This is a genomic window from Cytobacillus firmus (assembly GCF_023715565.1).
GTDB lineage: Bacteria > Bacillota > Bacilli > Bacillales > Cytobacillaceae > Cytobacillus > Cytobacillus firmus_C.
The window spans coordinates 1-57,671 of record NZ_JAMBOJ010000022.1 but is presented as its reverse complement, the minus strand read 5'-3'; the positions used below and the strand labels follow the sequence as shown (position 1 = coordinate 57,671).

Annotated in this window: 55 protein-coding genes, 1 rRNA gene, 1 pseudogene and 1 riboswitch (1 of these 58 running past the window's edge); of the genes and pseudogenes, 9 read left to right on the top strand and 48 right to left on the bottom strand. The window is 43.1% G+C overall.

Features of this window, described 5'->3' with window-relative positions; translation table 11 throughout:
- The 4 genes from M3205_RS10840 to M3205_RS10825 all read right to left on the bottom strand — a co-directional run.
- Positions 1-11, bottom strand: partial view of a LacI family DNA-binding transcriptional regulator gene (locus M3205_RS10840; RefSeq protein WP_251169918.1) — the start only. Its footprint begins 991 nt before the window's first position; 11 of the gene's 1,002 nt are visible here — the first part of the coding sequence; its start codon is at positions 9-11; its stop codon lies off the left edge, out of view.
- Between the two features lie 108 nt (positions 12-119).
- The gene (locus M3205_RS10835; RefSeq protein WP_251169917.1) at positions 120-320 is read right to left on the bottom strand and encodes a hypothetical protein; all 201 of its coding nucleotides are present in this window, start codon (positions 318-320) and stop codon (positions 120-122) included.
- A 17-nt stretch (positions 321-337) separates the two neighbouring features.
- Positions 338-898: an FAD-dependent oxidoreductase gene (locus M3205_RS10830; protein ID WP_251169916.1), complete on the bottom strand. Its 561-nt coding sequence runs from the start codon at positions 896-898 to the stop codon at positions 338-340.
- A 90-nt stretch (positions 899-988) separates the two neighbouring features.
- Entirely contained in the window at positions 989-1,219 is a 231-nt protein-coding gene (locus tag M3205_RS10825) for an excisionase family DNA-binding protein (protein WP_251169915.1), read from the bottom strand.
- A 188-nt stretch (positions 1,220-1,407) separates the two neighbouring features.
- On the opposite strand from M3205_RS10825, the gene M3205_RS10820 reads away from it, so the two are divergent.
- The gene (locus tag M3205_RS10820; protein WP_251169914.1) at positions 1,408-3,066 is read left to right on the top strand and encodes a PAS domain-containing sensor histidine kinase; all 1,659 of its coding nucleotides are present in this window, start codon (positions 1,408-1,410) and stop codon (positions 3,064-3,066) included.
- Positions 3,067-3,118: 52 nt separating this feature from the next.
- On the opposite strand, the gene M3205_RS10815 is transcribed toward M3205_RS10820, so the two are convergent.
- The 3 genes from M3205_RS10815 to M3205_RS10805 form a co-directional block, all read right to left on the bottom strand.
- Complete coding sequence (locus M3205_RS10815; protein WP_251169913.1) at positions 3,119-4,285, bottom strand: toxic anion resistance protein; 1,167 nt, start codon at positions 4,283-4,285, stop codon at positions 3,119-3,121.
- Positions 4,282-4,938, bottom strand: a complete 657-nt coding sequence (locus M3205_RS10810) for a 5-bromo-4-chloroindolyl phosphate hydrolysis family protein (RefSeq protein WP_251169912.1) — start codon at positions 4,936-4,938, stop codon at positions 4,282-4,284. The genes M3205_RS10815 and M3205_RS10810 overlap by 4 nt, the downstream gene beginning before the upstream one ends.
- 258 nt (positions 4,939-5,196) lie before the next feature.
- On the bottom strand, positions 5,197-6,300 hold the full coding sequence (locus tag M3205_RS10805; protein WP_251169911.1) for an SH3 domain-containing protein: 1,104 nt from the start codon (positions 6,298-6,300) through the stop codon (positions 5,197-5,199).
- Positions 6,301-6,557: 257 nt separating this feature from the next.
- Between M3205_RS10805 and M3205_RS10800 the strand changes: the two genes are divergently transcribed.
- Positions 6,558-8,474 (top strand): alkaline phosphatase family protein, encoded by a 1,917-nt coding sequence (locus tag M3205_RS10800; protein ID WP_251169910.1) that lies wholly within the window; start codon positions 6,558-6,560, stop codon positions 8,472-8,474.
- A 223-nt stretch (positions 8,475-8,697) separates the two neighbouring features.
- On the opposite strand, the gene M3205_RS10795 is transcribed toward M3205_RS10800, so the two are convergent.
- The 9 genes from M3205_RS10795 to M3205_RS10755 form a co-directional block, all read right to left on the bottom strand.
- The gene (locus tag M3205_RS10795) at positions 8,698-9,120 is read right to left on the bottom strand and encodes a VOC family protein (protein ID WP_251169909.1); all 423 of its coding nucleotides are present in this window, start codon (positions 9,118-9,120) and stop codon (positions 8,698-8,700) included.
- A gap of 29 nt (positions 9,121-9,149) precedes the next feature.
- Positions 9,150-9,851, bottom strand: a complete 702-nt coding sequence (locus M3205_RS10790) for an FAD-dependent oxidoreductase (RefSeq protein ID WP_251169908.1) — start codon at positions 9,849-9,851, stop codon at positions 9,150-9,152.
- 1 nt (position 9,852) lies between these two features.
- Complete coding sequence (locus M3205_RS10785) at positions 9,853-10,245, bottom strand: SRPBCC family protein (protein WP_251169907.1); 393 nt, start codon at positions 10,243-10,245, stop codon at positions 9,853-9,855.
- Between the two features lie 3 nt (positions 10,246-10,248).
- Positions 10,249-10,569: an ArsR/SmtB family transcription factor gene (locus tag M3205_RS10780; RefSeq protein WP_251169906.1), complete on the bottom strand. Its 321-nt coding sequence runs from the start codon at positions 10,567-10,569 to the stop codon at positions 10,249-10,251.
- 243 nt (positions 10,570-10,812) lie between these two features.
- Positions 10,813-12,186, bottom strand: coding sequence for a 23S rRNA (uracil(1939)-C(5))-methyltransferase RlmD (rlmD, locus tag M3205_RS10775; RefSeq protein WP_251169935.1), 1,374 nt, complete (start codon positions 12,184-12,186; stop codon positions 10,813-10,815).
- A 299-nt stretch (positions 12,187-12,485) separates the two neighbouring features.
- Complete coding sequence (locus tag M3205_RS10770; protein WP_251169905.1) at positions 12,486-13,421, bottom strand: diacylglycerol kinase; 936 nt, start codon at positions 13,419-13,421, stop codon at positions 12,486-12,488.
- Between the two features lie 249 nt (positions 13,422-13,670).
- On the bottom strand, positions 13,671-14,288 hold the full coding sequence (locus tag M3205_RS10765; RefSeq protein ID WP_251169904.1) for a TetR/AcrR family transcriptional regulator: 618 nt from the start codon (positions 14,286-14,288) through the stop codon (positions 13,671-13,673).
- A 49-nt stretch (positions 14,289-14,337) separates the two neighbouring features.
- Positions 14,338-14,595 (bottom strand): hypothetical protein, encoded by a 258-nt coding sequence (locus M3205_RS10760; RefSeq protein ID WP_251169903.1) that lies wholly within the window; start codon positions 14,593-14,595, stop codon positions 14,338-14,340.
- A gap of 118 nt (positions 14,596-14,713) precedes the next feature.
- Positions 14,714-15,073: an anti-sigma factor gene (locus tag M3205_RS10755; RefSeq protein ID WP_251169902.1), complete on the bottom strand. Its 360-nt coding sequence runs from the start codon at positions 15,071-15,073 to the stop codon at positions 14,714-14,716.
- A 362-nt stretch (positions 15,074-15,435) separates the two neighbouring features.
- Between M3205_RS10755 and plsY the strand changes: the two genes are divergently transcribed.
- On the top strand, positions 15,436-16,062 hold the full coding sequence (gene plsY, locus M3205_RS10750) for a glycerol-3-phosphate 1-O-acyltransferase PlsY (protein WP_251169901.1): 627 nt from the start codon (positions 15,436-15,438) through the stop codon (positions 16,060-16,062).
- A gap of 242 nt (positions 16,063-16,304) precedes the next feature.
- Positions 16,305-17,330, top strand: a complete 1,026-nt coding sequence (locus M3205_RS10745) for an STAS domain-containing protein (RefSeq protein ID WP_251169900.1) — start codon at positions 16,305-16,307, stop codon at positions 17,328-17,330.
- 181 nt (positions 17,331-17,511) lie between these two features.
- On the opposite strand, the pseudogene M3205_RS10740 reads toward M3205_RS10745, so the two are convergent.
- Positions 17,512-18,268, bottom strand: a pseudogene (locus tag M3205_RS10740) (metallophosphoesterase family protein).
- A gap of 164 nt (positions 18,269-18,432) precedes the next feature.
- Here M3205_RS10740 and M3205_RS10735 point away from each other — a divergent pair.
- On the top strand, positions 18,433-19,365 hold the full coding sequence (locus tag M3205_RS10735; RefSeq protein ID WP_251169899.1) for a manganese-dependent inorganic pyrophosphatase: 933 nt from the start codon (positions 18,433-18,435) through the stop codon (positions 19,363-19,365).
- Positions 19,366-19,419: 54 nt separating this feature from the next.
- Here the strand turns inward: M3205_RS10735 and M3205_RS10730 are convergent, their stop codons facing one another.
- From M3205_RS10730 to aceA, 7 genes are all read right to left on the bottom strand, one after another.
- The gene (locus M3205_RS10730) at positions 19,420-20,487 is read right to left on the bottom strand and encodes an NAD(P)H-dependent flavin oxidoreductase (RefSeq protein ID WP_251169898.1); all 1,068 of its coding nucleotides are present in this window, start codon (positions 20,485-20,487) and stop codon (positions 19,420-19,422) included.
- 19 nt (positions 20,488-20,506) lie between these two features.
- Entirely contained in the window at positions 20,507-21,067 is a 561-nt protein-coding gene (locus M3205_RS10725; RefSeq protein WP_251169897.1) for a thioredoxin family protein, read from the bottom strand.
- 166 nt (positions 21,068-21,233) lie between these two features.
- A complete protein-coding gene (gatB, locus tag M3205_RS10720; protein ID WP_251169896.1) occupies positions 21,234-22,661 on the bottom strand; it encodes an Asp-tRNA(Asn)/Glu-tRNA(Gln) amidotransferase subunit GatB in 1,428 nt (475 codons plus the stop codon).
- Between the two features lie 12 nt (positions 22,662-22,673).
- Positions 22,674-24,131, bottom strand: coding sequence for an Asp-tRNA(Asn)/Glu-tRNA(Gln) amidotransferase subunit GatA (gene gatA, locus M3205_RS10715; protein ID WP_251169934.1), 1,458 nt, complete (start codon positions 24,129-24,131; stop codon positions 22,674-22,676).
- Positions 24,132-24,144: 13 nt separating this feature from the next.
- Positions 24,145-24,435 (bottom strand): Asp-tRNA(Asn)/Glu-tRNA(Gln) amidotransferase subunit GatC, encoded by a 291-nt coding sequence (gene gatC / locus M3205_RS10710; protein WP_251169895.1) that lies wholly within the window; start codon positions 24,433-24,435, stop codon positions 24,145-24,147.
- 193 nt (positions 24,436-24,628) lie between these two features.
- Entirely contained in the window at positions 24,629-25,063 is a 435-nt protein-coding gene (locus tag M3205_RS10705; RefSeq protein ID WP_251169894.1) for a YueI family protein, read from the bottom strand.
- Positions 25,064-25,269: 206 nt separating this feature from the next.
- Positions 25,270-26,559: an isocitrate lyase gene (aceA, locus tag M3205_RS10700; protein WP_251169893.1), complete on the bottom strand. Its 1,290-nt coding sequence runs from the start codon at positions 26,557-26,559 to the stop codon at positions 25,270-25,272.
- Positions 26,560-26,863: 304 nt separating this feature from the next.
- Between aceA and M3205_RS25610 the strand changes: the two genes are divergently transcribed.
- Positions 26,864-27,703, top strand: coding sequence for an STAS domain-containing protein (locus tag M3205_RS25610; RefSeq protein WP_285886249.1), 840 nt, complete (start codon positions 26,864-26,866; stop codon positions 27,701-27,703).
- 453 nt (positions 27,704-28,156) lie between these two features.
- A complete protein-coding gene (gene putP / locus M3205_RS10690; RefSeq protein ID WP_285886248.1) occupies positions 28,157-29,626 on the top strand; it encodes a sodium/proline symporter PutP in 1,470 nt (489 codons plus the stop codon).
- Between the two features lie 96 nt (positions 29,627-29,722).
- Here putP and M3205_RS10685 read toward each other — a convergent pair whose 3' ends face one another.
- The 9 genes from M3205_RS10685 to M3205_RS10645 all read right to left on the bottom strand — a co-directional run bounded on the left by M3205_RS10685 (position 29,723) and on the right by M3205_RS10645 (position 41,885).
- The gene (locus M3205_RS10685; protein WP_251169892.1) at positions 29,723-30,274 is read right to left on the bottom strand and encodes a cysteine hydrolase family protein; all 552 of its coding nucleotides are present in this window, start codon (positions 30,272-30,274) and stop codon (positions 29,723-29,725) included.
- Between the two features lie 121 nt (positions 30,275-30,395).
- The gene (pruA, locus tag M3205_RS10680; RefSeq protein ID WP_251169891.1) at positions 30,396-31,943 is read right to left on the bottom strand and encodes an L-glutamate gamma-semialdehyde dehydrogenase; all 1,548 of its coding nucleotides are present in this window, start codon (positions 31,941-31,943) and stop codon (positions 30,396-30,398) included.
- 330 nt (positions 31,944-32,273) lie between these two features.
- Positions 32,274-33,443 carry a CamS family sex pheromone protein gene (locus M3205_RS10675; protein WP_251169890.1) on the bottom strand — a complete coding sequence of 390 codons (1,170 nt, stop codon included), beginning with the start codon at positions 33,441-33,443 and terminating at the stop codon, positions 32,274-32,276.
- Positions 33,444-33,458: 15 nt separating this feature from the next.
- Entirely contained in the window at positions 33,459-35,465 is a 2,007-nt protein-coding gene (gene ligA / locus M3205_RS10670) for an NAD-dependent DNA ligase LigA (protein WP_251169889.1), read from the bottom strand.
- A gap of 41 nt (positions 35,466-35,506) precedes the next feature.
- Positions 35,507-37,738: a DNA helicase PcrA gene (gene pcrA, locus M3205_RS10665; RefSeq protein ID WP_251169888.1), complete on the bottom strand. Its 2,232-nt coding sequence runs from the start codon at positions 37,736-37,738 to the stop codon at positions 35,507-35,509.
- Between the two features lie 77 nt (positions 37,739-37,815).
- Positions 37,816-38,502: a heptaprenylglyceryl phosphate synthase gene (gene pcrB, locus M3205_RS10660; protein WP_251169887.1), complete on the bottom strand. Its 687-nt coding sequence runs from the start codon at positions 38,500-38,502 to the stop codon at positions 37,816-37,818.
- 157 nt (positions 38,503-38,659) lie between these two features.
- Entirely contained in the window at positions 38,660-38,968 is a 309-nt protein-coding gene (locus tag M3205_RS10655) for a YerC/YecD family TrpR-related protein (RefSeq protein ID WP_035333268.1), read from the bottom strand.
- Between the two features lie 38 nt (positions 38,969-39,006).
- Entirely contained in the window at positions 39,007-40,050 is a 1,044-nt protein-coding gene (locus tag M3205_RS10650; protein WP_251169886.1) for a DUF3048 domain-containing protein, read from the bottom strand.
- Positions 40,051-40,142: 92 nt separating this feature from the next.
- Entirely contained in the window at positions 40,143-41,885 is a 1,743-nt protein-coding gene (locus tag M3205_RS10645; protein ID WP_251169932.1) for an adenine deaminase C-terminal domain-containing protein, read from the bottom strand.
- Positions 41,886-42,078: 193 nt separating this feature from the next.
- Here M3205_RS10645 and M3205_RS10640 point away from each other — a divergent pair, with 193 nt between their 5' ends.
- Together M3205_RS10640 and M3205_RS25915 are read left to right on the top strand one after the other, a co-directional pair.
- Positions 42,079-42,360 carry a YgaP family membrane protein gene (locus tag M3205_RS10640; RefSeq protein ID WP_251169885.1) on the top strand — a complete coding sequence of 94 codons (282 nt, stop codon included), beginning with the start codon at positions 42,079-42,081 and terminating at the stop codon, positions 42,358-42,360.
- A gap of 206 nt (positions 42,361-42,566) precedes the next feature.
- Positions 42,567-42,680, top strand: a complete 114-nt coding sequence (locus M3205_RS25915; RefSeq protein ID WP_323805933.1) for an EYxxD motif small membrane protein — start codon at positions 42,567-42,569, stop codon at positions 42,678-42,680.
- On the opposite strand, the gene purD is transcribed toward M3205_RS25915, so the two are convergent.
- The 15 genes from purD to rrf all read right to left on the bottom strand — a co-directional run bounded on the left by purD (position 42,658) and on the right by rrf (position 57,613).
- The gene (purD, locus tag M3205_RS10635) at positions 42,658-43,926 is read right to left on the bottom strand and encodes a phosphoribosylamine--glycine ligase (RefSeq protein ID WP_251169884.1); all 1,269 of its coding nucleotides are present in this window, start codon (positions 43,924-43,926) and stop codon (positions 42,658-42,660) included. The genes M3205_RS25915 and purD overlap by 23 nt on opposite strands.
- 243 nt (positions 43,927-44,169) lie before the next feature.
- Positions 44,170-45,705, bottom strand: a complete 1,536-nt coding sequence (purH, locus tag M3205_RS10630; protein WP_251169883.1) for a bifunctional phosphoribosylaminoimidazolecarboxamide formyltransferase/IMP cyclohydrolase — start codon at positions 45,703-45,705, stop codon at positions 44,170-44,172.
- A gap of 32 nt (positions 45,706-45,737) precedes the next feature.
- Positions 45,738-46,319 (bottom strand): phosphoribosylglycinamide formyltransferase, encoded by a 582-nt coding sequence (purN, locus tag M3205_RS10625; protein WP_251169882.1) that lies wholly within the window; start codon positions 46,317-46,319, stop codon positions 45,738-45,740.
- 13 nt (positions 46,320-46,332) lie between these two features.
- Entirely contained in the window at positions 46,333-47,358 is a 1,026-nt protein-coding gene (gene purM, locus M3205_RS10620) for a phosphoribosylformylglycinamidine cyclo-ligase (RefSeq protein ID WP_251169881.1), read from the bottom strand.
- A 249-nt stretch (positions 47,359-47,607) separates the two neighbouring features.
- Positions 47,608-49,005 carry an amidophosphoribosyltransferase gene (gene purF, locus M3205_RS10615; RefSeq protein WP_251169880.1) on the bottom strand — a complete coding sequence of 466 codons (1,398 nt, stop codon included), beginning with the start codon at positions 49,003-49,005 and terminating at the stop codon, positions 47,608-47,610.
- Positions 48,990-51,206: a phosphoribosylformylglycinamidine synthase subunit PurL gene (gene purL / locus M3205_RS10610; RefSeq protein ID WP_251169879.1), complete on the bottom strand. Its 2,217-nt coding sequence runs from the start codon at positions 51,204-51,206 to the stop codon at positions 48,990-48,992. The genes purF and purL overlap by 16 nt, the downstream gene beginning before the upstream one ends.
- The gene (gene purQ / locus M3205_RS10605; RefSeq protein ID WP_251169878.1) at positions 51,190-51,876 is read right to left on the bottom strand and encodes a phosphoribosylformylglycinamidine synthase subunit PurQ; all 687 of its coding nucleotides are present in this window, start codon (positions 51,874-51,876) and stop codon (positions 51,190-51,192) included. The genes purL and purQ overlap by 17 nt, the downstream gene beginning before the upstream one ends.
- The gene (purS, locus tag M3205_RS10600) at positions 51,873-52,127 is read right to left on the bottom strand and encodes a phosphoribosylformylglycinamidine synthase subunit PurS (RefSeq protein WP_251169877.1); all 255 of its coding nucleotides are present in this window, start codon (positions 52,125-52,127) and stop codon (positions 51,873-51,875) included. Before purS ends, purQ begins: the two co-directional genes overlap by 4 nt.
- Positions 52,115-52,840, bottom strand: a complete 726-nt coding sequence (gene purC / locus M3205_RS10595; RefSeq protein WP_251169876.1) for a phosphoribosylaminoimidazolesuccinocarboxamide synthase — start codon at positions 52,838-52,840, stop codon at positions 52,115-52,117. Before purC ends, purS begins: the two co-directional genes overlap by 13 nt.
- Positions 52,841-52,924: 84 nt before the next feature.
- Positions 52,925-54,217 carry an adenylosuccinate lyase gene (gene purB, locus M3205_RS10590; RefSeq protein ID WP_251169875.1) on the bottom strand — a complete coding sequence of 431 codons (1,293 nt, stop codon included), beginning with the start codon at positions 54,215-54,217 and terminating at the stop codon, positions 52,925-52,927.
- A gap of 3 nt (positions 54,218-54,220) precedes the next feature.
- Positions 54,221-55,375 carry a 5-(carboxyamino)imidazole ribonucleotide synthase gene (gene purK / locus M3205_RS10585; RefSeq protein ID WP_251169874.1) on the bottom strand — a complete coding sequence of 385 codons (1,155 nt, stop codon included), beginning with the start codon at positions 55,373-55,375 and terminating at the stop codon, positions 54,221-54,223.
- Positions 55,362-55,850, bottom strand: a complete 489-nt coding sequence (gene purE, locus M3205_RS10580; RefSeq protein WP_251169873.1) for a 5-(carboxyamino)imidazole ribonucleotide mutase — start codon at positions 55,848-55,850, stop codon at positions 55,362-55,364. The genes purK and purE overlap by 14 nt, the downstream gene beginning before the upstream one ends.
- Positions 55,851-55,991: 141 nt before the next feature.
- Positions 55,992-56,093, bottom strand: a riboswitch (purine riboswitch).
- 88 nt (positions 56,094-56,181) lie between these two features.
- Positions 56,182-56,388 carry an NETI motif-containing protein gene (locus M3205_RS10575; RefSeq protein WP_251169872.1) on the bottom strand — a complete coding sequence of 69 codons (207 nt, stop codon included), beginning with the start codon at positions 56,386-56,388 and terminating at the stop codon, positions 56,182-56,184.
- A complete protein-coding gene (locus tag M3205_RS10570; protein WP_251169871.1) occupies positions 56,385-56,927 on the bottom strand; it encodes a DUF2179 domain-containing protein in 543 nt (180 codons plus the stop codon). The genes M3205_RS10575 and M3205_RS10570 overlap by 4 nt, the downstream gene beginning before the upstream one ends.
- Positions 56,928-57,496: 569 nt before the next feature.
- Positions 57,497-57,613: ribosomal RNA gene (rrf, locus tag M3205_RS10565) — 5S ribosomal RNA — on the bottom strand.
- Between the last annotated feature and the right edge of the window lie 58 nt (positions 57,614-57,671).

Below are 57,671 nucleotides of genomic sequence, written 5' to 3'. Positions count from 1 at the left end.
ACCGTTTTCATTTAGTTTTCTCCGAATCATTCTTTTTTCTAAATCGATTTACTAAACCGGTTTACTAAATCGATTTATCACAATTATAAGAAAACTGAAAGCGCTTTACAAGAGTTTTATTAATTTTCATAAAAAAAAGCAGCACTCCCTTGAGGGAACGCGCTGAGCTTGTGATTATTTTTACATATGGATTCCAAAACATTACTTGGATCGAAACGCACCTTATCATAAATAGCTGGATCCGGTACTCTGTTGACTTCTGAAGTTATTATATCAATAGTACCTTCTTTGAATGGTAACAAAAAAAGAAGGCTGCTCACGCAAGCCTTCTCCCATTCTATTTCATTAAATCATGGTCCACATAACGCTCGTCGTTCAAATCACTAATTACGTTAATTGCCACTTTCGCACCGTCTCCAGCTGTAATGATTGTATGGACGCTGACTCCGGCAATCGTTCCGGCTGCCCAAATGCCATCAACATTCGTCTTTCCGTCAGCATCGACATCCAGAACTGTCTTAATGCGGGGCTCAGTCCCTTCTTTAGTCTTCAAACCGGCTTTTTCAGCTAAATCAGTTGAAAGACCCGCTGCTATGACCACATGTTTCGCTGAGTATGATTTTTCTCCTGCTGTTACAGTAAAACCATTTTCAGCTTTTTCAATGTTATCAACTGTTCCTTCAACAATCTCTGCCCCAAACTTAACAGCTTGCTTTTTGCCTGTTTCAATCAGTTCCGGACCAGTGACTTCCATAACACCATAATGATTTTCAACCCATGCCCGTTTAGTCATGCTTTTATCATTGTCCACAATCACTACCTTCTTGCCCGCTTTGGCGGCAAATAGCGCAGCACTTGCACCGGCAGGACCTGCACCCACAATTAAAATATCAAACATCCATATTTCCCCCTTTACACGTTATTAATTATAGTTTATCCAGATTGATAAAAATTGTAAAATAATGCGATTTGAGGAAAATGGTTCATTTTAGTCTTCATCTTTGATATCCCGGTCCTCCGGTATCGGCTCATTTAAAATTTCCTCCACCAGCTCCCTGTATTTTTCCACCTGCTTTAAATGGGCATTAAACTGTTCCTTATACACTAGATACTGTTCTCCGTCGAAAATGGCTCGTATTTTCTTTTGCTGAATCAGGCTTTCTACGTATGGCTCTGGGTAAGATAAATACTCTGCGGTTTCTTTAATAGTCAGATACATGCTTCTTCTTCCCTTTCTTTCCTTTTTAATATGATTTTACTAACCTCCTGGCACTAGTAGACTCTGCTAAAATCATATAGAATAGAAATTGTAATGTATTTGTATATGCAACTTATATTCTATTATACAGCGAAAAAAACTTATTTGACTGAATCCCAGCAAATAGAGAACAGGAGAAATATAAGTTAATGAATAAAAAAAAGGTATTGGGCTTATATGTAATCATTAGTCTTATTTGGGTATTCGGAACTAATTATCTTTTGGATATGCTTGAACCTTCTTCTCTTGTCAGTTTTCTATTCAGAGCGAAAGAATTTCTGTACATCATTGCTACAGGGTGGCTGCTCTATTATTTTATTGGCAAAAGAGATGAGCTCAGTGCCTCAAAAGAAGATGAAAAGCGCCTTTCCACTTTAATCAATTCAATGGTGGACTTTGTTAATTTCAAAGACGGTCAAGGCCGCTGGATTGAGTCTAATGAATTTGGACTTAAACTATTCAATCTCGAAAATGTCGATTATAAAGGGAAGAAGGACTCGGAACTGGCCGAGTACACTGATTTTTATGCAGATGCCCTTCGCTACTGTGAAACATCAGATGAAGAAACCTGGAGAAACGGTAAAATTACCCGCCTTGAGGAAGTTATTCCTTTGCCTGATGGGACCAAAAAAACGTTTGATACGATTAAAGTTCCACTCTTCCATGAAGACGGAAGCCGAAAGGGACTCGTCATTATCGGCCGGGATATTACAGAAAGAAAGCATGTGGAGAAGCTTCTTGCTGAAAGCCAGCAGCAATATAAATCCTTGTTTGAATATAACACCGAGATAGTCTTTATTACAGACCTTCAAGGCACCATCACAAAAGTAAATCCCCAATTCAAAGCCGTGACAGGATACAGCCCTGATGAAACACTTGGCAAAAGTATAGGTGAAATCATACCTGTGCCTTATAAAATAAATGCCTTAAGAAATTTTACAGCCATCCTTGAGGATAAACAGCCAAAGACCTGCGAGTTTGATTTTACACATAAACGCGGAAATAAATTGACTATTCAATGTACTGCTCTTCCAGTTATTGTGAATGGTCAGATTGCCGGGATCATTGGCTATGGAAAAGATGTGACAAAGCTCCGTCAGGCTGAAGAAAGACTACGCCGCACTGAAAAGCTTTCAGTGGTTGGCGAGCTATCTGCAAGTGTTGCACACGAAATCAGAAACCCCCTTACATCTCTAAAGGGCTTCGTTCAGCTTATGCAGCTGGAAGATGAAAAGCATCAGTTCTATTATCAGATCATGCAGGAGGAACTGGACCGTATCAACCATATTGTCGGCGAGCTGCTGCTCCTTGCCAAACCACAGGATATTTGCTTTACCAAAGCAGATGTTCAAAAAATCCTGTTCAATGTCATTTCGCTTTTAAAAACAGAAGCGAGCATGCACAATGTCCAGATCGAATTTCTGTTAAAATCGAATGTTTATATGATTGAATGTGAACCAAATCAGCTTAAGCAGCTATTTATCAATATCATAAAAAATGCCATCGAGGCATCTAAAGAAGGCGGCAAGGTAACCGTTACACTGCTGGAAGAAGACCATCAGCTGACTATCCTCGTTAAAGATAACGGCTGCGGCATGTCAGAAGATCGCCTAAATAGAATCGGCGAACCCTTTTATTCATCAAAGGAGAAGGGAACTGGCCTTGGACTTACCGTCAGTTTCAAGATCGTCCAATCCCATAATGGCTCCATTCATTTCAACAGCAAAAAAGGGAAAGGAACAGAGGCTGTCATCAAGCTCCCTGTAAAAAAACAAACACCTCCCATTGAAGCTGGATTAACCGTTTAAACAGCAAAAGAGCGATGTTCAATCAAACGTTTGATTGAACATCGCTCTTCTTTTAATTCCCCTTAATCTCCAGGAGCTTCAGTCTCAAGTCATTTTCCATATTAGCCAGGTCGTGTTCCGCCTGCCGGCGTTTGTTCCTGCCTTCTTCCTGGATTCTCAAGGTTTCTTCAAGAGTAGAAATCAAGTTCTCCTGTGTTTTCTTTAATGTTTCGATATCAACAAGGCCCCGCTCATTTTCGCGTGCTGTTTCAATTGTATTCACTTTCAGCATTTCCGCATTTTTCAAAAGAAGATCATTGGTGGTTTTGGAGACCTTCTTCTGGGCTTCGACTGCATGGCGCTGGCGAAGAAGCGTCAAGGCAATAGCCACCTGATTTTTCCAGAGCGGGATGGCAGTCATGATGGAAGACTGGATCTTTTCAACCAATGCCTGATTGGTATTTTGTATCAGGCGGATCTGCGGCGCACTTTGAATCGTGATTTCACGGCTCAGCTTCAAGTCATAAAGACGTTTATCCAGGCGGTCCGCAAACTGGATCATATCGTTTACTTCCTGGAATTTCATCTGGTCATTTGACTCTTCTGCCTTCTTCTTCAGCTGGGGAATCGTCTTTTCATGAATCTCCTCAAGCTTCAGTTCACCTGCTGCAATATAAACATTTAAGGCATGAAAATACTCTTTATTATTATCATAAAGCTTATCTAACATGACAATGTCGGAAAGAAGCGCATTTTTACTTCTCTCCAATTTGACGCTGATACGGTCGATTTGAGCTCCCGTTTTCTGATATTTGGACAAGACTTCCTGAACAGAGCCGGAGATCTTTCCGAACATACGTGCAAAAAAGGATGCTTTCTCAGGCTTAAGCTCATCCGGATTCACATCACTGAATTTTTTCATCAGATCATTAATGATCGTCCCTACTTCACCAACGTCCTTTTTCTGAACATGCTCGAGCATGGTATGGGAGAACGATAACAGCTTTGATTGAGCTGGTGTTCCGTAAGAAATCATTGCCTGGTGATTGGCCGGGTCGATTTGCTTTGCAAGCTGATAGGCTTTTTCGCGGTTTTCTTCCGGAATCACATCAATCAGTCTTGTCCGCTTATCTGATTGCAGCGGCGAGGAAGCAGGCTGCTGATTTTCCCCAAAAGGGTCTTCCAGCAGATCATCCATTAAATCAGTGTTTTTTAACAGGGATGGTTTTTCTTCGGTCATTTTAATCTCCTGCTTTCATCATGAATTCTTGATTCTTTTATCTTCTCAATCGAATTCCTGGCAACATCAATTTCAAGATGAAGCTGATCAATATCTTCCGCTATAACCCGGTGAAGATCTTCCTCCACATGATGGGTAAGTGCATCAAGTGTACGTCTCGTTTCCTGGAGGGACTGATCCAGTTCACGTGATTTTCCCGGCTGAGAAGACAGAAAGACATATTTTTCTGCCAGCTCCACAGCAGAATCCAAATGGGAAAAATAAAACTGTTCCGCTTGATAAAATCGTTTCGGCTCACTTCTGGTCAGTCTGTAAATTCTCCTGGTCACCCTCATGAACTCCATGCGCTGTTTAAGCGTCGGGAAGTGCCGTATGGAGAACATCGCTTTATGCAGACGGGTTAATTTACGCCGTGCCTCATCAAGGTTTCTCTTTATATATTGGTATTCCCTTTTCGTCAATCCATGCTTTTTCAAAAAACGGCGGCGCTGAATAAATCCTCCCGCCCAATAAGTAAGCAGCCCGGCTCCAGCTCCATAAACCCCTGACAGAAAAAATGTTTGCCCGAAAGCAAAGTAACTGGCAAGCCACACACTGACAGACAATGGAACAGCCGTCAGCAGGCGAAAAGCAAATGCTAAAAAGGAATTCATATTTATCGACTCCTACTCATAGTCCTACTTATTTATACGTAATTGATACACCTAAAGTTTCATCCACAGACATCTTCCAGCAAAAAAGGCATATATCCTTAAATCTATTAAAACACTTTTAAAAAACTTCTCAAGTTATACGATACAAAATAACACGATTGCCCGCCATAGACCACAAAAGTAATCGTTGCTAAGACCTGAGACGTATATTAAATAGCCAAAAAGCACCTGCGGAAATTTTCCGCAGGTGCTTTTTGGCTATTTAACCGCTAATGCACGCTTGCCCATTGCATTGTAGATCTTAATGAACTTCTCTTTCGGCATTTTAACATCTTTTTTAACAGCTTCACTGTCATTAAAATAAACATAATTGGCATCCACACCGGTTATGACAATGCAGTGAAGAGGTGTCGGTGCACTGATTGTTTTGCCGGCAGGTGTTTTCCATGTTCTTTTATTCGGCATTTCATGGCTGATTGTAAACCATGCCAGAACAGGATTCCCCTCTGAAACAGCCTTTTCTATTTCAGAGAAATCCTTTCCGGTCAGATTTACGCCGCCTGGACGATACTGGTCAAGCAGCTTTTTCAGCGGCCCCGGGTTTATCGTATGGCCGTTGCCAAAAGGTGTGCCAACGAACCCGACATCAGGGTCCCCCCAGGTTTTAATCGACCCGTCTGCATTTCTTACCAACTTGGTTGAGTCATATGGCATCTTATTTGCCAGTGTTGTTTTACTAACGTTCACTCCATAAAACTTCAACGCCATCGCAAGGGAAGTGACTTCACATCCGCTTGGCAGCTCCGGCCGCTGGGCAATGAGCGGCACATTGATCTTAGACAGGCGGGGGTCACTGGCTGTCACATAATCACCGCTGACATAACCCGTGCTGCCATTAAAAGAAATTTTATACCAGCCATTGCTTTCCTTATGTATAACATTCAATACAGATCCATTCTTCAAGGACCCCATTACCCCGTAATTTGTTCCCGGACCTTTCCGGACATTTAATGACGTAGCATCCACCCGGTAAAGCTTTTCAGTTGTTTTGACATATTGGCCGCTGACGTAGCCTGTTTTACCATTGTAGTTAATTTTGTACCAGCCGTTTGTAAGTCGTTCAATCACCTGTATACTGCTTCCTTGAGCCAGGCTGCCAATCCGGCTGTAATTTGTTCCCGGACCGGAACGGACATTTAGACTGGTTGCATCCACTGTGTAAGTAGCGGCAGCCGCTTCTGCCACTGCCTCGTTTGAAAAACTCGGAATTGACGGCGACAAGACTCCTCCTGCCAAAATAGCTGCTGCAACAGTCCCTTTTAATATAGCTCTGTTTCCATATGAACCTTTAAAAATTGCCATATACTTTCCTCCATATCCCTCATTTTATTTCTGTCGAATTTTGCGGACTACTCTAAAAATAATGATTAGCAAACTTCAAGTCTACCTCTTTGGGACTGGAAAAATTTTATTGATTCTATTGAATCAGATTTTATTTACTTATTTAGCAGAGTCAGTATATTTGGCATCTGTATATATTCCTTTTTGAAAATGTTTATTTATAAAAAATGCAGGGAATAAGCTCTTGTACTAATTTATTACACCTTGGAGGCAACATAATGAATAAGCACTATTTTTATATAGTTATTATATTAATAGGATCGATTGTATTTCCTTCCTCAGGAAATGCAGAGAATTCGACTGGGAAGGAAAATATGGTTGTACTGATTTCCTTTGATGGAATGAGAAACGATCTGACAAAGGAGTTTGTAAAGGACGGCAGGCTTCCTCATATTAAATCACTTATGGAGAACGGAATAGCCGCCAAGGATTCCAAGACTGTAACCCCCTCGCTGACCGCACCATCACATGCGGCCATTTCTTCCGGTGCCGCTCCATCTGAAACCGGCATGGTCAGCAATAAATGGCAGGATCCCACCAAGGAATTGGCCAATGGAGAAAGTGCTTTTCATCAGCCGCTTGATAAAAGCCCGCTTTGGGCAGAAGCCAAGAAGAATGGCAAAACAACGGCCACTGTGTTGTTTCCCGGATCAAACCCTGATGCAGGCGAGCAGGCTGATTATGCTGTTTATTATGGGGAAACCTGGGCAGAGAGCTCACTGGATACGCTTCAATTCAAAAAAACAGAGAGCTGGAAGCACACCGAAAAAAGCTTTAGCCCTGTGAAGGAAGCTATAGTGAAGCTGCCATTGAAAAAAGCAAAGAATAAAGAGATTTACATTTTAGCTATAGACACTTCGGATGATGGAAAAACCAACTATAACCGCTTCATTTTTTCGGAAAACCGTTCGGCAGACTCTGAAGATGTTATCGTCAATGCCGATGAATGGGGGTCAATTCCGGTTGAAGCGGACGGTGAATCTGCAGGATTTTGGTTTAAGCTGAGAACTGATGCCAGCCTTGAAGAAGCGAAGATGTACCGGACTGCTGTTACATCAGCCCTCATTGAAGGCCCGGAAGGATTTGAAGAGGAGCTGCTATCGGAATACGGCTTTTTCCCCGTTCAGGATGATACAGAGGCTTTTGAAAAAAAGTGGATTACACGGGAAGAATACGAAGAAATCGGTTCGCGCTTTGTACACTGGGCAACTGATGTGTCTCTTTATATTAAAGATAAATACCAGCCCGATCTGCTGATGTTTTATACACCTCAGATTGATTATGAATCACATCATTTCCTGCTGACAGATCCGCGGCAGCCCGGGTATTCAGAGAAAAACTCCAAAAGACATTCGGAATACATTGAATGGGCCTATAAGCTTGCAGATGATGTCGTGGGACAGACGATGGACAGCCTTAGCGAGGAAGATCACCTTCTTGTGGTATCTGACCACGGCATGGAGCCAGTCCACACCATTCTGGCTCCAAACACTCTGCTGAAAGAAGCAGGTCTTTTAAAGACAGATAAAAAAGGCAAAGTGGATGAGAAGAAATCCAAAGCTATGGCTGTAGCCAGCGGGTCGGCTGCTCAGATTTATTTGAATGAAGACCTTACCAAAAGAGAAAAGGAAATGGCTGCAGACCAAGTAGTAAAACTGTTTAGCGAATATAAAATCAAACCCGAATTTAAAACAAAAATCCTAAAGGGCTATTTGACTGATGCCGGTGATTCCCTCGCCGAAGGAAAGTTCAGCCATTTTAATCAAACGGCAAAGCAATTTTCCAATTACCTTTTCAGGAAAAAAGAAAATCCTTATCAGATTGCCTATGATACTAAAAAAGAGAATAAGCATCCTAACCAGGGAGACATATTGCTGCTTGGTGCAAGAGGCTTTATGATGGGCAGCAGCTTAACAGACCCCCAAATGCCGACAATAGAACTTGGCAGCCATGGCGGCAATCCTGAACGGAAGGAACTCAAAGCGGTATTCTTTGCACAGGGTCCTTCTTTTAAAAGGGACAGCCGAATTGACTCGATTACCACACTGGATATCGCCCCGACAGTATATAAATTGCTGGAGATACCGGCTCCTGACTTTTTGGAGGGTGATGTTCTGGAGGAGGCTTTGAAATAATAATAAGGCCTTGCTATGTGCAGCAAGGCCTTATTTTAAAATCTATCGGGATCTTTTTCTGTTAGACCATTTACTTCAAAATCACCGTGAACCTGATTAAAGGGGCAGTTCCCAAGTCTCTCCGATAAATCTTCCCAAAACTAGTTACACAATATATATTAATGTCTTTTCCAATATAAAATTTTCTACCTCCTAAAATATAAGGGGGTTGGAAAGCACGGCCCTAGTCTCCAATCTCCCAAGCTGGATTCCAAACGACTTCCCACAAATGGCCATCAGGATCCTGGAAATATCCGGAATATCCACCCCAAAAGGTATCATGTGGGGGAACTGTAATCACCGCACCGGTTCCCCTTGCTTGTTCTATTACCTTACCGACCTCTTCCTTACTATCTACATTGTGACCAATCGTGAATTCAGTTGGACTTTTTGGTGTCTGTTTTATGCTTGTGTCATGTGAGATATCTTTCCGTTTCCATATTGCAAGTTTTAAGCCGGATTGCAAATCAAAAAATGCAACAGCACCATGCTCAAATTCTTGTCCTACGATTCCTTCTGTCGGAAGCCCAAGTCCATCCCGATAAAATTTCAAAGATCTCTCCAAGTCATCAACACCTAGGGTTATTACTGATATTCTTGGTTTCATAAATGAACTTAGCCTCCTCAACTCACACTTTAATAACCATAGAAAGCATCTTTTTTAATATTCTTTTTTGAAATATTACTTTTTAATAAGTAATCAGCGATCGAATCCGCCATTGACTTCGGCCCTGCAATCAGATATTGAGCATTGTTCTGATAAAGATTAGATAACTTATCAATCTCCTGCTGCAAGTTGTCCCTAGAGTCTAAATATGCGGTGTTTATTGAGGCTTTGCTAGCATCAAGTTCTTCTTTAAATATAAAAGACTTTTCACTATCCATATAGAGCAGGTGTATTGGCTTTGTATTAGGATTTTCTGCTGACTCAATTTGTTTTATGATAGATCGAAAAGGTGTGATCCCAATTCCTCCAGCTATAAGGACTGCAGGACGATCATTGTCTGCATTAAATGACCCTAAGGGACCAGACATCCCCATTGTCATTCCCTGTTTTAGTTCTAACATCGCCTTCTTAAAGTCACTTGGGTTATCTTTTATTTTCATTGTAATTTTGACAACATTTTCATTTGGAGCAGATGATATTGTAAATGGTTTAGTAGGATTTTTGACTTTTTGATGAGTAATACTAAACAAACCATGCTGTCCTGCTTTCCATGTTAAATCTATTTCTTTTTCAAATACAAAGGTATATACATCTTCAGATTTTTTACAGCTTTCTATAAATACTAATTTTCTTTTTTTCAATACTGCAATCATATCTTGGAAAAAACTCATCTTACATTTCCTCTAACACTTTTTTAAGCTCTTCAACCTTATATGCCCAACCATACTTCGCACCGTTGAACGCTTGAACATTTTCACTTTCAAACCCTGTCTGCTCAAGATGTACGTAAGTTGTTCCATCCTCTTCTTTCAATGTCCATGTGACTATTGTGTCTACCGGCCCGCCTATCCATGTGTAAGATAGCTTATTAGGCTTGTCTACTACCAATACTTCACTATCAACAATTAAATCTATATCCTTATTTCGAAATTGGCATTTATATCCTACAATTGGCCTGAAGTTATTTTCCATTACCCATTGCGCCAGGGTATCGGAATGCGTTAAAGCATCCCAAACCTTATTGATGGGGCTCTTAAATTCAAAGTCTAATGATATATCCGGCATCTTCTATTCCTCCAATAAATTCTTTAGTAACATCGCTCTTTCATTCCAAAACTTTTCATAAAAAGATAACCAGTCTTTCACTTCCTGTAAGGGAGCTGGGTTTAGCCGGTACTTTGTTTCTCGGCCTATCTTACGGTTACTAACTAAATCTGCATCTTTAAGGATAGCCAAATGTTTAGATACAGCAGTCCGGCCCATTTGAAAATGAGCAGTCAGTTCGTGAAGTGGCAGCTCTTCAGCACCAGCCAGCAAATGTATTAATTTACGTCTTGTTGGATCTGCAATAGCTGCAAAAACATCATGCTTTTGGTAAGCAGTGTTCATAATCCTCCCCCCTCTTAAATATAAAGGACACTACTCGGTGTCCTAAATTATATGACACCTAATAGTGTCCAGTCAATAGTTAAATGGATAATAGTCCTTCACTTATCAAGCTCTAGTTCATGCCAACGAAAAAAAAAGACTGAACCCGTAAGGATTCAGTCCGAAATAGCATTTGATAAAACCATTTGATACCTAAATGACATCCTGTTGCTTTCCCGAAGACTGGTAAGAATTATATTTGCTTTATCCTTTCCATTCCAATCCCGCGACTGCTTCACAGTGCATAGTCTGCGGGAACATGTCCACAGGCTGCACTTCGATGGTTTTATATCCCCCATCCTCTAAAATACGCAGGTCCCTTGCCAATGTTCCCGGATTGCAGGATACATAGACGACTTTCTTGGGCTTCATGCTTAAAATGGTTTTCAAAAGAGCTTCATCACAGCCTTTGCGTGGCGGATCAACGACCAGCACATCTGCTGTGTTCCCTTTTTTATACCATTCAGGAATGACTTCTTCTGCTTTTCCAACTGCGAATGAAGCATTTGTCATCGAGTTCAATTCCGCATTCCTCTTCGCATCCTCAATGGCTTCCGGCACAATTTCAACACCGAACACTTCTTTTGCTTTCTGTGCCAGGAAAAGAGAAATGGTGCCAATTCCGCAGTACGCATCGATAACCTTTTCTTCTCCGCTCAAATTCGCATATTCCAGTGCCTTATCATATAAAACCTTCGTTTGCTCCGGATTCACCTGATAAAAGGAGCGGGCCGAAATCGCAAATTTGATATCGCCAATAAAATCATAGATCACTTCTTCGCCCCTGAGAACTCGTGTAACGTCTCCCATGATCACATTGGTCTTCCGCGAATTCACATTATGGACAATGGACTTAACACCTTCGATACTCTCTGCAATCTCTTCCACAATCTTTTGCCTATGCGGGAGCTCGTTTGTCCTTGTAACAAGGACAATCATCACTTCGCCGGACACGAGCCCATAGCGCGCCATCACGTGACGGAGCTCGCCCTTATGCCTGCCTTCATCATAAGCTCGGACCCCATAGCGGCCACAAATTTCCTTTACCTTTTGAACAACCTCATCATTTCTTTCCTGCTGAATGAGGCACTCCTTCATATCGATGATCTGATGGGTGCGCTGCTGGTAGAATCCGCCGATCAGACCGCCTTCCTGCTCGCCAATCGGGACCTGCGCTTTATTTCTGTAGCGCCACGGATTCTTCATGCCGAGAACCGGATGCACTTTGACACCATCCAGCTTCCCGATTCTTTCCAGTACATCTCTGACCTGTTTTTCCTTTGCAAGAAGCTGGCCTTCATAGCTCAGGTGCTGCAGCTGACATCCTCCGCACTCCTTATAAATTGGACAGGGGGCTTCTACCCGGTATGGGCTGCTTTCATAGGTCTCAATCAGGCGCCCAAATCCATATCCCTTATTCACCTTTATTACTTTAACTTTTGCTTTCTCACCCGGAAGTCCGTCCGGCACAAATAACGGGTAGCCGTCAACCTTTGCTACTCCTGCCCCTTCATGGGTCAAATCCTCAAATGTCACATCTATATAATCATTTTTTTGTACAGGTAATGTTCTGCTCATCATTTTCTTCCTTTTCAGCTTAATTCCGTGACCTATTTTGACTAGACAGATTGTATCACAAAATAGGGTTAAATACGAAATGGATATCTTTCCGATCCTTTGGACTGTATACTCCGCAGCATTGTCTATTTGCAGAATCAAATCCTCAATTTGCATTTTTTCCAATTTATTTGCAGGGTTGCCCTATCTATTTGCTCTTTCACTCTTCTATTTGCAGTAATACTTTTCTATTTGCAACGTTCACAATTTCTGTATTTCTGCAAAATAAAAGCCCGCTCTGTAATAGAGCGGACTTCCTATTATTCATGTGAGCTTTCCCAATCTGTCGGGCGGTCTTCCTCACGAATCTGATCGATAGGCACGAATACTTCCAAATGCCTGTAAAGGTTTACGAATTCTGCAGGAAGAAGCCCGCCAAATTCACCGTCAAGGTTGAGCTGTACCTTCTCTTTGGATTGCACTTTAATCCGGTTTGCCTGCGTGTAGATGACGTTTGGATCTTTTACATGCTCACCCCGCACTGCCATTGACGCGATCCGGATAAAATCGGCGAGGTTGGTTTTCTTTAAGATCAGCAGAGAGAATAGTCCGTCATTAATACTGGAATCAGGCGCAAGCTTTTCAAAACCGCCGACTGAATTTGTCAGACCGACAAGGAAAAGCATGGCTTCACCCTCAAAGAGTTTCCCGTCAAACTCAATGCTGACCTCAGTTGAGCGGATAGAAGGGAGCATTTCAATTCCCTTAAGGTAATAGGCAAGCTGGCCAATCATGGTTTTAAGCTTGCTTGGCACCTCGTAAGTCAGCTCTGTCAGCCTTCCTCCGCCAGCGATATTAATAAAATATTTATCATTAATGCGGCCAATATCAACAGGAATGGTATCCCCTTTTACAATGATATCTGCTGCTGCTTCCACATCTCTTGGAATATGAAGCGCACGGGCAAAATCATTGGTTGTTCCCATTGGGATAATGCCGAGGCGCGGACGGTACTCCTGTTCAGCGAGTCCATTTACAACCTCGTTTATCGTGCCATCACCGCCTGCTGCAACGACCAGATCGAAACGGCGTTCAACAGCTGTACGGGCTGCTTTAATGGCATCCCCTTCACATGTGGTAGCATGACATGATGTTTCATAGCCAGCTCTCTCCAATTTTTGCAAAACCTCTGCTAAATGTCTTTTGAAAATTTCCCGGCCTGAAGTCGGATTATAAATAATTCTTGCTCTTTTCATAGCCCATCATCCTATTATTGAAATATATAAACTTAATCCTTTTTATTCCATCTCTTTCATCATAGCGAATAGTCCACGGCTTAGCAATTTTCACAGCTACCCGTTTCTATTCTATTCACGTCCTGGTGTTTTCACAAGTGGACAGATGCACAAATGAATTATACCCTCATTAAGCAAAAAAGTATCGTAATTAAGTTATATTTTTGGCCAGGTGCCTTAAATCAATATTTTCCAGGATGAGGGTAAGCATTACCCCTGTTTGAGGTCCTGCAAAACAAGGCCCTTAACGTAGTCAATAATGGTTTTATATGGATATTCTTCATTAATGACTCTATGAAGCATGGCCCCGTCCATAAAAGTCCAGAACAATCCTGCTACATGATTCGGATCGGCACCAGAACGGAATTCCCCGGTGTTCTGTCCTTCCTCCATAATATCTGTTATCAGCTTTAAGAAGAACTTCTTTCCACGCTCATTGAGGATTCGATTCAGGTTCTCATCTCTTGAGGAATGCAACGTAAATTCCAGCTGAACAGTTATTCTATCTTTCCGTTCCTGACTGAAAGGGCTCATATCCCTGTACAAGTCAAACAGGTATTCAAGTTTCTCTTCCGCGGAGGAGAACACGGATATTTTCTCTGCAAGTCTTGCATTGGCTGATTCTGTCTGCTCATTCAACAGCTCCAGATAGATTTCTTCCTTGCTTTTAAAATAATTATAGATGGCTCCCTTGCTGATTCCTGAATAAGCGACAATATCATCTATGGTTGCTGCCTGAAATCCCTTTTTTGCAAAGCAGGCCAAGGCGCCAGACAGGATCTCTTTCTTTTTTTTCCGTTTATATTCCTCTGATACGATAGGCGGCAATTCTGTCCCTCCAAGGCATTTAATATATTCTCTTTCAGTTATTCATTTATTAACAGCACTTCCGGCTGATTTCACTGCTTTTCAGAATTTCTTCTGAATACAGGCTGGCATGTTCAAACGTAATTTCCGTATTTTCCTCCACCAATCCCGCTTTTATCAAGTCTTCTTTCATTATTGCGAGAAATAAATCTCTGATAGCAGCTGAACGGCACGGCTGCATCTGCGCTGCCAAATCCCAGATCCACTGCTCAAGATGGACACTCTTACTCTTTTTTTGCATTTCCTGTGGAACCTGCCTTCTTCCCATATCTCCCACTCCCCAGGTATTGTAATTAAAATAAACTGATTGGTCTTTTTATTGTAAGTAATTTTGAATGAATTTTCAAATTTTTTCATATAAAAAAACTCCTAACTTCCGTTAAGAGTTAATCCTGATCTATTTGATTTTTCTCCCGGTACATGGTTACTAATCCCCCAATGAGCATAAAGCCGGCAAAGGCAAAAGGAAACCAGCGCTCAAACCTGGAAGCTTTAGGTGGCAGCCCACTCTGTTCCTTAGAAGCTTCTTTGGGAAATTCACCTGTAATCTGAGCCATGACAAGATTGGTAAAGTCCTCTTCCCCCGGCATTTCCGGCAAGGAGTACTCCTCCTCTTCCATCACTTCAAGATATACTTCCAGACATTGATCACATATATAGAGATGATCTTCATAGAGTTCACGCTCAGGTTCAGTAAGCTCATTTTTCGCATACTTCCGCCATTCCTCTGATGAAAAATGCTCCATGAAAATCATCTCCTTCCAAAGTTCCTTACAGGGATTGCTTTGAAACACAAATAATATCCTGCAGGGTATTATTTTTATTAAACATATCCTTATAACTATTCGAATTACATGCTCTCTTTTTGAGTGCCGAAACAATCATAATTTAGAGAAGGGAATAATTCAATACTTTTTTATAATAATCTCTCCTTTAAAAAAATACAGAATTTTCTATTAAAGATAATGATTAAATCTCCCTCTTCACTAAACCATTATATGGTAAACTGTAAGCATCAACTACATGCAGAGGAGGCTAGTAAAAAATTCTCAAATAATGGACAACTCTCAATAACAATTGAATATATTGATGAAAAAGGATGAATACGATGACTTTTCTTATTTACCTGGCAGCATACTTGATAGGATCACTTCCTACTGCCTTATTGCTTGGCAAATTTGCCTTTGGAATCGACATTCGTGATCATGGAAGCAATAATCCCGGTGCGACTAATACATTAAGGGTTCTTGGCAAAAAAGCGGCTATCGTGGTTCTTCTGGTGGATGTGGGCAAAGGTGCCGCCGCTGCGGCAATTCCTGTCATTCTGAACGCTGAAGCTGAGCCGCTAATAGTCGGAATGGTCGCAGTTGCCGGCCACTGCTTTCCGGTCTTTGCAGGATTCCGCGGAGGAAAAGCCATCGCAACCACAGCCGGTGTCTTACTTGCGGCAAATATCTGGATGTTTTTAGTCGCCTATATCTCTTTTGTCTCTATCATTGTCCTAACAAAGTATGTATTTTTCGGCTCGTTATCGGTGGGTGCATCCTTGCTTATCTATTCCTTATTTACTGAAGGCACTGAACATGAACTTATCTTTTCTATTTTCCTATTATTTTTGATTTTCCTGCATCGCTCGAACATAAAAAACTTTATTGATAATAATGAGCCGAAAATCAATGATAAGCGTTTAAAAGATGATCGCATCCCTCCGAGAGATGATAAAAAGCGAGCCTGATTGAAACCCGGAACTCAATTCGGGTTTTTTATTATTTTTCACATGAAACCAGCTCTTTAAGCAAAACCTTTGAATAAACAGATTTTGTACACTTATGTGAATTAAAAGTCGAAGAAATTGACTATTAACAGACGCAGAAAATTTTTTATAAGGGTTTATTAATTGAAATATAGGGTATTTGATATGAGTTACATACCAAAAAAATAGCTTTATTATACATATCAATATCAGGGGGTAATGGTATGAAAGATGCAGGTCTAGTGCTTGAAACAAAAATTGATGGTTTTAATTTTAATTGGGACTTAGAAAAGGGTCAGTTTAATTTTGAAGGTGAAGACTCTGTCCTCTTTTGGATAAGTTCAGCCATGAAAAGTTTTTTCGATACGATTGAAGAGATTTCCGGAAAAGAAACCTCGAGTCTTGTACTTGAGACCGCCGGCTTCAGGCAGGGAATGGTTGTAGGGAAGTTCTTTAAAGACATGGATCTGCCTATAACTGAAGTGGCCAATATCATCCCCAGAATATACGCGTCTGCCGGCTGGGGGAAATTCATCATCACGAATGTAGATCCCGCTGCCAAAACTGCCAGGGTCAGAACTGTAGACAGCTGGGAATATAAGATTAACAGGAAACAAGGGAAAACTGAATCCGGAACCTTTCTGCCGGGACATTTTGCAGGGATCTTTTCGACGGTGTTCGGGACAAGCATCTGGTATAAAAAGGAATCTGACCAGTTAGCCGGCCACGAATACACAGAGCTGGATTTCTTCCCTTCAAGCGTTACGGTTGAGGAAAATATCCACGCTTTAGCGAGACAGGAAGAATCTAAGAAAATCAGCGAGCTTGAGAAATTGGTGGAAGTACGCACGTTAGAACTTAAACAGCTTGTTAAAGAGATCTCTTCACCGGTTATACCTGTTCTGGATGGAATTGTTGTTGTCCCTCTTTTGGGAAGATATGATGAATTCCGCTCTGAAGAACTCGTCGATAAGACTCTTCATAGCCTTCCGAAGCACCAGGCAGATTGCCTAATCCTGGATCTGACCGGGTTAAATCAATCCATCAGTGCTTATACGGTTGAGTTCTTAAGCAAATTGGCTGCTGCAGCTAATCTGATCGGCACCGAAACGATTCTGGTTGGCATTTCTCCGGAACTTGGCACTAAGATTACGGAAACAAACTTTAATCTCTCTAAATTTAACTGCTTCACAAATCTGCAGCACGGCATTTATTACGCTCTATCCAAAAAAGGCAGGAAAATCTTCTAATCATACATAAAGCTGACTCCTCATCAGACGGAAGTCAGCTTTTTAAAATGCTGTAACCGCAGAATTATGTGCGGGGCCGGAATTTGTGTGCGGATGCGTTTTTTATGTGCGGATAAACCTTTTTTATGTGCGCTCTCCGTATTTTTGTGAGGATACGTTTATTCAGAGTCCTAATTTCCTCTTACAGCACCTTCTTCGGCGCCCCCCTATATTTGGCTTCGCGCAGCTCCAGGGCGTATGCTTCAAGGTTCGGCATACCCATTCCTTTGGCAATGCTGATTTCTTTTTCAATATCATATGGAACCCGGACAATCTCGATGGAGAAAGGGGCTGCTTATTTTGATAGGTATTCCCCATGCAAAATTGCATAAGTAGCCTGAGGGATATCAAGGGAATTTCCGACGCTTCCCGAATTGAATGATGTTTTCTGCGGATGAATCGGTTCAACAAGGGCTGCGTTGAATATCTCCGTACCCGATAACATCCGGAATCCTGCCTTCCTCTCCGGCAGTAATATTCACCGTATTCTCGAACATTGCCAGCTTTTCTTCATATGAATCCCTCATTGGCACAACCCGATGATAAATGCTTTTGGCTGAAGCATGGTAGAGTCTGATATATTTTCCGCTCATATAAAAATCGTGATGGAACGGGAGCGTGCCTAAATAGGACAACGCCTCTTCCCCCAGCTGTTTCTGATGCCACTGGCCTTCGTCAAAGTCCAGCGGCTTTTGCATAAAGTCATCCCAATTCCCAAGAAGAACCACTTCACAGGTCTCTTTAATCCGTTCAACAGCTTTAAGAGAATTGGGTCCTTTTCCTATTAAGTCACCCAGGCAAAAAATATTTTCTATTCCGCGTTCACGAAAATTATCCAGAACAGCCTCCAGAGCTGTGATATTTCCATGAATATCAGATATTACGGCTACTTTTCCCATGTATGTCTCCTCCTTACTTTTTTATATTTCTCTAAAACGCCCAAGCTTCCTCTTCCAAATGAAAAAAACAAAATTTGATTTTTCCCTGTACCGCCATTACATTAGAAATATGGTAAAATAACAGCATGCCAAAACCAACATTACATATAGAAGGAGTAGGAATTATGTCAAAAGTATTTGTATTCGGACACAAAAACCCTGACACTGACTCAATCTGTTCAGCACTAGCTTATGCAGAATTAAAAAACAAATTAGGTGTTGATGCAGAGCCAATCCGCCTGGGACAGGTAAATGAGGAAACACAATATGCCCTGGATTATTTTAAGACTGAAGCTCCCCGGCTTGTTGAGGCAGTATCCAAGGAAGCCGGCGAAGTTATTCTTGTAGACCACAACGAGTTCCAGCAAAGCGCTGATGATATCAGAGATGTGAGAATCCTTGAAGTTATTGACCACCACCGCATTGCGAACTTTGAAACAAGCGATCCGCTTTATTACCGTGCCGAGCCTGTTGGCTGTACAGCAACCATTCTAAACAAAATGTACAAGGAAAATGGAGTGGAAATCAGCAAGGCTACTGCTGGATTGATGCTTTCTGCCATCATCTCTGATTCCCTTCTGTTCAAATCTCCTACATGTACAGATCAGGATGTTGCAGCTGCGCGCGAGCTTGCTGAAATTGCAGGAGTAAACCCGGAAGAGTATGGTCTGGAAATGCTTAAAGCAGGAGCAGACTTAAGCAAGAAGAGCGTGAAAGAGCTAATCTCCCTTGATGCAAAAGAATTCCAAATGGGAAGCTATAAAACAGAAATCGCTCAGGTTAATGCAGTTGACCTGAATGACGTACTTAGCCGCCAGGAGGAATTGGAAGCTGTGATTACTGAAAACATCAATAACAAAGAGCTTGATCTTTTTGTTTTTGTTTTAACTGATATCCTTAACAACGACTCAGTTGCCATTTCTCTCGGCAAGGAAGCTGCAGCAGTTGAAAAAGCTTATAATGTAACGCTTGAAAACAACAGTGCCGTATTAAATGGCGTTGTTTCACGCAAAAAGCAGATCGTACCGCCTCTTACAAACGTATTGGCCGGCAAATAAGGTAAACTTCAATCAATGAATAAGACAGAAGCAGTGCCCTCCTGGCACTGCTTTTTACTTATCCAATAATGCTTCTGTCCCCTTAACAAGCTTACTCATCAGTTCCTTCACTGTCACCTCTTCAGCCATTCCCATTCCCTGACCGGCCCATAATGACATAAACTCCGGCCGCTCAAGCTTCGCTGCATGCTTCCGGACAGGAGCTGTCATATCATTCTGCAATGGATAAGGCAACGCCTGCACTCCTTTCATTTCTTTCATGAACCTGTTGTGAATCCCTCTGGCAGGCTTTCCTGAGAATGCTTTCGTAACAGCTGTCCGATCTTTCCTCGCATTTAGCAATGCCTGCTTATACAACGGATGAGCCCCGCTTTCCCTGCATGTAAGAAAAGCCGTCCCAAGCTGCACTCCTTCTGCCCCAAGAATCATGGCAGCAGCAATCCCCCTGGCATCCATGATTCCCCCTGCAGCAGCCACAGGACAGCTTACTGCATCTGCAGCCTGCGGTATGAGAGCCATGGAACCGATCATCCCGCTTTCTTCCTTTTGAAAAGTTCCGCGGTGCCCCCCTGCTTCTGACCCCTGAACAACAATTATATCTGCGCCCGCCTCTTCCCATTCCACTGCCTCATTGACATTCGTTGCAGTTCCAAAAATCATCGTACCCTGTTTCTTTAATTCAGAAATATCCGCGTTATCAGGTATGCCAAACGTAAAGCTGCAAACAGGCACACGTTCTTCCATTAAAACAGCAAGCTGCTTTTTGTATAATAAAGCATAGTCCTTTTCCGGAAGAAGGGGTTTTTCCGCCATACCAAGCTCACTGCTGTAACGTTCAAGAACAGTACACATGGCGCTGATATCTTCTGCTTTAGCTGATACATCGCAATCCGGAACAAAGAGATTGATGCCAAAGGGCCGATTAGTCAATTCCCGAACCTTTTTTATATCCGCTCTTATATCATCTGGCATCATATAGCCCGCCCCCATATTCCCAAGTCCCCCGCAATTGGATACCCAGCTTATTAATTCCGGAGTTGTCAGCCCGCCAGCCATTGGAGCCTGGAAAATAGGATACTGGATTCCCAGCCTCTCAGTTAAGGAATTTTGTTTCCAGTCCATTTAAAACATCCTTCCGACTTTATTTTCCAGAAACTAGAGCATCTATTATACTATCAGCAACCGTATGCCAGATCTTAGAATCCTCCTGATAGGAAGCAGTTAATCTTCTGTACATGCTTATCTGCTCGTCCTTAAAGTCTTCAGCATCCTGTACCGGAAGCTTGCTTCTTTCTCTATCCACCAATTCCTGAATCTGTTTGGCCCGAGGTCCCCAAACAGCTTTTTCTTCCCCTTCTTTATCTATAAAGATATAAATCGGTATCGCTCTGGATGTTCCATTAGTCAAATACTGATCCATCAGCTCAAGATTTTGATCCCTTAAAATAAAACGGACTTCCATACCGGCTTCCTCTGCGATTTTTAGCAGGATCGGATTATTCAGCATCGCATCTCCGCACCAATCCTCAGTCAGGGCAACTACTTTTAAGCCGGCACCCTTAAGATCTGCCAATCTTGTTTTTTCCTCATCAGATAAAGAAAAACGATTATATATGTTATTCATCTCTTCTTTGTTAACTTGCATCGCATCTATATAATTCTGCGGACTTAGGCCCTTCTCAAACCAATCCATTAATTTCATAAAACCCACTCCCTTATTTCGATTTCTTTAGTGTATATTCTTTTCGATCCGCTTTCATTCCTGCATTTGCTGTAACACTTTGTAAAACTCTATCTTTTCCTGGGAAATAGACTTTACTTTTTGTCGGAATATAGGAAAAGCTGATGGATTCCCATCAGCTCACCTTTTATCTTTTTTGTATTTCCTGCTGTAATAATTTATTAACAAGCGGCGGGTTAGCCTGTCCTTTTGTGGCCTTCATAATTTGGCCGACAAGGAAGCCGATTGCTTTTTGCTTTCCATTTTTGAAATCCTCGATCGATTGTGGATTCGCATCGAGTGTTTCTCCGATAATCTTAAGAAGTGCACCTTCATCCGAAATTTGGACCAGGCCTTTCTCTTTTACGATTGTTTCCGGATCTCCGCCATTTTCAACCAGCTCTTTGAATACTGTTTTGGCAATTTTGGAAGAGATCGTGCCGTTTTCTATCAGCTTTATCATGCCTGCAAGTCCCTCAGGTGTCAAAGCTATATCAGTCAGCTCTTTTTGTTCAGCATTCAAGTAAGCGGACAATTCACCCATTACCCAGTTGGAAGCCTGTTTGGCATCTGCTCCTTTGTTCACAGCCGCTTCAAAGAAATCAGATGTTTCTTTTGTGACTGTCAGAACAGCTGCATCATAAGCAGGGAGCCCAAGTTCTTCAATATAACGGTTCTTTCTTTGGTCCGGAAGCTCGGGAATCTCAGCACGGATGCGCTCTTTCCACTCTTCATCAATATGGATATCAAGTAAATCAGGTTCAGGGAAATAACGATAATCATCTGAACCTTCTTTTACCCTCATTAGAATCGTTTTATTGGTTGCTTCATCATAGCGCAAAGTTTCCTGCTGGATTGTACCGCCAGAACTTAGAACCTCTTCCTGCCTCTTCTCCTCATACTCCAGTCCTTTGCGGACAAAGTTAAACGAGTTCAGGTTCTTCAGCTCTGTCTTTGTGCCAAATTCCGCCTGACCGACAGGACGAAGGGAGATATTCGCATCACAGCGAAGTGAACCCTCCTCCATTTTACAGTCAGAAACTCCAGTATATTGGATGATGGACTTTAGCTTCTCCAAATAGGCATAAGCTTCATTTGGCGTACGGATATCCGGTTCAGAAACAATCTCGATCAGAGGGGTACCCTGACGGTTATAGTCTACTAGTGAATAGCCTTTAGCATGAGACAGCTTGCCTGCGTCCTCTTCAAGATGAATACGCGTAATGCCGATTTTTTTCTTATAGCCGTCTACTTCAATCTCGATCCAGCCATGCTCACCAATAGGCTTATCGAATTGCGAAATCTGGTAGGCCTTAGGATTATCCGGGTAAAAATAATTCTTCCGGTCAAATTTTGTAACAGGTGCGATTTCACAGTTCAGCGCCATCGCAGCTTTCATTCCGAATTCAACTGCTTTTTTATTAATAACCGGCAGTACTCCAGGATAGCCGAGATCGACGACTGTTGTGTTGGAGTTTGGCTCCGCCCCAAAATGGTTAGGGCTTGCCGAGAATATTTTTGAATCTGTTTTTAGCTCAACATGGACTTCAAGTCCGATTACCGTTTCGTATTTCATGAATTTCCCCCCTTACAATCCCGGTTTTTGCTTATGGAATTCTGTAGCTTGTTCAAAAGCATGCGCTACGCGGTAAACTGTACTTTCATCAAAATGCTTTCCGATAATCTGAAGGCCAAGCGGCAATCCATCCGCAAATCCGCAAGGTACACTGATTCCAGGCACCCCGGCAAGGTTTACTGGAATGGTCAGAATATCATTTGCATACATAGTTAGAGGATCAGACGTATTTTCACCAATTTTAAAGGCAGGAGTTGGTGCTGTCGGTCCAATAATAACATCATACTTATCAAAAACATTTTCAAAGTCCTGCTTAATCAGCGTGCGCACCTTCTGAGCTTTTTTATAGTAAGCATCATAGTAGCCAGAGCTTAAAGCAAATGTTCCAAGCATGATGCGGCGTTTCACTTCATCCCCGAAGCCTTCTGCACGGGTCTTTTTGTATAAATCGATTAAACTTTCAGGATCCGCTGTTCTATAGCCATAGCGTACTCCATCAAAGCGCGCCAGGTTAGCCGATGCCTCAGAGGAGGACAGTAGATAATAGGTTGCCAGTGCATATTTGGAATGCGGAAGAGAAACTTCCTCCCATGTTGCCCCCAGTTTTTCCAACACCTTCAGGGCATCGAGCACTGACTTTCGCACCTCTTCATCTACACCTTCAGCCAAATATTCTTTTGGTACGGCGATTCTTAACCCTTTAACATCGCCAGTTAAGTTTTCTGCATAGCTTGGAACCTCAACATTTGCTGAAGTAGAATCCATTGGATCCACACCTGAAATAGCCTGAAGCAGATAGGCGTTATCTTCAACTGTACGGGTAATTGGTCCAATCTGGTCTAAAGATGAGGCAAATGCAATCAGCCCGAAACGGGATACTCTGCCATATGTAGGCTTTAACCCAACCACTCCGCAATAAGAAGCGGGCTGTCTGATTGAGCCGCCAGTGTCTGATCCAAGAGAAAATAAAACCTCTCCTGCAGCAACAGAAGCAGCAGAGCCGCCTGAAGATCCGCCGGGAACTCTTTCAAGATTCCAGGGATTTCGGGTTACTTGAAAACCAGAGTTCTCATTGGATGATCCCATTGCAAATTCATCCATATTCAATTTACCGATAGTAATGGTTTCAGCATTATGTAATTTGGATGCAACCGTTGCGTCATAAATCGGGTCAAAGTTCTCAAGAATTTTACTCGCACTTGTTGTGCGCAGACCCTTCGTTACGATGTTATCCTTTACTCCAATCGGCATACCGAACAAGAGGCCTTTTGCTTCGTCCGTTCCGATTTTTTCATCCATTTTCTTTGCTGCTTCACGGGCTCTTTCTTCATCAATCGTCAAGAAAGCCTGTACTTTGTCCTCTACTTCACCGATTCGCTTGTATGATTCACTGACAAGGTCGGTAACCGTTAGTTCTTTTTTATGTAAAAGCTGATGAAGCTCAGATACCTTATAGTCAAATAAACTCACCATTTTCCCCTCCCTACTCAATGATAGACGGCACTTTTATATAGCCATCCTGATGTTCCGGCGCATTTTTCAAAACTTCTTCTTGTGGAAGCCCTTTATTCGCCTTATCTTCTCTCAATACATTTTTCATATCAAGAACATGGGATGTTGGTTCAACATGATCTGTATCAAGCTCGTTCAAAAGCTCTGCAAATGAAATCATTTTATCCAGCTGTTCCGTATACGCAACAGTTTCTTCTTCAGTCATCGCAAGTCGCGCCAAATGTGCAACATGCCTAACTTGATCGGTTGAAATTCTCGACATTAATGCCACCTCCAAAAATTTGAATACAGTCAATGCACAATTATTATGATCATACCAAACTTTCGCGCGTTAAAGCAACACGCGAGAGTGGACTGAATTAGCAATTATCTGCTTATTTTACCATGAGTTGAGGGGGAATTGTGGATTTGCTTCTTTCCTTTAGCCAAAAATAGAGCAGCGCTGCAGACGCTGCTCATTTCCGCTTAAATAGTTTGGCAAACAGGCCGCCTTTTTTCTCCTTTTTTATCTCTGCTTTGACTGTTTTTCTCTCCACAAATATTTCCGGTTTATCAATTGCATAGTCATGGGCCAGAACTAGCCCAATCTCAGAATTATGCTCTTTGTTGGTAACGATTGTATATTCGACTTTATTGGCCGCAGCCAGTTTTATATATTTTGATAAATAGGGGTAGCTCATATTTCCATTCAGATATAGATGAGCATTGCTGTTGGCTTTAAGTGCTTCTTCCACCTGAGGATAGGTTCCATCCTCCCTCATCTGCGGCTGCTTCAAGACAATGACCACCCTCTCCCGAAGCGAGCCAAGAAACTTGCGGCGCTCATCCGGCTTGGTCTGTTTTTGCCCATAAATTCCCTGTTGAAGATAATCATCTATATTTTCAGCCAATTATGCATCCTCCATCCTTTATTGACCTCAATGCTTTCATTGTATTCAGTATTATGCCCTATTTCAAATTTCGCCTATATAATATGTATGTTTTGGCAGCAGGTACTGTGCCTGCCTGTTAAGCAAAAAAATACCTCCCTTCCATGGAAGAGAGGTGTAAACTAGGAGAATATACAAGATAAAAATCAAGTTACATAGGGTAGAATCTAAGCTTCCTGCTTTTCAGTGAACTGTTCTTCCTCAGTTGATCCCTTTAAAGCGGTTGTCGAGGAAGTCCCTCCGGTAATGATCATTGAAACCTGGTCGAAATAGCCGGTGCCTACTTCACGCTGATGCCTTGTCGCCGTGTAGCCATGTGTTTCACTGGCAAATTCAGCCTGCTGCAGTTCAGAATATGCAGCCATTCCGCGGTCTTTATAGCCGCGAGCTAATTCAAACATGCTATGGTTCAAAGCATGGAATCCTGCTAAAGTAACGAACTGGAACTTGTAGCCCATTTTGCCGAGCTCCACCTGGAATTTTGCAATCGTTTCATCATCAAGCTTTTTCTTCCAGTTAAATGAAGGAGAGCAATTATACGCTAACAGCTTGCCAGGGAATTTTTCATGAATGGCTTCAGCAAAGCGCCTAGCCTCTTCAAGATCAGGTTCAGATGTTTCACACCATACCAGATCAGCATAAGGAGCATAAGCCAATCCCCGAGCGATCGCTTGGTCGAGTCCTGGTTTTGTTCGGAAGAAACCTTCAGGAGTGCGTTCCCCCGTAATAAAAGGGGCGTCATATGGATCTACATCGCTTGTAATCAAGTCGGCTGCGTTAGCATCAGTCCTGGCGATAATAACTGTCGGCACTCCCATAACATCTGCTGCCAGCCTTGCAGATATTAAATTCTTAACAGCCGTCTGTGTTGGAAGCAATACCTTTCCGCCAAGATGGCCGCATTTCTTCTCAGAAGAAAGCTGGTCCTCGAAGTGTACCCCGCCGGCACCCGATTCAATCATACCTTTCATAAGTTCAAATACATTAAGCTGGCCGCCAAACCCTGCCTCAGCATCTGCTACAATTGGGGCAAACCAGTCAATGGAATGATCACCTTCCATATGATGAATCTGGTCAGCACGCTGTAGTGCCTGATTAATCTTTTTTACTACACTTGGAACACTATTGGCTGGATACAGGCTTTGATCCGGGTACATATTTCCGGACAGGTTCGCATCGGCAGCCACCTGCCATCCGCTTAAATAAATGGCCTTCAACCCAGCCTTAACCTGCTGTACAGCCTGGTTTCCTGTTAACGCTCCTAATGCATTGACGAAATCTTCTTCATTCACAAGCTTCCATAACTTCTCTGCACCATGGCGAGCTAATGTATGTTCGATATCAATTGATCCTTTTAACTTAATGACTTCCTCAGCGGTATACGGTCTTTCTACTCCATTCCAGCGTTCATCCATTTCCCAGCTTTCCTGCAGCTGACGCGCTCTTTCATCTGCCATTTGTTTAAATCCTCCTTTTAATTTAGAAAAATCATCACTTCAGCAAGATCCCGGCTGCAAAATACTCTGTAACATAACAGAACTAAAAATAGAATCCCATTATACTATTAGTCTATGTTGTTATAAAACAATTAAATATCTGTATTTGTATTATATAACAGGTGATTCGGAATGTGAACCCTTTAATTGAAAAAATTTTAAATTTACTGAATACAATGTCCCGTTTCATTTTAATTTCACCCTCTGTGCTATGATATAGAGATTAGTTATTTTTTAAATCATTCTGATGGATGAAGGAGAATATATGGTAGATAAAATTCGATCATTATATAATTATTTAGTTGAAAAAGCCCCTGAAATGACGAAGGATTGGAGAAGTTTTCAAGTCGTAAAGGCTGGTTCCGACTATTCCGCCGATGCACCTCCCGAAAGGGCAAGGAAAGTTGAGGAGCAAAATACAAAGTATTTCAGGACTGTAGCAAAATCGCTGCTTCAGACAGAAGAAGAAATGAAGGAAACGATAGCCAACTGGACAAAGCAGACGTCCGCTGATCGGGTTAAATCCAGAACCTCCCTTGTTGAGGTTCAGAGAAATCTTTCGATATTCCGGAAAGTTTATTGGATGCATATAAAACGTTTTGCCGAAACTGCCAATTTGGATATTACAACAAAGGATATTTTTCATTGGCAGGAAGTTATTGATTATACACTGGATTATGTAATGGAAAGTTTCACTGAAAACTTTATGGATATATTGCTGAGCAGATTAAGCGCTCAATCTATATTAATAAAAGAACTGAGCACGCCGGTTATCCCGCTTTCCTCTGAAGTTGGCCTGCTGCCGATCGTTGGGGATATTGATACAGAACGGGCCAAATTTATTATGGAATCTACTTTGCAGCAGAGTGTAAAGCTGGGGATTACTCATTTAATCATTGACCTTTCGGGTGTCATCATGGTCGACACAATGGTTGCGCACCAAATCTTCAAAGTTATAAGTTCTTTAAAACTGATCGGTATTCAGTCAACTTTGCTTGGTATCCGTCCTGAAGTTGCCCAGACAGCCATTCAACTGGGAATTGACTTTAAGGAAATAACCACTGAAAATTCTTTGGGAAAAGTATTTAGAAAATTAAACATTTAATTTCTTAAGAGACCTATGAACAATTAGGTCTTTTTTTATTTATCATAAAAAAATCCTTCCCTCTGCCAACTTAATTTTATAAATTTAGATGAATAGATATGTTGATATATGAGATATAAGAGCAAATTAATGCGGAATAAAGTATTTTTATACATTTATAACTTATTAGATTTTCAGCATTTTTGTCTCTCACCCTTTACTATGTTATGATAATTAACGTCTTTTCAAAACGGACCTTTCCCCGGAATTTTTTTCTGTAAATAAAAAACTGTATGCTATTGTATAAACGGTTTTTTTCCAACCAATAATTTATGGGGATAATAAGAGAAAATGGAGGGGTGAACAAATGGATTTCACTACGGCAACGTGGTTTTGGCTTCTAGTTCCAATGCCATTATTGATTGTACTATCGGGCATAACTCTATTTACTGAAAAAGGAGAGGATAAATAGACATGGATATAAATATACCAACGTTAACATCAATAATAATCTATCTGGTCGGCATGCTGTTGATTGGTGTGCTTGCAGCCAGAATGACTAAAGATTTATCTGATTATGTATTAGGCGGCCGAGGGCTGGGACCGGGCGTTGCAGCCTTGAGCGCAGGGGCATCCGATATGAGTGGATGGCTGATGCTTGGATTGCCCGGTGCCGTTTATTTAGGCGGTATGGGAGAGATTTGGCTTCCAATTGGATTGTCTGTCGGCGCATATTTGAATTGGCAGTTTGTGGCCAAACCATTGCGTGTTTACACGGAAGTAGCCAATGATTCTATTACAGTACCCGGTTATTTTGAAAATCGATTCCACGATACTTCAAAAATATTGCGTGTTGTTTCGGCTATTGTGATATTAATCTTTTTCACTTTCTATACTTCATCCAGCCTTGTCGGCGGTGCCATCTTGTTAGAGAACTCATTTGGGATGGATTACACACTCGCACTTTGGGTTGGTGCTGCTGTAATTTTGTCATACACATTGTTTGGTGGATTCCTTGCAGCCAGCTGGACAGATTTCGTTCAAGGGATTTTAATGTTCTTGGCCATGATTATTATCCCGATCATTGCCATTCAGGAGCTTGGCGGATGGAATGAAACGATGCAGAAAATCGGATCTATCGATACTTCTTATTTAGATGTATATTCCGGTGCCACTTTTGTTAGTGTAGTTTCACTATTAGCGTGGGGATTAGGTTATTTTGGACAGCCTCATATCCTTGTCCGCTTTATGGGATTAAGATCTACAAATGATGTTCCAAAAGCACGTTTTATCGGTATGACCTGGATGATTATTTCCTTATTCGGAGCTCTATTTGTAGGTTTTGCAGGTATCGCATATTTTGTAGATTCTCCGCTGGCCAATTCCGAAACCGTGTTTATCGTGTTTTCACAAGTGTTATTTAATCCTTGGGTAGCTGGATTCTTATTAGCAGCCATTCTCTCAGCAATCATGAGCACCGTTGACTCTCAATTGCTCGTTTCTTCAAGTGCATTGGCACAAGATTTCTATAAATCCATCTTCAGAAGAAATGCTTCCCAAAAGGAAGAAATGATTGTTGGCAGAATTGCTGTACTGAGCATAGCCATAATTGCCATTTTCTTAGGCTATAACCCTGACAGCAAGGTGTTGGAGCTTGTAAGTTATGCCTGGGCCGGATTTGGTGCAGCCTTTGGACCTGTCATCATTCTCAGCCTGTTCTGGAAACGCATGACACGTAATGGCGCCCTGGCAGGCATAATTGTTGGTGCTGTAACAGTAATTACTTGGTCACAGCTTACCGGCGGTCTGTTTGATCTTTATGAGCTGGCCCCTGGCTTCCTATTTGCAGTTGTGGCGATTATCGTTGTCAGCCTTCTGGATAAGGCACCATCAGCAGAAGTTCAGAAACAATACGATCATTATAAATCTGTTCTTAAAAAGTAATTTAAGCAACCCTCTTCCTATGTGGAGAGGGTTTTTTGTGTTTTCCCGTACAGGACTAGCCTTTAGCTTGTGGTTGCCGGAGAAATGAAGGCAATCTTAAATTACTTCCGCTCCAAGGGTGTTTGCAAAATGCTTTAAAGCCCACTCATGGCCCTCCTGGTCAAAGGATGCGACAGCCTCTTTATAAACCACAATCCTAAAGCCCTTATTATATGCATCAATAGCTGTATGCAGGACGCAAATGTCTGTGCATACACCTGCCAGATGCACTTCTTCTATGCCGCGTTCTCTCAGTTTTATCTCCAGGTCGGTTCCTGCGAATGCGGAATATCTGGTTTTATTCATGAAATAAACATTTTCAGCCTCCTTGTTCGTTTCAAAAACCCGCTGCAAGGAACCATAAAGATTTCTTCCCTCTGTGTTTCTGATATTATGGGGCGGGAATAAATTTGTTTCCGGGTGATGGGTATCTCCTTTATCATGAACATCAATGGCAAAAACAGTGTAATGTCCACTTGCGATAAACTCTTGTGTGAGCTCTGAGATTTTCTTTTCCAAGAGCTGTCCAGGGCTGCCGCATGTCAGGGCACCGTCTTCAGCAACAAAATCATTTGTATAATCAATATTGATCAGGGCTTTAATTGACATTTTTTCATCACTCCAATTTGCAGTTTTTCTTTCATCATATACCATACCTCAGCGAACTGAATATCCAACTAAAAAAAGAACAGCAACCAAGTTGCTGTTCCCACCTCCGATTGGAGATCTATTAGTACATTTCAGATGTAGTCTTCGCCTGCATGTGCAGAAGAATGTAGTCAGGTCCACCCGCTTTGGAGTCTGTTCCGGACATGTTGAATCCGCCGAATGGCTGGTATCCAACGATCGCACCTGTACAGCCGCGGTTGAAATATAAGTTCCCAACATGGAAATCTTCGCGCGCTTTTTGGATGTGCTCACGGTTTTGTGTAATTACAGCTCCTGTTAAGCCGTACTCTGTGTTGTTGGCGATTTCAAGCGCATGATCGAAATCTTTTGCTTTTGTGAAGCCAACAACCGGCCCAAAGATTTCTTCCTGCATTAGGCGTGCATCCGGCGCAAGGTCAGCGAATACAGTCGGTTTGATGAAGAAGCCCTTAGAATTGTCCCCTTCTCCGCCTGTCATCAGCTTTCCTTCTTCTTTGCCGATTTCAATGTAGCTCATGATCTTATCAAATGCGGACTGGTCAATCACTGGACCCATGTAGTTGCTCTGGTCTTCCGGATTGCCTTGCGTTAATTCATTTGTCAGCTCCACCACACGGTTCAGAACCTGATCATAAACATCTTCTACTACAACGGCGCGTGAACATGCAGAGCATTTCTGGCCGGAGAATCCGAACGCAGAAGCCACGATGGAAGTCGCCGCCAACTCAAGGTCAGCTTCTTTGTCGACAACGATTGTATCCTTTCCGCCCATTTCAGCGATGACGCGCTTCAGCCAGATTTGGCCTTCGTTTAATTTAGATGCACGCTCGTTGATGCGAAGACCCACGTCGCGTGATCCTGTGAAGGAGATGAAACGAGTATCTTTATGGTCAACCAGGTAGTCGCCCACTTCTGCACCGCTGCCCGGCACGAAGTTCAGAACGCCCTTCGGAAGGCCTGCTTCTTCCATTACTTCAACAAATTTCGCAGCCACAACCGGTGTAGTGGAAGCTGGTTTTAATAGAACTGTGTTTCCTGCCACGATCGCTGCAACTGTTGTGCCGGCCATGATGGCAAGCGGGAAGTTCCAAGGAGAGATGATGATGCCCACTCCCAATGGAATGTAGTCATAACGGTTATATTCGTTCGGACGGCTGTTAACTGGAACACCGTCTTTGATTTCTAAGATTTGACGTGCATAGTACTCAAGGAAGTCAATCGCTTCCGCAGTATCAGCATCTGCCTCGTTCCAAGGCTTTCCTGCTTCTTTTGTTAGAAGAGCAGAGAACTCATGCTTGCGGCGGCGGATAATTGCAGCAGCTTTAAATAAAACATCTGCGCGTGTTTCCGGCTTCACTTTTCTCCATGTTTTGAATGCTTCCACAGCAGCCTGCATTGCCTTTTCCGCAAGCTCGCGGTTTGCCTTTGAAACACGGCCCACTACTTCTTCTTTATTAGAAGGATTGATTGATACAATTTTATCTTCAGTAGAAATGCGCTCTCCGCCAATTAAAAGATCATAATCCTGGCCCAAATAGCTTTCTACAGTTTGTAAACCCTTTAAATATGCTTCACGATGTTCTTCTTCTTTAAAGTTCGTGAATGGCTCATGTTTGTAAGGTTGTACCATTTTTACCGCCTCCTGAGTGTACAAATATGAAACGTCAGATACCAGCCCCCCGTCCCGCTCTATACATGTTGGAACAAGGACTGCTATTCTATTAAAACGTTTTCATCCAAACACTATATTAACATGAAAATAACATGATCTTCAAACATTCTCCGCTGATGTTATATATTAACATCTTAAGAGCGAAGTTGCGGTTTCTCTTAGAAAAATAAGGAGTAGAAGCCTTATGGGTGTGGGTTGGATAAAACTGATATATATTTTTTAGAACTATTCTCTCAAAACACAAAAACCCAGAAGGTGCTTCTCATGCACTTCTGGGTACCTGGTTTTCTAATGATAGATATGGACAAAAGGTTCACTTTGGTCTGCTTTCCGGACTACAATCGCTTCCGGGCCGTTGACTGATGAGATGTTTACCTGGACTGAGATGTATTCAGGGAAGTGTTTGACAACAAGCCCTGTTACATATTGGGTAAACCCAATACCTTCTGCTTTCCCGTAGAATTGGATTGGGATATCAATGTTGATTTCCTGCAATTGGTCCTGGGCGTAGAAAGCCTTCCCGATAACTCCATTGAAGTTAGGGAAGTATGTTTCCACATCCTGCTTAAAGTTAAGAAAAGCGGTTAAATCATCACGATGATTTTTTTCGGCTGTGCTTGAAGGGAACAGGACGTATTTCTCGCTGATATCTTCCCATCCGCCCAGCTTATTGCTACCTTTGTCTGCCTTAGCATATGCAAAAAAGCTTCCCGGCACAACCGAAGTCCTTGCCTGCTGTTCAAACAAAGCAATAGTTACCGGCACATCCTTCAGACCCTTGATTTGACGTATTCTCTGAAGGATTTCTTCAGCCATCTTTTTGCCTTCCTGTTCAAGATCAGACCGTTTAATATCTTTCTCAAAAGTAGCACCATATTGCTCTTTTTGATAATAATGAACAGAGTTCATGGCAAGACCAATCACAACTCCGCCAAGACCCACTTTTCCATCATCGTTTTTCAGCAGATAATTGTGCTCAAGTATATGTGCCAGGTATATCGGGCTTTTTTCATTATTTTTATCAATATCTCCACCATCGGCAATCATTGGATTTAATCCAATGTTATCTTCCGCTTTCAGCTCGCGTTCCTTCAGCTGATTGTCAGTGAATTTACGGTTCAGCCACGCCTGAACTGTTCCTCTTTTTAAATACTGGCCTTCCTGGAATAAGTATTTATCCGGATCAAATGTATTTTGTGCCACACGCATTAGCCCTGTCTCAAATTCATTAATGTCATATTTAGTGCTGATATTATTGACCACAAGACCTCTGGACTCACTTGGTTCAAATGGCAGCAGCGTTCGATAATACTTGTCTGAAATTTTATAGTTCGGAATGATTGCCTTATCCTTTTCGTTCTTATCTTCCTGAACAACTTCCTCCTGCTTATTAAAATTAGGCGCACAGCCAGCAAGAAGAAGGGTCAGGGATAAAGCAAGCATCATGAGTTTTTTCACGGAGCTTACACCCTCTTACTTATTTAATTCTTCAACCAGTCTCTCCTCGTTCCATACCTCTACACCCAGCTCCTGGGCTTTCGCCAGTTTGGATCCGGCATCTTCTCCGGCGATTACTACATCTGTTTTCTTGCTGACGCTTCCGGATACTTTACCGCCAATCGCCTCTATTTTATCTTTTGCTTCATTTCTGCTCATGATTTCAAGCTTTCCTGTAAGAACAACGGTCTTCCCTGCAAAAAAGCTATCTGAGCTTTCGGCTGAAACTGGCTTGGGCCCATTATAAGCCATGTTGACTCCGGCTGCTTTCAGCTCGGAAATTAGTTCATGGGCTTCCTCTTGTTCAAAGAAGGAAACAATGGAGTCCGCCATTTTTTCACCAATTTCATTAATTGCTGTTAAATCATCCCGGGAAGCTTTTTCAAGTGCCTCCATATGGCTAAACTCCTGGGCAAGCGTTTTGGCTGCCTTTGCTCCCACATGGCGGATACCCAGGCCAAATAACAATTTTTCAAGAGAATTCCCTTTGGAGTTTTGAATGGCCTGAAGAAGATTAATTACCGATTTTTCACCCATCCGTTCAAGCTGGATGAGCTGTTCAAAAGTTAATTTGTAGATATCTGCCACATCTTTAATCAGATTTTCGGCAAATAATTGGCTGATCACTTTTTCACCAAGGCCATCAATGTTCATGGCGTTACGGGAAACAAAATGAATAAGGCCTTCTCTGATTTGTGCCGGGCACTTTGGATTTATGCAGCGTAAAGCCACTTCACCATCAATCCGGACCAGTTCGCTCTCACATTCAGGACAATGTGTCGGCATATTAAAATCCTGCTCTTCACCTGTTCTCCTGTCTGCCAGTACATTCACCACTTCGGGAATAATATCGCCCGCTTTTTTCACAACCACCTGATCTCCAATTTTAATATCCTTTTCGCGGATCAAATCTTCGTTATGAAGTGAGGCCCTTTGGACAGTCGTCCCGGCAACCCGGACAGGCTCCAGAAGTGCAGTTGGCGTAACTACTCCCGTTCGCCCTACACTTAATTCAATATCCCTGAGTGTAGTAACAACCTCTTCTGCAGGGAATTTATAAGCTATGGCCCAGCGCGGGCTTTTCGCAGTAGCTCCCAGCTGCTCCTGCTCCTCCAGTGAATCGACTTTGATTACAATACCATCAATGTCATAAGACAGATTTGGACGTTTATCGGTCCATCCCTGTACATATTCAATTACTTCCTCAATGCTTTCACATCTTTTGCGCTCTTTATTTGTTTTAAATCCGAGGCTATCCAGATAGTCCAGACCCTCGCTATGAGATACAACGCCTGTATCCCCTACATTTGCTATACCGTAGACATAAATATCGAGATTGCGCTTGGCTGCAAGGCGCGGATCCAGCTGCCTTAAAGAACCTGCTGCGGCATTCCTTGGATTAGCAAAAGGCTCCTCGCCATTCTCTTCTTTTGCTTTATTCAGTTTCTCAAAAGAACGTCTTGGCATGAAGGCCTCACCGCGGACTTCCATCGTGACATTCTCTTTCAGTCGAAGAGGTATCGAACGGATAGTCTTTAGATTAGCTGTAATATTTTCGCCAATGGAGCCGTCACCGCGTGTGGCGCCGAGAATAAATAATCCATCCTCATAGCGGAGTGAAACAGCCAGCCCATCAATTTTCAATTCACATACATATGAAACATTTTCTCCGGCCCCCTGGCGGACACGGCGGTCAAAATCTCTTAAATCCTGTTCGTTGAAGGCATTTCCCAAACTGAGCATCTGCGACTGATGCTCCACTTTTTCAAACATATCGAGAATTTCCCCGCCAACCCGCTGTGTGGGAGAATCCTCTGTTTTCAGTTCAGGGAATTGCTCTTCAAGCTCTATCAGTTCCCTCATCAGCCTATCGTATTCAGCATCAGGAACAGACGGCTGATCAAGAACATAATACTCATAATTATACTGATTCAAAAGGTTGTGCAGATCTTTCACCTTTTTTTCTGCCAATTGAAGGTCCATACATTCAACCCTTTCTATAATCCAATGAAAATGCAGCGGGGTTATGCCTTTGTAATCGGTGCAAATTTGGCCAGCAGACGCTTAATGCCAACTGGTTTCGGGAACGCAATATCCAGCTCTGTTCCTTCGCCGGATCCTTTCACACTGACAACAGTACCTGTTCCCCATTTTCCGTGCTGGGCTTTGTCGCCGACCTTCCAGGAAATATCGTCACCGCCTGTATTCGATGCAGACGGACGAATCACTGCTTTCCGCTGTGGCTGTGCTCCTCTTGTAGCAGACGGAGAGCCAAACGGTGATGATCCAAATGGAGACGGCTTTTTAGCAGGTTCAAGGCCATCCAGCAAATCAGCAGGTATTTCTTTAATAAATCGGGATGGCGGATTCATGTTTGTACGTCCAAATAAAGTACGCATTTGAGCATTCGTAATGAAAAGCTCCTCTTCTGCCCTGGTGATTCCCACATAAGCAAGGCGTCGTTCCTCTTCCATTTCAGTCTCTTCCATTAGAGAACGGCTGTGCGGGAATACACCTTCTTCAAGTCCAAGTAAAAAGACAACCGGGAATTCGAGTCCTTTTGCTGAGTGAAGTGTCATAAGAACAACAGATTCGGCTTTTTCACCATCATCATCCAATTTATCAATGTCAGCTACAAGAGCCAAATCAGTCAAAAATGCGATAAGCGATTTGTCTTCACTGGCTTCTTCAAAGTTCTTTGTAACAGACAGGAATTCATCAATGTTTTCCAGACGGCTCTGGGCTTCGATGGACTTCTCGGCAATCAGCATATCACGGTAGCCTGATTTTTCCAAAAGTCCTTCCACCAGTTCTGTCACAGACAGGTATTCCTGCATTTGTGTATAGTTTCTAACCAAATCCCTGAACTCAATGGCCCCTTTTGTAATTTTCGGGCTCAAGCCAATCAGTTCAATTGATTCAAGTGCTTCAAACATGCTCATTTCATGAAGCTGTGCAAAGTTGGCGATTTTATCAACCGAACCGGAGCCGATTCCGCGCTTCGGAACATTAATCACACGCTGAAGGCTGATATCATCATCCGGATTGGCAATCAGACGCAGATAAGCAAGGATGTCCTTGATTTCTTTGCGGTCATAGAACTTGATGCCGCCGACAATGGAATACTCTATGTTCGACTTTAACAGTACTTCCTCCATTACACGGGACTGTGCATTGGTGCGGTACAATATCGCGATATCTGAGGCGCTTCGTTTGCCGGTGCTGATGTATTCCTTAATTTTACCAGCAACAAACTGAGCTTCTCCCTGCTCGCTGTCGGCACGATAGTAGAAAATCTTATTGCCTTCTGCATTTTCGGTCCAGAGGTTTTTCGGCTTTCTGTTCAGGTTCTTGCTGATGACTTCGTTCGCAGCCAATAGGATTCTTTTCGTTGAACGATAATTTTGTTCAAGCATGATGGTTTGTGCATTTGGATAGTCCTTCTCAAAGGAAAGAATGTTGGCAATGTCCGCACCGCGCCATTTATAAATGGACTGATCCGAGTCACCGACTACACAAAGATTCTTAAATCGGCTTGCCATTAGCTTTACAAGCATATATTGGGCTCTGTTTGTATCCTGATACTCATCCACATGAATGTATTGGAATTTTCTCTGATAATATTCCAGCACTTCCGGAACCCGCTGGAACAGCTGGATCGTGATCATAATAAGATCATCAAAATCAAGCGCCTGGTTGCGTCTTAGTCTTTTTTGGTATTCCGTATATACATCACTGGCTACCTGCTGAATATAATCTCCAGCTGTCTTCGCATACTCTTCAGGAGTGATCAATTCATTTTTTGCCGAGCTGATTGATCCCAGGATTGCACGGGGATCAAATTTCTTGGGATCCAGATTTTTATCCTTTAGGATCGATTTAATAACGGATTGCTGGTCCGTTGAATCCAGAATTGTGAAATTGCGGTTATAGCCAATCCGGTCAATATCTCTTCTCAAGATACGCACACACATCGAGTGGAACGTTGAAATCCAGATATTATCCGCTGCTCCGCCCATCATGTTATGGATACGGTCACGCATTTCACGGGCTGCTTTGTTTGTAAAAGTGATTGCCAGAATATTGTAGGGGTTCACACCCTTTTCCACCATTAAGTAAGCAATTCTGTGCGTAAGGACTCTTGTCTTTCCGCTTCCCGCTCCTGCCATTATAAGAAGTGGTCCGTCAGTTGCTTTTACCGCATTTTGCTGCTGCGGGTTAAGTCCGTTCAATAATTTATCTGTTAAAAATTGCATTCCTTCTCTTCACCACCATAGAAACATATGTTCTTGCACTCTATTTTATCTTGTTTGCTAAGCGTCAGCAACCTGAATTAAGCGCGAGCGGCTTTGACTGTGGCCAATGCAGCCTGCAAATCATCATAAATAACATTTCCGACCACAATGACGTCCGCATGCTCAGCCATTTCTTTTGCCTGATCTGCATCCAGGATGCCTCCTCCGTAAAATAATACGGTATCTTCAAGCGTATTTTTCACCTCTGAGACCACTTCTGGATCTCCGTACTTTCCGCTGTATTCGAGATAGAAGATGGGCAGTCGGAACATTTTCTCGGCCATCATGGCATAGGCTCTTACCTCATCAAGAGATAAATCTGTACGTGAATTAGTGACTTGCGCGGCTTTACATTCTTCATTCAGGATGCAATAGCCCTGAACAAGGATTTCTTCCCAATTCATAATATCCCCATATTCTTTTACAGCTTCCTGATGAAGGCCTGTAACCCACTTTACATCCCGGCTGTTAAGGACTGTCGGGATAAAATACAGGTCAAAGCCCGGTGTAACTGAATCAATGGACGAAACCTCCAACACACAGGGCACCGTGTATCTTCGGATGCGGGCCATTAAATCCAGCACCTTTTCCACTGTGATTCCATCTGTACCGCCCACAATAATCGCATCGGTCCCTGACTCGCAAATTTTCTCCAGGTCTTTATCTGATATATTTTTATCCGGATCGAGCTTAAATACATGGCTCCATTCGCGAACATCATACATGCAAAATTGCCTCCATTCTATCATTCCATTTCATCATTATATCATTTAAGATTGGGAATAAAAAATAAAAGCAAGATGTCTCTATTGGGTGGAAAAAATTAAAAGAAGACAAAAAAAACCGCGGGAACAGCCCCAGCGGTTTAAGCAAAACAAATATTTACGCCTTTTCAGCTTCTTCTTCTTTGATTCTTTCCAATGCCATTTCATAGGCATCATTTCCATAATTGAGGCAGCGTTTTACACGTGAAATGGTTGCCGTGCTGGCTCCTGTATCTGTTTCGATTTTATGATAGGTTTTACCTTCGCGAAGCATGCGTGCCACTTCCAGGCGCTGTGCCAGGGATTGTATTTCATTCACTGTACATAAGTCGTCAAAGAATCGGTAGCACTCTTCCAGGTCTTTTAAAGATAATACTGACTTAAATAACTGATCCAGTTCTTTGCCTCTTAGCTTATCAATTTGCATATATTTGCATACCCCTTTATGTTAATAGTATTTTCAATTTATTGTTTAGCTTCAAAGGAAACCGTTTGCTCAAGGCCCGGGTTTGATGGAACGATGTTGATCCATGTTTTCCCCGGAATCAGGCCAGTCTGCTGGCCGTTTAAGACAGGAAGAATTCGCCCGTCAATATTTTCCCATTGCACCTCTGTCACTTTTCCTTTTTGAAGGAGATATCCCTTTCCCCCAGAAGTTAAGTTAATATCACGGCGGCCTGCGCTGTCAACCACTTGATGGTCTGTTTCTGCAATGAAAATGTTATCGAGTAATGTCGGTTCCCCGGATTCGTAGTCAGCTGTAAGTTCGCCATTGGAATATCTTTTGTATTTCTCAAGTCCTGCATCATATTCATAGATGACATTGAATAATTCATTGTCCATGTAGGAGATCATGGCAGAGTCAGCTTTCTCTCCCTGAATCGCCTTTACCTCTTCCTTTGACAGGAACTTAAGAGACTTCGGTTCATTTTCCATTGAATAATGTTTTTCTTTTGCACCCTTTAGGACATTGTCAAAAGAAATATAGGAATTATGCGGAGCCTTTCTGAAGCTTTCCCTTTTAAACAGAGTACCGTCATACTGCATTCCGTTCAGGTTATCGATATACCCCTGATCCAGCAACTCTTTGGCTTCCGGACTGTAGCCGTGAGCAATGTAGAGGCTGTCATAGCCTTTGGCCAGTTCAATATAATAGTCCCTTGAACTTCTGACCGGCCCTATCATGTCGGGCCGCTCACTTTGAAAAATAGCAAGAAACCGAGTCACGTCCCCTTCTGCCAGCATTTCATAGACGACATCAGCCTGGTTAAGCCCCGATTGCGGACGGGCTTTTGGATGATTATTGATCATCACTGCTACAGCCCTTCCATCGACCTCTGATTCCGACCCGAAGCCTGTGAGCGGATAGTGAAATGGAAGTTCTTTTTCAGAGCTGACTCCTTTTGTGGCTTCTTCCGACTTTTCCATCGGCTCCTCTGCCTTTTCTTTGCTGCATCCTGAAACAAGAAGCATTGCCGCTGCTGATACAGCTATCCATCTTTTTAACATTTTACACCCCTGTAATTGTTGCTTTTGATGCAGTTTCTATGTTAGCTCCTCTGAGCAGTTTTGATCTCTATCTATTATACCTCTTTCATATTTTAACGCATTATCGTTGGAAAGAGTACCGTTTTATTCATGACGTCATACATTCCCTGCTGGGTAATCCTGATATAAGGCAGGTGGGTAGAAGAGAAAAACAGCAGCGTATACATTGGGTCTTCATGTCTATAGCCTTGGTCACGCAAGTAATGCACAAGCTGTTTTTCTTCCTGCATTAATTCCTCTACATTTTTATGGGACATGACACCTTTTAAGCGGAGTTCCATCTCCTGGACGATTCTTCCGCCTTCAGATATGACAATGCCTCCGCCAATTTCTTTCAGCCGGTTAAAAGCATTCAGCATTTCCTGTTTGCTTTTGCCGATTAAGATGATGTCACCGGTATTGGAAAATGAACTTGCCATTCCATCCAGATTTTGCGAAAATCCTTTAAGTATGGTATTTATACGCCATTGGCCTTTCCGGTCAACAAGCATGAAGAAACATTCATCATGGTCTTTCTCCAGCTCTTCGGACGATACGTCAATCGTGATGGAGTATGGCTTCGTAATAACAGCATTCTCAAGCTTTATCCCGAAAGGCATGGAGAATTGCATATCATCTGATGTCAGCTCCCAATCAATAGCCAGCGGTTCAAAGCCGTATTCTTCCCATGCTACAGGCTCATAGGCATTCAGGTTTTCACCGTCTCTCTTCACCCATTCCCCTTTGGCAATAACAGATAGTGGAGTTGGTTCGTTTTCATCTGACAGAAAATTGATGTTGGCAACCCTTCCTGTCGCAATCGAGCCATGTAAATAATCGATTCCATAATGACGGGCCACATTGATGGTTGCCATATTATACGCATCAATAACCGGCACTCCTTTATCTATGGCAATGCGGATCATTTGGTCAATGATCCCCTGTTCATAAAAGGAAGAAAAGGAACCGTCTGTTGTGAAAACCATCCGATCATATTGATCAATGCCCATTTCATGCATTTCCTCCAATAAAACCGGCAGATCCGGACGGATGGAAGAATATCGGAGAGATACGATATATCCCTGTAAAAGGCGATTATACACATCTTTCCCTGTCATTGACTCATGGTCACAATCAGCACCAAGCAGCATAAGCTTTGCCAGCGTTTTTTCGGATGCCCCCGGAAAATGGCCTTCAATCTTTTTCCTCATTCGCTTTGTTTCCTGAATCCAATGAAGCATCATATCATCGCCATCCAATAGCTTCGGCCAGCCTGTCAGCTCTCCTCCCTGAAGCACGGCATCATGTTCAAGCCACGATTTAACGTTTCCATGAGAAAAAACGGATTCTTCTCGCTGGATCTCTGTTTGAGCATCAAATCGGCACCACCAATAGGTTGTTGCAGGCATATTTCTCATTTCTTTTAAAAAAGAAAACGCTTTCTTTTTATCCTGCTGTAAAGCAAGCACCATATTGTCATTAATCAGGGTTGTTGTCCCAAACTGTGATGCATAGCTCGCCAGTGAATGGGGATTATATAATTGAAATGGATGGGCATGCGGCTCAATATATCCGGGTACGAGCGTAAGTCCTGTACAATCAATGATCTCACACTGATCTGTTTTTTCCGGCAGCTTTTCGCCCACATAAACAATACGGTCGCCATAAATCCATATATTTGCTGTTATCCATTTGCGAAGCGCCTGATTAAGATAACGCGCGTTCTTAAGTAATATCGTCGGTGAAAGTTTTCCGTCCAATACGGAAACATGTTCACGCAAGTGCCTGTTTTTCCAACGGTAACGCTGTTCCAGCACCATACTCCCTCCCTTGTTGATATCTATATATGTAAAGACTTTTTTAGTATGACTACAATGAGTTAAATGGCTTTATATCAATAAAGAAAGCCCTTTCATTTTCTCTTGTTTTACTATATTAACATATTTCACTGTTTAACGCATTAAAGAATCAGTAAAAGATTGTAAAAATTTCTTGAAAGTGGTGGAACCTATGCAGGTAAAAACAAATATCGGCATTGTAAATGCTTTAATACGCATAACAGTCGGATTAACCGTACTGGCCTGGAGCACTTCAAAGCTTGTAAAGAGACCTTGGCGGGACTCTTATCTTGTGATGGCTATGCTTGGAGGCATGAAAGTGGCAGAGGGAATTGTCCGCTTTTGCCCTATTACAGCTCTTTTTGAAAGAGGCCAGGACATGGTTCGGGAAAAGAGAGGAAATCACAATAATAATGAGGCTGTTGAGGAGATTCTGCCTTATAATCCGTCTTAAGAAAAGCGGAAGCGCCTTGCCCACCCCCGACAAGCACAAGACGATCCTCCCGGAAAGGCGTCCTTTGCCTTTTTGGGAGGAGTGGCTTGTGACCTCGAGGGGGTAGGCACTGGAGCTAGACAGTTCTCGAAGTGCAAAGATATACTTCCATGTTTAAAAAATACAGCCCCTATTTGGGGGCTGTACTATAGAAAGGAGCTGACGATATGTTTTGGGAATACGTAATGGATATGACATTTGTGCTGACAGCCATAATCGGAAGCATTGTAGCACTTCTGTTTGTATATATCCGGAAGACTAAGAAAGGACGTGCGCGATAGCTTTACCTGCAATATCCCTGCGGTAGAATACACCTTCGCAGTGAAGGTTTTCCATTTCAGAGTATACTTTTTGCTTCGCTTCTTTCAGTGAAGACGCTCTGGCGCCTGCCAGCAGCACGCGGCCTCCATTTGTCACATACTCACCTGAGCTGTTTCGATTAGTTCCGGCATGGAAGACAAAAACATCTTCAAGCGAATGCAGTCCATGCAGAACAGCTCCTTTTTCGTATGCTTCAGGGTAGCCATTTGAAGCAGCAACCACTCCGACGATCGCTTCCTCACTCCACTCAATTTCAGGATGCTTCCCATTTAGTACTGCCAGCATTACCTCCGCCAGATCCGAATTCATCCGCGGCAAAATCACCTGTGTTTCAGGGTCTCCAAAGCGGGCGTTAAATTCGATTACCTTTGGGCCTTCTGCTGTTTTAATCAGACCAGCATATAAAATACCGGTAAAACTTCGGTCTTCCAGAACCATTGCTTTTGCTGCCGGCTTCAAAACTTGTTCAACAGCCTTTGCAATTGTTTCATCACCAATATGCGGTACCGGTGAATAAGCACCCATTCCACCAGTATTCGGGCCCTGATCTCCATCAAAAGCGCGCTTGTGATCCTGGGCAATTTCCAGCGGAAGGACGGTTTCTCCGTTCACAAAGGCCATTAAAGAGAATTCTTCCCCTTCAAGGAATTCTTCAATTACAACTGTAGAAGAAGCTTGGCCAAACTTTTCATTTAATAATAGCTCCTTAATCCCTGACATTGCTTCCTGCATAGTCATGGCCACTATTACGCCTTTTCCGGCTGCAAGTCCATCTGCTTTCAGAACAATGGGAGCGCCCTTTGCTTCAATATAGGCTTTTGCTTCTTCATAGTTGCTGAATACTCCATATTCGGCAGTAGGGATAGCATATTTCTTCATAAGCTCTTTGGCAAAGGACTTGCTGCCTTCTATTTCAGCTGCAGCCTTTTTTGGTCCAAACACCTTTAACCCGGCTTCTTCAAATCGGTCTGCCAGCCCCTCAAGCAGCGGTACTTCAGGTCCGATTACAGTCAAGTCAATTTCATTTTCCCGAGCAAATTGCACCAGCCTTTCCTGGTCATTTTCCTGAATGGCAGCCAGCACTGCTGAATCTTCCATTCCCGGATTTCCCGGAGCCGCAAAAACCTGTTCAACTGAAGGGCTTTGATTCATCTTCCAGCAAATTGCATGTTCACGTCCGCCTCTTCCAATAACTAATACCTTCATTACGCCCACCTCCGTATAATGTCAGCTATAATTGTAAGGCCCCAGTTCGAGGCGCTTTTCACTTTCAGCTACAGCGCTTAGGGACTCGAGGTCATAAGACAATCTGTTATAAAGGTAAAGAACCACCTTTCCGACAGCTTGTCTTATGCTTGAGGCTCCCAGGATGGGAGTCCTGCAGACGTTGCCACAGGTCGTGGCTCTCTTAGTCTTCGTTCCTCCTATCGAGTCGCTTCCGCTTTTCGTTTAATGCTTAAAGTGTCTAACACCTGTAAAGACCATTGCAATGCCATACTCATCAGCTTTTTTTATGGAATCTTCATCACGGATGGAACCCCCCGGCTGAATGATGGCTGTAATGCCTGCTTTGGCTGCGACTTCAACGGTATCGTTCATTGGGAAAAAGGCATCTGATGCCATTACTGCTCCGTTTGCTTTTTCTCCTGCCTGTTCAAGCGCAATTTTGGCAGAACCTACGCGGTTCATCTGCCCGGCACCAACTCCAAGTGTCATGTTTGCATCATTGACGACTATCGCATTGGATTTCACATGCTTGACGACTTTCCAGCCCAGCTTCAGTGCTTTCCACTCTTCTTCTGTCGGCTCTCTCCTGGTCGCTACTTTTACTTCGGCATTTTCAAGGGTGAACAGATCATATTCCTGCGTCAGCAAGCCGCCTTCAATAGCGGACAATCTCATCTCCGCTTTCTTTTTGCCTTCAAAAGGAATGGTCAGCAGGCGCAGATTCTTTTTCCCTTTTAAAATTTCAAGGGCTTCCTCTGAGAAGGAAGGCGCAATAATGATCTCAAGGAAGATCTCATAAAGCTTTTTAGCTGTTTCTTCATCTACTTCCCTGTTTAAGGCAATGATTCCGCCGAAAATTGAAACAGGGTCAGCTGCGAAAGCTTTTGAAAAAGCATCAAAAACATTGTCTCCTGTCCCCACTCCACAAGGATTCATATGCTTAACAGCAACTGCTGCAGGCTCTGAGAATTCTTTTACTATTTGGAGGGCTGCATCTGCATCATTGATATTGTTGTAAGATAATTCCTTGCCATGAAGCTGCTCGGCGTTCGCAATCGAAAATTCAGAACCAAGAGGCTTGCGGTAAAACGCAGCACTTTGATGCGGATTCTCCCCGTATCTCAAAGTTTGCTTCAATTCATACGTTACCGTTAATTTTTCAGGCGTTTCTTCATTTGCCAAATCTGTCATATATTCAGCGATCATCGCATCATAGGCAGCAGTGTGGCGGAATACCTTCGCAGCAAGCCTGCGGCGGGTTTCCTTTTGAACCTCTCCAGATTCTCTCAGCTGAGAAAGAACTGGTTCATAATCGGCCGGATCGACCACAACCGTTACATATTCATGGTTCTTGGCGGAAGCACGCAGCATGGCCGGACCTCCGATATCAATATTCTCTATGGCATCCTCTACCGTCACATCCGGTTTAGCGATGGTTTGCTGGAAAGGATACAAATTCACACATACAACCTGAATCGGCTGGATTCCATGCTCCTCGAGCTGCTGTTTGTGGGCTGGTTCGCCATGCTTAGCCAGCAGTCCGCCATGTATCATCGGATTTAATGTTTTCACACGACCTTCCAGGATTTCCGGAAAGCCTGTCACATCGCTCACCCCGATAACAGAAACTCCACTCTCTTCCAAGGCCTTTTTTGTACCTCCTGTTGAAATAATTTCAAAGCCCAGTTCGCTTAGCTGACGGGCAAATTCTGTTACACCATTTTTGTCGGAAACACTGATTAATGCACGTTTCTTCATGTTTGCTCCCCCTGACTTTGTTGAATAAAACTTTAGTTCTCTACCATTTTAGCACAGAAAAGACTTTGCAAAACCTGCGGATAAAGTATGTGCTCCACTTCATGTATCTTCTTTTGAAGGCTTTCCAGCGTTTCATCCGCATCTATAGCAACAGGCGCTTGAGCAATTATCGGTCCCGTATCCATGCCTTCATCGACAAAATGAACCGTCACGCCGCTTACCTTCACATTGGCTGATAATGCCTGGCCAATCGCATCCTTACCTGGAAAAGCGGGAAGAAGAGAAGGGTGGATATTTATAATCCTGCCTTCAAACTCTTTCAAAAGCGTCGGGCCAATCAGTCTCATATAGCCTGCGAGAATAATATACTCTGCCCCGCTCTCCTTCAGCTCTTGCAAAATTGCACCCTCGTACTCTGCTTTCCCTTCATAGGCTTTAGCTGAAAAAACAAATTGTGGAACACCCTCGTTTTGAGCACGCTGGATGCTGTATGCACCTGGCCGGTCACAGACAAACAGGACGATCTCAGCCTGCAAGTCCCCTTTTCTGGCGGCATCAGCAATGGCTTGAAAGTTCGTTCCGCTTCCGGAAGCAAACACTGCTATTTTTTTCATGACTTCCTCCAAGTTACAGAATTTCAATTCCTTCCTGATCCGTTACTGTCCCCATCAGATAGGCTTTTTCGCCAATTTCATTAAAATAGGCAACCAGTTCATCTGCCATTTCTTTATCTGCTGCAATCACCATGCCTGTTCCCATATTAAAAATATTGTACATTTCCTTGCGTTCCAGTCCGCCGATTTCCTCCATCACTGAAAATACTGGAGGCACTTCCCAATTGCTTTCAGTAAGCTGGGCGCCGATACCTTCAGGCAGCATGCGCGGAATATTTTCAATAAATCCACCGCCTGTAATATGTGCCATGCCCTTCAGCTTGAACTTTTTCATAGCCGCAAGCAGCGGTTTTACATATATTTTTGTAGGGCGAAGCAACTCTTCCCCTAATGTGCAGCCTAATTCTTTTACATGATCTGTTAAGGACATTTTCGCGTTTTCCAAAAACAGCTTTCTGACAAGTGAGTAGCCATTGCTGTGAATTCCGCTTGAGGCAAGACCGATCAGGACATCTCCCGCCTTGATATCTGCACCATTAATCAGACTTGATTTTTCACAGGCACCAACCGCAAATCCGGCAAGATCATATTCTTCCTCACTATACATGCCGGGCATTTCGGCAGTTTCACCGCCTACAAGTGCACATCCGGCCTGTTCGCAGCCATCCGCAATGCCCTTGACAATCGCTTCAATCCGTTCAGGTGCCGCTTTTCCGCAGGCGATGTAATCCAAGAAATACAGAGGCTCTGCTCCCTGTACGACAATATCATTTACACACATGGCGACTGCATCAACCCCAATGGTGTCATGTTTATCCATCATAAAAGCAAGCATCAGCTTCGTCCCGACACCATCTGTACCTGAAACTAAAACAGGTTCCTTCAGGTTTAATTCAGATAGATCGAACATGCCGCCAAATCCGCCCAAACCGCCGAGCACACCCGGACGAATCGTCTTCTGTACATGTTTTTTCATGCGGGAAACTGCTTCATATCCAGCTTCAATATCTACTCCAGCCTGTTTATATGCATTTGCCATCTGTCTTTCACCCCATATTAGAAAAGCGCAAGCACCTTACTCACCTCCGACAAGCAAAAGACAAGCCTCTCGCAGAAGGCGTTCTTTGCCTTTCTGGAAGGAATATCTTATGACCTCGAGGAGGCAGGCGCTGCAGCTAGTATCGTATTTCAAAGTTACTACTTCATCAATAAAGGCCGATCCTACAACTTATCGGCCAAATTAGTGCTTTTACCGGCCAAACATCAAGTTATTCGGCCAATTGAATTGTTATACTTTTTCATATGGATGCAAAGTACTTGGATATATCTCAGTTGGATATTGACCTGTAAAGCATGCCAGGCATTGTCCTTCTTTCCTGCCAATGGCTTTGACCATGCCCTCTGTACTTAAAAAGGTAAGTGTATCTGCACCAATAATTTCTCTTATTTCCTCAACAGAATGGTTGCCGGCAATTAATTCTTCCTTCGTCGATGTATCGATTCCATAGAAGCATGGATTCTTAATCGGAGGTGAACTGATCAGCACATGCACTTCAGTCGCTCCAGCTTCCTTCAGCATAGTGACGATCCGTCTGCTTGTTGTCCCGCGAACGATCGAGTCGTCCACCATGATGACTCTCTTACCTTCTACCACTCCGCGAACCGGGGACAGCTTCATCTTCACACCCTGTTCACGCAGCGACTGCGAAGGCTGAATAAATGTACGTCCCACATAGCGGTTTTTAATCAGACCCATCTCGTATGGAATGCCAGACGCTTCAGCATAGCCAATCGCAACCGAAATGCTGGAATCCGGCACACCCGTAACAACATCACCTTCAATTGGCACTTCAAGAGCCAGCTGCTTTCCAAGGTTTTTCCGGGCTGTATGCACATTGATTCCATTGATATTGCTATCCGGACGGGAGAAATATACATATTCCATCGTACACATGGCAATATTAGAGGCCATGGCAAACATTTCGGATTTGAATCCATTGTCGTCAATAATCAGGAGTTCTCCCGGAAGAATATCGCGGATATACTCTGCCCCGACCACATCAAAAGCACAGGTTTCCGATGCAATCGCATAAGCATCACCAATTTTGCCAAGTGAGAGCGGCCTCATGCCGTTCGGGTCCAATGCAACCATCATCTCGGTTTCAGTCATGATCAGAAAAGCATAAGCCCCTTTAATCATGGATAACGCATTTTTGACACGGTCCTTTAGGGAAGAGAAGCCAGCACGTTTAATCAAGTGAGCCAGTACCTCTGTATCCGAGCTCGTTTGAAAAATACTGCCCTGCCCTTCAAGCTGATGCTTTAAGGCAGTCGCATTCACCAGGTTTCCGTTATGGCAGAGAGCAAGGCTCCCGCTTTGTGAGTTGAACAGGAGAGGCTGGACATTTTCATATCCGCCCCCTCCGGCAGTGGCATAGCGTACATGTCCGATTGCCGCTTTTCCTTCCAGCTCCTTAATGGCATCTGCTGTAAAAATTTCCGTTACAAGGCCTTCACCTTTCATGCCTTTCAGCTTTTTGCCATCGGTAACAACCATTCCTGTACCTTCCTGGCCACGGTGCTGCAGGCTGTGGAGCCCGTAATAGGTGATCTGGGAAGCATCCTGATGCCCCCAGATTCCAAAAACACCGCACTCTTCATTCAGTCCTCTTATTTCAGCAAGCATGGAATAGCTCCTTTCCAGGCCTGCTTTAGAACGTCAACTTGTTCGGCAAGCAATAGGCCCTCTTCATTCGAGATATAAAGTACAGGTGCTTCTGTTACTTCACCGATTAATACTGCGTCGACTAAATTTTCGAATGCTCCCTGGTTTTCTTTTTTTACAGAAAGAAGAAAACGGGATTGTGATTCACTGAATAAAGCTGAAGTTGCATTTCCTGTAACCTTGATATCCGCTCCCAGACCTTTTGAACCGATGAGGCTTTCTGCAGCCGCTACTGCTAAACCGCCTTCTGCCACATCATGCGCAGATGCTACAAGTCCTGAACGGATTGCTTTGAGAATTTGTTCCTGTGCCTTTTCTTCTTTTTCGAGATCAAGCTCAGGCGCTTTTCCGAAAATCCTGCCATATGTCATTTTCTGCAGCTCACTGCCGCCAAACTCATCCTTTGTTTCGCCAACCAGATAAATTAAGTCCCCAGCTGTTTTGAATGATTGTGTTGTCACATAGTCATTATCCTCTACAAGTCCGATCATTCCGATGACAGGTGTCGGGTAGATCGCTGTTCCATTTGTTTCGTTATATAAAGAGACGTTTCCGCCGATAACTGGTGTATCCAATGTTCGGCATGCTTCACTGATTCCGTCTGCCGCCTTTTCAATCTGCCAGAAGATTTCAGGCTTCTCAGGATTTCCGAAGTTCAAATTATCCGTTATCGCCAATGGCTGACCGCCGGAGCAAATGATATTTCTTGCTGCTTCAGCTACAGCAATTTTCCCGCCTGTTTCTGGGTCAAGATACATATACCGTGAATTACAGTCTGTCGTCATAGCAAGTCCTTTGCGGGTGCCGCGTATACGAATAACAGCTGCATCTGATCCAGGTGCTACTACTGTATTCGTGCGAACCATATAGTCGTATTGGTCATAAACCCATTCCTTGCTGGCAATGGTCGGCTGCTCGAGAAGCTTTACAAGGGTCTCTTTGTAATCATCCACGGCTGGAATATCGTTCTCCATCGCCTGGAATTCCCGGAAATACTCAGGCTCGCTTGATGGCTTATGGTAAACCGGGGCCTCCTCTGCAAGTGCATCAACAGGAAGCTCCGCCACCAATTCGCCCTGATGAGTCAGACGAAGCATTTTATCATCAGTTACTTTGCCGACAGAAACGGCTTCCAGGCCATATTTTGAAAATAAATCAACAATCTCCTGTTCGCGTCCTTTTTTCACGACAATCAGCATTCTCTCCTGAGACTCGGAAAGCATCATTTCATATGCAGTCATGCCCGTTTCCCTTTGAGGAACAAGGTCAAGGTTCATTTCAATTCCGGATCCCGCTTTGCTGGCCATTTCAGCAGAAGAGCTTGTCAGACCTGCAGCTCCCATATCCTGAATGCCGACGAGTGCATCAGACTGAACAAGTTCAAGACATGCTTCAAGCAGTAGCTTTTCCATAAATGGATCGCCAACCTGTACAGCAGGACGCTTTGATTCTGATTGATCTGTTAACTCTTCAGATGCAAAAGTAGCACCATGGATACCGTCACGTCCAGTTTTCGCGCCCACATACATAACAGTGTTGCCTACTCCATGGGCCTGGCCTTTTTTAATGTCTTTGTGGTCGATTAAGCCGACACACATCGCGTTTACAAGCGGATTTCCTTCATAGGAAGAATCAAACTGCACTTCTCCCCCGACTGTCGGAATGCCGATACAGTTTCCATAGCCCGCAATGCCTGCGACTACTTCTTTAAAAAGGTACCGTACACGAGGAGAATCCAATTCTCCAAAGCGTAAAGAGTTGAGGAGCGCGACCGGTCTTGCGCCCATTGAAAATACATCGCGGATAATTCCGCCAACACCTGTTGCTGCCCCCTGGTAAGGCTCAATTGCAGACGGATGATTATGGCTTTCGATTTTAAACACAACTGCTTGCCCGTCACCGATATCAACAATTCCAGCTCCTTCCCCTGGCCCCTGAAGGACTTTCTCTCCTGTTGTCGGGAACTTGCTTAACACGGGCTTTGAGTTTTTGTAGCTGCAATGCTCTGACCACATAACCGAAAACAAACCGATTTCTGTGTAATTTGGCAAACGCCCGATAATCTTTTCAATCATCGCAAATTCGTCATCAGACAAACCCATTTCTTTGTATACCTTCTGTGCCTTTAACTGTTCCGGACTTGGCTCAAGCATTAACGACATGTGCTTCCCTCCATTGTTTTACGATTGATTGAAAAAGTTTCAGGCCATCTGCTCCCCCTAAAAGCTCATCAACAGCTCTTTCAGGGTGCGGCATCATACCGAGCACATTTCCCTTTTTATTGACAATGCCTGCAATGTTTTCCAAGCTGCCATTTGGATTTGTTTCATTATAAGTAAAGACAATCTGATTATTTGCCTTTAAAGTTTCTAGAGTTGCTTCATCACAATAATAGTTACCTTCGCCATGGGCGATTGGAATATTAATTACCTCGCCTTTTTCGTATGAGGATGAAAAAATAGTTTCATTGTTTTCAACCTTTAATTCGACCGTGCGGCAAATGAATTTCAGACTGTCGTTTCTTCTCATTGCTCCAGGCAGAAGACCTGCTTCAAGCAGAATTTGAAACCCGTTGCAAACACCGAGAACCGGCTTACCTGCCTCAGCCGCTTTCACAACTTCTTTCATGACATTGCTGAAGCGTGCGACAGCACCCGAACGAAGGTAATCACCGTAAGAGAAACCGCCAGGAAGAAGAATTCCGTCATATGTGTCCAAGCTTTCCGCGTCATGCCAGACATATTCTGCTTCCGCTCCGAGCTCATCCTTTACTGCATGGTACATATCGATGTCACAATTGGACCCTGGAAAAACGATCACTGCGAACTTCACTGGGTAACAGCCTCCTCAATTTCAAAGCGGTAATCTTCAATCACAACATTAGCCAATAAGCGCTCACACATTTCCTTCACTGCCTCTTCAACTGGACGGTCGCTTTTTTCCACTGTCAGTTCCATGTATTTTCCAATGCGCACATCAGACACTTCGCTGTAGTTCATGGAATGAAGAGAGTTTTTTACAACGGTTCCCTGAGGATCTAGAACACTTTCTCTTAATGTGACGAAAACTTTTACTTTGTACATACGGTTTGGCCTCCCAGTCGCGCTAAAATATTTTCATATGCATCTGTTAAATTTCCAAGGTCTCTGCGGAAAACATCTTTATCCAGCTTTTCATTCGTCTTCATATCCCATAGCCTGCATGTGTCGGGCGAGATTTCGTCTGCCAGCAGAATCTGGCCAGATTCATCTTTACCAAACTCCAGCTTGAAATCTACTAATTTAATGTCGAGGTCTTTGAAAAAACATCTTAAAATTCCATTAACCTGTAGTGCCTTTTCTTGTAATAGAGCAACTTCCTGCTTATCAGCAAGCTGAAGAACTTCAATATGATCTTCTGTCAGCAGCGGATCACCAAGCTCATCATCTTTGTAGTAGAACTCAACAATCGGTCTTGATAATTCTTTTCCTTCTTTAACTCCCAGTCTCTTAGAAAAGCTCCCCGCCGCAATATTACGGACTACTGTTTCGAGCGGAATGATATCCACTTTTTTAACAAGCTGTTCTGTCTCCGAAAGCTTTTTAATAAAATGAGAATCAATCCCCAGCTCATGAAGCTTTGAAAATAGCAGACTTGTAATCTCGTTATTCAGACGGCCCTTGCCGCTGATGCTCGCTTTTTTCTCTCCATTAAAGGCTGTTGCAGAATCTTTATATTCAATCCAGACAATATTTTCATCGTTTGTCTGATATACCTTTTTGGCTTTGCCTTCGTATAACAATACTCCTTTTTCCAATGCGGAGAGCCTCCTTTATTTTTTGAAGATTGGGAATTTTTATGATGGCAAAGAGGTAAAGACTGCTCTTTACCTCTTTATTTTTTATAAACCCAGACGGTCAAAAATAGTGTCCACATGTTTGATGTGGTAGTTATAGTCAAAGCAGTCATCTATTTCTGCTTCTGATAGCTTTGATGTAATCGTCTCGTCCTGCTCGATCAGGCTGCGGAACTGCACCTGCTTTTCCCATGCCTCCATGGCGCGCGGCTGGACAGTGTCATACGCCTCTTCACGAGTCATGCCCTTGTCAATCAGGGCCAAAAGAACACGCTGAGAGTAAATAAGCCCTAGTGTACGGTCCATATTGCGCTTCATGTTTTCAGGGAATACGGTTAAGTTCTTAACAATGTTTCCAAAACGATTCAGCATATAGTTCAGCGCAATCGTTGCATCAGGCAGGATGATTCTTTCAGCAGAAGAGTGGGAAATATCGCGCTCATGCCATAATGCCACATTTTCATAAGCAGTCATCATATAACCGCGGATCACTCTTGCCATTCCCGTCATATTCTCGGAACCAATTGGGTTGCGTTTATGCGGCATAGCTGAAGATCCCTTTTGACCTTTCGCGAAAAACTCTTCCACTTCACGCGTTTCACTTTTTTGCAGGCCGCGGATTTCAGTCGCAAATTTCTCGATTGAAGTGGCCACAAGTGCAAGTGCACCCATATAATGTGCATGACGGTCACGCTGAAGTGTTTGTGTTGAAATTGGCGCAGGCTCAATGCCAAGCTTTTCACACACATATTTTTCAACGAACGGATCGATGTTTGCATATGTTCCAACGGCACCAGAGATTTTACCGAACTCTACACCAGCCGCTGCTTCTTTAAAGCGCTCAAGGTTACGCTTCATTTCTTCATACCATAATGCAAGCTTTAAACCGAAAGTAGTTGGCTCAGCATGCACCCCGTGCGTACGGCCCATCATCACTGTATGCTTGTGCTCTTGTGCTTTGTTTTTCAGGATTTCCACAAAGCGTTCGATGTCTTTTAGAAGAATATCATTCGCCTGTTTAATTACGTAAGAAAGCGCCGTGTCAACGACATCTGTAGAGGTAAGCCCGTAATGAACCCATTTGCGCTCTTCGCCAAGCGTTTCAGATACCGCACGAGTAAAAGCGACAACATCATGGCGTGTTTCCTCTTCGATTTCTTTAATGCGATCAATGTTAAAAGAAGCATTCTCACGGATTTTCTGAACATCTTCTTTCGGAATATCTCCTAATTCCGCCCAGGCTTCACAGGCGAGAATTTCCACCTCAAGCCAAGCCTTAAAGCGGTTCTCTTCTGTCCAGATAGCTCCCATTTCCGGTCTTGTATAACGTTCAATCATGTTTTATCCTCCGATCTTTTCCTTTACAGGGGTCCAAATGCCGCTTTTTTCTACTTCTTTAAGTGCCTCTTCGGCTGAGTTTCGCAAAAGCGTCACATGTCCCATCTTGCGTTTATATTTGGCATCCTTTTTTCCGTACAAGTGAATTTTCCAATCATCCAAGTCAGGGATTTTCTTTATTAAAATCTCCTGGTGCTCTCCTAGTATGTTTACCATAACAGCAGGTTTTAATAGCTCCGTGCTGCCAAGCGGCCAATTGCATACAGCGCGGATGTGCTGTTCAAACTGGGAGGTCTCACAGGCTTCAATCGAATAATGGCCTGAGTTATGCGGACGGGGTGCAAGCTCGTTAATGTAAATCTGTCCGTCCTTTGTCAGGAACATTTCGACAGCCAATGTACCAACAAGGTTTAAAGCTTCAGCCAGCCGATTTGCTGCCTTTACTGCCCGTTCCTCAGCATCAGCTGTGATCATGGCCGGCACAATGGTCTGGTGCAGAATGTTTTCTTTATGGACATTTTCACCGACTGGGAATACCGCTTTTTCACCCGAAATATTCCGGCAGATAATAACCGATATTTCCTTTTCGAAAGTGATCCACTTTTCAAGGACACACTCGCCATTCTCAAGGAGCTGTGCAGCTTTCTTAATATCCTGCCCGCTCTTGATCACAACTTGCCCTTTTCCGTCATATCCACCTCTGGAAGTCTTTAATACGGCTGGATAGCCAAGCTTTTCTATATTATCATAAATGTCTTTTTCAGTCGTAATGATCGCATATGGCGCTACCTCGCAGCCTGCTTTTTGGATGGCTGCTTTTTCTTTTGTCCGGTCCTGAGTAATTTCCAGCACCGTGCTCCCCTGTGGGACGTATGCATTTGCACATAGCCAGTCAAGAGCATCCGCACTGATATTTTCAAACTCATAAGTGACAACATCACTTACTTTCGCCAGCTCTCTTATAGAATCTAAATGTCCGTATTCGCCAAGGATTTTAACATCCGCAATCTGGCCGCAAGGAGAATCTTCTGCAGGATCCAAAACGGCAATCCTGAAGCCATTTGCTTTAGCTGCCAGGGCCATCATTCTGCCAAGCTGTCCCCCGCCAATAATTCCAATTGTTTGTCCAGGTAAAATGGTTGTATTAGACAAGTTCATCACTGCTTTCCATTACTTCCTGTTTTGTTCTAACTCTTTTTAACTGAAGACGTTCTGCAATGGCTGTATCAAAAGCGCCAAGGATTTGTGCTGCCAGCAATCCGGCGTTAGTTGCTCCGGCTATTCCAATCGCAACAGTTGCAACCGGAACTCCGCCGGGCATCTGAACAATGGAAAGCAACGAATCCAGTCCGTTTAGAGCTTTTGACTGCACAGGTACTCCAATGACAGGAAGTGTCGTTTTCGCAGCTACCATTCCAGGCAGGTGTGCCGCTCCGCCTGCACCGGCAATAATAACCTTAATGCCTCTGTCCCTTGCCTGTTCAGCATATTCAAACATAAGATCTGGAGTCCGATGGGCCGAAACAACTTTCTTTTCAAACGGGATTTCAAGCTCTTCCAGAATTCCGCAAGCGTGCTTCATTGTCTCCCAATCTGACTTGCTTCCCATAATGACTGCTGCTTGTACGCTCATTCCTTCTCCTCCAAATCATCATCCAATATAAAAAACCCGCACAGACCCTTCTCTTATATGAGAGAAAGTAATCTGTCCGGGCTAAAAAGAACCATAAGGAAGAAACCTGCAAACGGCAGGGACCATTCCTTCTGCATGCCGGGCATATCAGCTTTCCCTCATAGTCCGGCAATTTACGGTTGCCAGGTAGAAACTTATGGGCCCTATTCCCATTATTATACGAGGGGTTTATTCACGTTTTATTTACTACCACCATATTAACAACATACTTGATATTCTGTCAATTGGAAAATCGAACAATATTAAAAGTCAGACAATTATTGTTCGTGTTTTAACCTTCTATTCGTTTTGCCTCAAAAACAATCTGCCTGCCGGCCGGTTCATAATCGACTTTACTGCCTGTCTTAACTTCTTTAAAAATAGGCTTCTCAGTCCTTCTGACAGGTATATATCCAGCCTTTTGGACTCTTTCCAGGCATTGGTCAATCGTTTCATTTTCCTGGACTTCGAATGACATTTTATTCTTGCCTTTGCTCATTGAGACAACTTTCCTCTCTTAACTGATTTTACCCAGAAGCCGCCATGAATCGTTTTTGGCTCATAAGCGATAATGAAGGCTTTTGAATCCAGCTCTTTTATCGTCTGATAAAGCTTAAGCTCATATTTTCTCGGTGTCAGGATCTGCAGAGCCATTCGATCGCCTTCAAGACCATTGGCAGCCCAGTTGGTTACGCCATACCCTTTTTCTCTTAAAGCTTTTGGCAGGTCTCTATCATATTCCTTTGTAATTACATTTACGGTAATATAGCCAAGAGCCAGCTTCTCTTCAATTTTCATGCCGACAATAACGCCGATTCCATAACCGACTGCATAAGCTATCAGATTTTGAATTTCATTCAGGTTATCCAGAACCAGCCCCAGTCCAATGACATAGATAACAACTTCGATGGTGCTTAAAAAAGCTGCCAGGTAACGCTGTCCCTTAAGCGTCAGAATCATTCTAATGGTAAAAAACGATACATATACGATATTAATAATCAAAATAATAGCGACCATAATAAAGCTGTTTTCCAACAATGCAAGTCCTCCTTCATAGGGGAACTTAGAGGCAAATGAGTGTCCTCTCCCCATTAAGTCACTATTGTACAAAAGAAATTGGCTTTTGATAACCTTTTTTCCAAAATTGATTCTTTATGTATAGGTTATCCTTTTTTGAGTGGGATGAAACTGTTTATCTTTTAATGGGTCTTGTCTGGGGGGGGGAGGATCAAACGTTTTATCTGGCAGGTTTTGGAGTTTATCTAACATGCTTGGGGTTTTATCTTGCAGGTTTATGAATTTATCTAACATGCTTTATGATTTATCTAGCAGGTTTGGGAGTTTATCTTACATTTAGCACAATCCTGCGTTGCAGAAAACGAAAATGACTATAAAGATAGGGAATGGCGCATATAATTTGATTCTGGCGCATATAGCGTGAAAGTGATGCATATCTGTGCCGAAGTGACGCATATTCAGAAACAGTGACGCATTTGTCGATCGAAGTGACGCAAAACTGCACTTTTCATATATAAAAAAGAGTCCATTTGAATCAGACACCTATCATTACACACAAAAAAGAGCACCCATCAGGTGCTCTTTCATATGCCCGGCAGCGTCCTACTCTCACAGGGGGACAGCCCCCAACTACCATTGGCGCTGAGAAGCTTAACTTCCGTGTTCGGTATGGGAACGGGTGTGACCTTCTCGCTATCGCCACCGGACTATTTGGTTTGAAGAAACTTCGTTCCCTCAAAACTAGATAATGTATGAAGAAGAATT

Excerpts from the sequence above, each read along its gene's own strand:
- plsY (WP_251169901.1), top strand. The coding sequence starts at position 15,436 with ATGACTTTTCTTATTTACCTGGCAGCATACTTGATAGGATCACTTCCT.
- purH (WP_251169883.1), bottom strand. The coding sequence starts at position 45,705 with ATGAAGAAACGTGCATTAATCAGTGTTTCCGACAAAAATGGTGTAACA.
- putP (WP_285886248.1), top strand. The coding sequence starts at position 28,157 with ATGGATATAAATATACCAACGTTAACATCAATAATAATCTATCTGGTC.
- M3205_RS10745 (WP_251169900.1), top strand. The coding sequence starts at position 16,305 with ATGAAAGATGCAGGTCTAGTGCTTGAAACAAAAATTGATGGTTTTAAT.
- pcrB (WP_251169887.1), bottom strand. The coding sequence starts at position 38,502 with ATGTATGATGTTCGCGAATGGAGCCATGTATTTAAGCTCGATCCGGAT.
- M3205_RS25915 (WP_323805933.1), top strand. The coding sequence starts at position 42,567 with ATGTTTTGGGAATACGTAATGGATATGACATTTGTGCTGACAGCCATA.
- purK (WP_251169874.1), bottom strand. The coding sequence starts at position 55,375 with ATGAACTTGTCTAATACAACCATTTTACCTGGACAAACAATTGGAATT.
- M3205_RS10805 (WP_251169911.1), bottom strand. The coding sequence starts at position 6,300 with ATGGCAATTTTTAAAGGTTCATATGGAAACAGAGCTATATTAAAAGGG.
- M3205_RS10780 (WP_251169906.1), bottom strand. The coding sequence starts at position 10,569 with ATGAACACTGCTTACCAAAAGCATGATGTTTTTGCAGCTATTGCAGAT.
- purD (WP_251169884.1), bottom strand. The coding sequence starts at position 43,926 with ATGAAGGTATTAGTTATTGGAAGAGGCGGACGTGAACATGCAATTTGC.
- rlmD (WP_251169935.1), bottom strand. The coding sequence starts at position 12,186 with ATGAGCAGAACATTACCTGTACAAAAAAATGATTATATAGATGTGACA.
- M3205_RS10640 (WP_251169885.1), top strand. The coding sequence starts at position 42,079 with ATGCAGGTAAAAACAAATATCGGCATTGTAAATGCTTTAATACGCATA.
- M3205_RS10760 (WP_251169903.1), bottom strand. The coding sequence starts at position 14,595 with ATGGGAAGAAGGCAGGTTCCACAGGAAATGCAAAAAAAGAGTAAGAGT.
- M3205_RS10830 (WP_251169916.1), bottom strand. The coding sequence starts at position 898 with ATGTTTGATATTTTAATTGTGGGTGCAGGTCCTGCCGGTGCAAGTGCT.
- M3205_RS10735 (WP_251169899.1), top strand. The coding sequence starts at position 18,433 with ATGTCAAAAGTATTTGTATTCGGACACAAAAACCCTGACACTGACTCA.
- M3205_RS10790 (WP_251169908.1), bottom strand. The coding sequence starts at position 9,851 with ATGAGTTTTTTCCAAGATATGATTGCAGTATTGAAAAAAAGAAAATTA.
- purB (WP_251169875.1), bottom strand. The coding sequence starts at position 54,217 with ATGATTGAACGTTATACAAGACCGGAAATGGGAGCTATCTGGACAGAA.
- M3205_RS10795 (WP_251169909.1), bottom strand. The coding sequence starts at position 9,120 with ATGAAACCAAGAATATCAGTAATAACCCTAGGTGTTGATGACTTGGAG.
- purM (WP_251169881.1), bottom strand. The coding sequence starts at position 47,358 with ATGGCAAATGCATATAAACAGGCTGGAGTAGATATTGAAGCTGGATAT.
- M3205_RS10800 (WP_251169910.1), top strand. The coding sequence starts at position 6,558 with ATGAATAAGCACTATTTTTATATAGTTATTATATTAATAGGATCGATT.
- M3205_RS10785 (WP_251169907.1), bottom strand. The coding sequence starts at position 10,245 with ATGCCGGATATATCATTAGACTTTGAATTTAAGAGCCCCATCAATAAG.
- purE (WP_251169873.1), bottom strand. The coding sequence starts at position 55,850 with ATGAGCGTACAAGCAGCAGTCATTATGGGAAGCAAGTCAGATTGGGAG.
- M3205_RS10725 (WP_251169897.1), bottom strand. The coding sequence starts at position 21,067 with ATGAAATTAATGGATTGGTTTGAGAAGGGCCTAAGTCCGCAGAATTAT.
- purS (WP_251169877.1), bottom strand. The coding sequence starts at position 52,127 with ATGTACAAAGTAAAAGTTTTCGTCACATTAAGAGAAAGTGTTCTAGAT.
- M3205_RS10655 (WP_035333268.1), bottom strand. The coding sequence starts at position 38,968 with ATGCAAATTGATAAGCTAAGAGGCAAAGAACTGGATCAGTTATTTAAG.
- purF (WP_251169880.1), bottom strand. The coding sequence starts at position 49,005 with ATGCTTGCTGAAATAAGAGGACTGAATGAAGAGTGCGGTGTTTTTGGA.
- M3205_RS10770 (WP_251169905.1), bottom strand. The coding sequence starts at position 13,421 with ATGAAAAGAGCAAGAATTATTTATAATCCGACTTCAGGCCGGGAAATT.
- purL (WP_251169879.1), bottom strand. The coding sequence starts at position 51,206 with ATGTCGTTAATGCTTGAGCCAAGTCCGGAACAGTTAAAGGCACAGAAG.
- M3205_RS10685 (WP_251169892.1), bottom strand. The coding sequence starts at position 30,274 with ATGTCAATTAAAGCCCTGATCAATATTGATTATACAAATGATTTTGTT.
- pruA (WP_251169891.1), bottom strand. The coding sequence starts at position 31,943 with ATGGTACAACCTTACAAACATGAGCCATTCACGAACTTTAAAGAAGAA.
- M3205_RS10650 (WP_251169886.1), bottom strand. The coding sequence starts at position 40,050 with ATGTTAAAAAGATGGATAGCTGTATCAGCAGCGGCAATGCTTCTTGTT.
- M3205_RS10810 (WP_251169912.1), bottom strand. The coding sequence starts at position 4,938 with ATGAATTCCTTTTTAGCATTTGCTTTTCGCCTGCTGACGGCTGTTCCA.
- M3205_RS10815 (WP_251169913.1), bottom strand. The coding sequence starts at position 4,285 with ATGACCGAAGAAAAACCATCCCTGTTAAAAAACACTGATTTAATGGAT.
- purN (WP_251169882.1), bottom strand. The coding sequence starts at position 46,319 with ATGAAAAAAATAGCAGTGTTTGCTTCCGGAAGCGGAACGAACTTTCAA.
- M3205_RS10730 (WP_251169898.1), bottom strand. The coding sequence starts at position 20,487 with ATGGACTGGAAACAAAATTCCTTAACTGAGAGGCTGGGAATCCAGTAT.
- gatB (WP_251169896.1), bottom strand. The coding sequence starts at position 22,661 with ATGAAATACGAAACGGTAATCGGACTTGAAGTCCATGTTGAGCTAAAA.
- M3205_RS10755 (WP_251169902.1), bottom strand. The coding sequence starts at position 15,073 with ATGGAGCATTTTTCATCAGAGGAATGGCGGAAGTATGCGAAAAATGAG.
- M3205_RS10575 (WP_251169872.1), bottom strand. The coding sequence starts at position 56,388 with ATGAGCAAAGGCAAGAATAAAATGTCATTCGAAGTCCAGGAAAATGAA.
- M3205_RS25610 (WP_285886249.1), top strand. The coding sequence starts at position 26,864 with ATGGTAGATAAAATTCGATCATTATATAATTATTTAGTTGAAAAAGCC.
- gatC (WP_251169895.1), bottom strand. The coding sequence starts at position 24,435 with ATGTCGAGAATTTCAACCGATCAAGTTAGGCATGTTGCACATTTGGCG.
- ligA (WP_251169889.1), bottom strand. The coding sequence starts at position 35,465 with ATGGACCTTCAATTGGCAGAAAAAAAGGTGAAAGATCTGCACAACCTT.
- M3205_RS10820 (WP_251169914.1), top strand. The coding sequence starts at position 1,408 with ATGAATAAAAAAAAGGTATTGGGCTTATATGTAATCATTAGTCTTATT.
- pcrA (WP_251169888.1), bottom strand. The coding sequence starts at position 37,738 with ATGCAATTTTTAACAGATAAATTATTGAACGGACTTAACCCGCAGCAG.
- aceA (WP_251169893.1), bottom strand. The coding sequence starts at position 26,559 with ATGGCAGATGAAAGAGCGCGTCAGCTGCAGGAAAGCTGGGAAATGGAT.
- M3205_RS10825 (WP_251169915.1), bottom strand. The coding sequence starts at position 1,219 with ATGTATCTGACTATTAAAGAAACCGCAGAGTATTTATCTTACCCAGAG.